We start from the raw sequence: 47,435 nt of genomic DNA on the forward strand, positions 1-47,435 counted from the left end.
AAAGTGTTTTGCCAATTTGTTTAACCTCAGCCGCACTACGTGAGCCCCTCAGTCTTTCCACTTCTGCTTTGCATTGGCTTAAAAGGGAATAACCATTTCTTTACCAATGCGCTTTGAATTGAAAAGACTGAGAGGCTCTGAACGGGTCAAATACTTAATACAATTGGTATAAGATCCTGCAGGAAGCGGACAGCATGATACTCACTCGAATTCTTACCAAGAAGCTCACTAGTTTTTGGCTAATGTCATTAGCCGGAGTTGCCTTTATCTGTTTTATCACTGCTATGTTTAGTTTCTTTCAGCTTACATATGCCTTTCAACAGCAAAAAGTCTCAGAGCTTGAAAGTATGTTGCAGCAGCAATTCGCAGTAAGTATTGCGCCAGAACAGCGGTGGGAACTAAATAATTGGTTGCCACCGTTATTACATGCTTATCAGGCAGAGTCATTCGTGCTTAGCAGGGGCACTGAAACACTGTTCGAATATAAGCAGGATAAAGCGCAGCAGCAGGGTGTGCGATACAGTAGCGAACTAGAATATGACCTAAAGATGGTGCTGGTTTTACCTCAACCGTTTAATAAGCATGAAGTCAGTGCTTACGAGTGGATGATTCTTGTCATAGGCTGTATTGCAGTGATGTTATTTGTGCGGTTTGGTTTTAGATGGTTTTCAGAGCAACTTAACGGCATTGAAGGTTTGGCTCAACGGGCTAATCTGATCTTAACCGGTCAACGTGATAAAGCACTAGCAGAGAAAGGGCACGGTAGGCCTAGGATGATAAACCGTGCTATGACACAGCTACTGCTTGAGCTTTATGAAGCGCATAAAGAGCGCGCTCGATTTGATCAGTTTATTCGCTCGAATACTTTCTTAGATGCCGAGACTGGTATTGGAAACCGTCTATTTCTGAAAAACCGCCTAGATGCACTAAGTAATAGCAACGGCATGATGACTCCGGGCGTTTTGTATCTGTTTGAGATGGAAGATTTGGATCTGTTAAGCCGAGAAATTGGTGAGCAAGAGCTCAATGAAATACTGTCTCAAATTATTACGACCATCAACCAAATCTTAGTGAGCAAAGCGAATATCATCTTTTCACGTCGCTCTTACAATCAGTTTGCTGTTGTCGTGCCACAAATTTCGCAAAAAGAAGCAGATCAACTGGCAGCAAAATTATTAAAAGCAAGCTTAAGCCGAATAGACAGTCTTATCGATACCACCGATGATTTCCTGCATTTAGGCGGAGCTTACTTTGAAGAGGGTAATGACAAAGATGCATTAGTTGAAGAGGCTGAGCTTGCACTGCGTTCGGCTCAATTTCAGGGCGGTAGTAGTTGGTTTATGTATGATAAAGGTGCTGTTAACGGCGACTTATCAAAAGGCTCTGTACGTTGGCGTAGCTTTTTAGAAAATGTGTTGGTCAGTAAAAGAGTGTTTTTGTTTTCTCGACCTGTCGTCGACAGCGATTTAAATGCGCATCATCAAGAGGTTTCTTGTCGGTTGCGTGATACCCAGGGTAACTTGGTGCGTGCAACACTATTTTTACCTATGGCAATTAAATGTGGTTTAACGCCTCAAATAGAGAGGCAAGTGATTGAGATGGTGTTGTTTGATCTATTACCGAAACAAGATGATACTAGCCTTAAATTCAGCATAAATCTAAGTTTAGACACTTTGACCAGTCGTGCTTTTGTTCGTTGGTTAAAAACCACGTTGCTGGAATATCGACACTTAGTTCCGCGGATTATCTTCGAGATCAATGAGGATATTTTAGTCCATAATCAAGAGGTGTTAACCGAACCTCTGGATATGATCAGTAAGATGGGAGCTGGTGTCTGTGTTGATCGAGTTGGGCAGCAGGTTGTTAGTACTGAATATTTACAGCGTTATCCTATTTCGCTAATTAAAATACATCGCTCTATTGTTAACCAAATACACTTGCGTGCGGAAAACCAATTGTTTGTTCGAAGCTTAATCGCCGGTTTATTTCGCACTGAGGTGCAGGTGTGTGCCGAAGGGGTTGAGTTATTTGAAGAGTGGCAGACACTGCAAATTTTAGGTGTGAGCGCAGGGCAAGGGAGCTACTTTAGCGAACCCGTAGAAGAGATCTAGTTGTACATAAATAATACAGGCGTTCAACGCAAAAGGTTTTATGGATGTTTTTTCTATAATATTCAGCTATTAGTGGTTACACTAATGACATAAGAAGACTATTGTTCTAATCTCAACAAGTGCTCCTAACAAGCTAATATAAAGTCGTTCTCAGAATTCGACACAATTTAATATTTTTCAGTAGAAATTGACAGTATTTAAGGCATGGATGAATGGAAGATAGCTTGCTAAGCAAACTTCACTTTTGGAAGAAATCTGCTCCGACCATAGAGTTAGGGCTGTATGTTTGTGTCGATAAAATATATGCATATCAAAGTAGTAGCGATACTTCTCCTGAAAAATTTTCGAGTTTTAGTTTTAAAGAGTTTGACTGGAAAGATGCCTTTGAGCAGCTAGTCAAAGCGCTGGGGCCTGCAAAAGTTCAAATAGTACTATCTGTCGACTTTTACCAGCTGATCCAAGTAGATCAGCCAAATGTTGAGCCAGAAGAGATGAGCGCTGCACTGCTTTGGTCGGTAAAAGATCTGGTGAGTCAGCCTGTAACTAATATCCACCTAGATTATTTTGAATCATCTAAGCAAACCACTAATAAAGTCAGTGTTGTCGTCGCAGAAAAAGCTCAACTAACTAACCTTTTAGTGGCAGCTAAAGCGGCTGGAATTGAAACGTGTGGCGTAACAATCGAAGAGATGGCAGTCACTAATTTATTCAATGACAATCAAGCAAGGTTGCTACTGAGCCATCGAGCGGGTGGAGAGTTGCTGCTCGCGGTCGTGAAAGATGGCGAGCTATACATGCAGCGCAGAGTGAGAGGTTTTTTGCAGCTAAATACCGTAGCAGCAGAAGACTTGGCTTTTGGTTTAGCTGATAACTTAAGCCTTGAGATCCAGCGCTCAATGGATTTCTTTGAAAGTCAGTTGCGAGAAGCGCCTGTTGCGTCTATTGATTTGCTCATGCTTGGGGCTCGTGATCAATTAGCCACTTTAGTCAGTGATAACTTCAACCAAAGCGTGACTCCCTATCAAACCGAGTCAGTGGAAGGTGTATTCTCTCAGATGGCGTTAGCTGAATTTTCAAGAGGTGAATCACAATGAAGTTAAGAGTTAACCTTTATTCTGAGTCACTATTTCCGGCCGAATTACGCTTATCTTTTTTAAGGCTAAAGCAAGTACTCGTAGGCCTAGTGCTAATTCTGCTGTTTGGCAGTGCGCTCGCTTATGGCTTTGTTTCTAGTCTTGAGTCTGAGAGGCGCGAACTGCAGCAATCCAAAGCCTTGCTTGATGAGCAAAAAGCTGAACTTGAAGATGAGATAGCTAAAAGACAGCCAAGCGCTCCTTTGGTAGCTGAAGTTGAATTGAAGGCCCAGCAGCTTGAACTTAAACAGATGCTTATGGGCAAGTTAAGCCAACAAGAAGAGCTAACCAGTTATGGCTATTCGCCATTGATGACGGATTTGGCCAGTGTCGCGGATCGCAGCATTTGGCTTAACCGTATTCAGGTTAATGAAAATCGCTATATTTTTGAGGGATACACGTCAAACCCTCAAAGTGTGCCTAACTGGATTGATAGATTAAAAACCACCACCACACTCAAAGGACATGCATTTGCATCGATGACGATGAGCCTAGGGGAAGATCAGCCATTAGCATTTAAATTAACTAGCGACGCTATGGAAGCCAACGCGACGGAGGTTAACAAATGAAGCAGTATTGGAATGATTTAGCTGCCAAGTTTGATCTGCTTAGCCAACGTGAAAGGGTTTTGGTGGCGGCTGCAGTGTTAATTGTGGTGGGGATGATTTTATATCTACCACTAGAGTCTTTATTGACCAAGCATAGTCAGCTGAAGCAACAGATAGCATCGCTTAAAAATGAGAACAATATCTCTGAGCAACAGATTGCACTCTATCAGCAAAGTTTAGCCACTGATCCGGATACAGAGTATCGTCAGCGTTTAGCTAATATCATTCAACAGACCAAGCAGATAGATGAACAGCTGTCTTTTGAGATGGTTGATATGGTGCCAGCTGACCATATGCCAGCTTTGCTTGCAGGGCTACTTTCAAATGTAAAAGGTATTAAATTAAAAGCGTTTACCTCTATTGCTCCTACGCCATTGTTAGAGGTGGGTGAAGAGAAAAAGATGAATTTGTATAGTCATGGTATAAAGCTCGAATTTACCGGTGATTACTTTTCAGTACTACGTTTTGTTGAAGCTGTAGAAAACATGCCGAATAAACTCTATTGGCGTAGCATGGACTACAAGGTTGATGTTTATCCGCAAGCCGCTATCACGCTAGAGCTTTATACCTTAAGTATAAATAAGGACTTTATTAGTGTCGCTAAAACCAATTAGTCACTCGTTACTTCTCCTTGTTATGAGCGGGATATGCTTTAGTCTCAATGCCGCCAGCTTGCGAGATCCTACGCAGCCAGGTGCTGGTTCGATTTCAACTAGCTCAACTGCAGTGAAAGTTAATAAAACATTAACGCTCAATAGTGTCGTCATTAAGCAGAGTGGCGCTTTTGCGGTGATAAATAATGAAATATATAAGAAGGGCCAGCGAGTACAAGGTGTTAAAATTGTGCAAATTGGCAAGGATACTGTGTCGTTAGCGGATGGCCGTAAATTGACAATGTTTAAAGCGATTACAGAGATTAAGGGGCAATAACCAGATGCGCTCAATATACTACATAACCCCTTTAATGACTTTGTTGCTGGTGGCCTGTCAGGCTGTAGACCGACCTAACCCTGTTGAGTCAAAACAGGCGATAGCTGAATCATTAGCGACTGCGGAAAGTGCCGCCTTGGCACCGCCTCCTGCAGTATTGCCTGACGAAGTACAACGAGAGCTAGCCTCAAACAGTTTGCTGGCTGGTTTTACTCAAGCTAAAAGAGTTGAACGTCGATTTGATGTATCGGCCCATGATGTTGATGCCAAGGTTTTCTTCCCTAGCTTAGTGCAAGGAACACCGTTAAGTGTTGCTGTTCACCCTGATGTCTCTGGGACTATATCTCTTTCTTTAAAAGGGGTAACACTTAACGAAGCGTTGCAGGTGGTTGAGGATATATATGGCTACGAAGTTAGCCGAGAAAGCCGTATTTTACGGATCTACCCAGCGGGAATGCGTACTGAAACCTTTTCTTTGAATTATCTGTATATGGAGCGCCAAGGTCTATCGTTAACGTCGGTTAACTCTGGACGGATTTCAGACAATAACAATAGCTCAAGTGGCAGTAATAATAGCGACAGTAGCAATAGTAACTCTAATAACAGCTCTAACAGTGACTCAAGTTCAAACGGCGAAAGTAGTGAGCAAACTAACGGCACTTTTATTCGTTCTAAGACTAAATCTGATTTTTGGGGTGAGCTAAAAGAAACGCTGGTCTCAATCGTTGGTGACAGCGGAGGCGGACGTCAAGTGGTGGTCACTCCGCAAGCCGGACTGGTGACTATTCGTGCTTATCCGAATGAAATTAGACAGGTGCGTAATTTTATTAAAACCGCTGAGAGCCACTTACAGCGCCAAGTTATTCTAGAAGCTAAAGTGTTGGAGGTAACGCTTTCAGATGGATACCAGCAAGGTATTCACTGGGAGAGTGTATTGGGTCATGCTGGCAGCACTGACATCACGTTTGGCACTAGTCCAAGTACTGGTCTGAGCGATAAGATAACCAGTGTGTTAGGCGGCGTAACCTCTCTTCAGCTTAAAGGTTCTGATTTCAGTACCATGATTAGCTTACTTGATACGCAAGGTGACGTCGATGTACTGTCTAGCCCACGAGTTACCGCATCTAATAACCAAAAGGCCGTGATTAAAGTTGGTACCGATGAGTATTTCGTTACCGATGTCTCTTCAACTACGGTTGCGGGCACAACACCGGTGACGACACCTGAGGTCGAGCTAACCCCGTTTTTCTCTGGTATTGCACTAGATGTGACTCCGCAAATTGATGCCGAAGGGAATGTGTTATTACACATTCACCCATCTGTTATTGATATCAAAGAGCAGACGAAAACCATTAAAATCTCCGATAGCACTTTAGAGCTACCATTAGCGCAGAGCGAAATTCGCGAATCCGATACCGTGATTAAAGCTGCAAGTGGTGACGTGGTGGTGATTGGTGGCTTGATGAAGAGTGAAAACATCGAGCTGGTGTCAAAAGTACCGCTGTTGGGCGATATTCCGTATTTAGGTGAGGCATTTACTAACCGAGCCAATTCTACTGTCAAAACAGAATTGGTCATCTTGCTTAAACCCGTGGTTGTAGGCGCAGACACTTGGGAGACTGAACTTAAGCGCTCTCAAGAGCTGCTTGACCGTTGGTATCCTGAGGAGGAGTAGGCTTGTATCTGCAGCATTTTCGGTTAACTGAAACGCCATTTTCATTGACGCCGAATACAGAGTTTTTCTTCGGCTTAGCACCGCATGTAGAAGCCTTACAAGTGCTGCAAACAGCGTTGCAAACCGGAGAGGGTTTTATCAAGGTGACGGGTGAAGTCGGCACAGGTAAAACCTTAATTTGTAGAAAGCTTATCAACGAGCTGCCTGAGCGATTTCATTGTGCTTATCTGCCTAATCCATATTTAACGCCCGACGAGCTTCGCTGGGCGGTAGCAATGGAGTTAGGGCTTAAACATTCTGCTCAAATAGGTCAACAGCAACTCACCGGACTGATTCAACAGCAATTGATGGCACTAAGTGCACATGGCCACTCCATTATCTTGGTGTTAGATGAAGCGCAAGCGCTGCCCGATGACAGTTTAGAAGCGTTGCGATTATTTACTAATTTAGAAACAGAAAGCCGTAAGCTGTTACAAGTGGTGTTGTTTGCCCAGCCAGAGCTAGATGAAAGGTTAGCGCAAAATAAATTTAGGCAATTAAGGCAGCGGATCACCTTTAGCTATAGTTTACGCTCGCTCACATTAGAGGAATCATCAGCCTACATTCAGCATCGCCTGCAAGTCGCTGGAAGTGAAGGTGAGACGTTATTTACCCCTTTGGATTCGAAACGTTTAGCGAAAGCTGCACGAGGGATCCCAAGACTCATTAATATTTTGTGCCACAAAGCTTTGCTGGTTTGCTTTGGAGAAGGCGCTATTAAGATTTCGAAACAGCACGTTGATGCCGCTATTGCAGACACTGAAGATGCCATAGTATCCAAGGTTTCTTTGTTAGCTTGGGTATTAGCGATAGGCGCAATCATTGGCATGATATCCGCTGCTATTTATTGGCTAAAAGGAGGCGTTGCATGAGTGTCATCAACAAAATGCTCAAAGACTTAGATAAACGACAGCAGCCTCATGGTATTGAAAGCATGGCTAAGCCACAAAGTGCAGTCATGCCAAAGCGACAGACAAAGCGCCCATTGATTTTTGCTTGCTCATTATCATTATTGCTTGGCGGTTTAGTTGTTTATTTGGTTATGGAAACGGCGTCAACTAATACTAATCAGCTAGTGGCGCAGCAGAAGCAGGCTGCTCAGTTGCCGGTAGCACAACACGAGGTCGATTCAAGTGATGCCGTGCATGGGGTTAAGTCTGAAGTTGTTTCACCGACTGTGATTGATGCTGATGTTATCACTCAAGCTGTTAAAGATAACCCCGTTGATGTGGTTAGAGTGGCTACAAATATCCCGGTGGCAGAAAGCACAACGGCAGACAAAGTGACGGCAGATAATGCATTAGCGCCACAAGCAGAGACTAAACCGGTGAAGAGCAATCAAGTCGATGTCATTGCTCAGACAACATCGAGTCAAGCTGAAGACAAACAGCTTGCTAAGAAAACAGTGAGCTCGATGAGTATTGCGCCTACCAAAAAGGGAAATCAACAAAGATACTCTGGCAGCAATATGGCTGTTAAAGAGGTGAAGTTAACCCCACAGCAGCTAGCGCAGAAACAGATGATTTTGGCTAACGACGCTCAGCAGCAAGGCTTACACAGTGATGCACTAACTTACTATAAAGCGGCTTTATCCTATAACCCCGCGCTCCATCAGGCGAGGAGACAAGCAGCAGCACTTTATTATGGTCAGAATAAGCTCTCTGAGGCTGCTCTATTATTGAAGCAGGGGCAATTGTTATTTCCACAAGAATATGAATATGCACTATTGCTTGCTCGAGTGCAGCAATCAGCAGGGCAAAATAAACAGGCATTGAGCAGTTTAGCGCAGATCCCCGATACCAGCCCACTCGCGGTTAAAAAATGGCATCAGCAGAGCGATTTAGCTCAAAAAGAGCAAAATTTTCCGGTCGCAGAACAGAGTTTTAGGCAGCTTGCTAAAAATGAACCTAGCCAAGGACGTTGGTGGATGGGACTCGGCTATGCGCTTGACGCACAAAAGAATTATACCGAGGCTAAAAATGCCTACAATCAAGCCTTGGCACAAGGAAACCTGTCATCGCAAGCGCAAGCTTATGTCGATAATCGATTGCTGCAGTTAGGAGCATACTAGTGAAACCTAAGTTAAAAATGCGGCTCGGTGATCTGCTCGTTCAAGAGCATATCATCACTGACGACCAGCTCGGCCAAGCGCTTAGTGAGCAGCGAAATTCAGGCAAGAAGCTTGGGCGTACGCTAATTGATCTCTCTTGTATCACTGAGGAGCAGTTGCTGAAGTTTCTGTCACAGCAACTTAATATCCCTTTCTTAGATATCAGCAAGCGTTCTATCTCTCCTGCTGTTGTTGGATTGCTGCCAGAGGTACAGGCACGTCGATATCGTGCATTAGTCGTTGAAGATCAAGGCGAGTCAGCCCTAGTCGCGATGAGTGATCCTGCCGATCTTCAAGCGATGGACACCTTGGAGGGGCTGTTAGTTCCCAAGCGGATTAAAATTGCAGTTGTCACAGAAAACCAGTTACTTGATGCTTTTGATAACCTTTATCGCCGTACTGAAGAGATCGCAGAGATAGCGGGTAAGCTTGAAGAAGAGTATGCCGCTGACGATCTATTTGACCTTGCTAACCTAACCGACGGCGACAGTGATAACGAAACCACAGTGGTTAAGTTATTGCAGTCGATATTCGAAGATGCAGTGCAAATGCGTGCCTCGGATATCCATATCGAACCCGGTGAAAACGCCTTAAGGATCCGCCAACGTATTGATGGCCAGCTGCACGAGAATGTATTGCCTGAGGTTAATATTGCTGCCGCGCTAGTGTTACGTTTGAAGCTGATGGCTGGGCTTGATATCTCTGAGAAACGTTTGCCGCAAGATGGCCGTTTCCATATGGAGATTAAGGGTCACAAGATTGATGTGCGTATGTCTACCATGCCGATTTATCATGGTGAATCAGTCGTTATGCGTCTTCTGGATCAATCAGCAGGCTTACTAACACTGAATGAGACCGGTATGCCGCCCGAGATGTTGGCCCGCATTAGAAGACAGATTAAGCGTCCTCACGGCATGTTGCTGGTTACAGGGCCAACGGGTAGTGGTAAAACCACCACTTTGTACGGTGTACTGAGCGAATTAAATACCGCTGACATAAAAATCATCACCGTTGAAGATCCGGTCGAGTATCAACTGCCGCGCATTAACCAGGTGCAAGTTAACCATAAGATAGGCCTGGATTTCTCTAACGTACTCAGAACCACCTTGCGTCAAGATCCTGATATTATCATGGTGGGTGAGATGCGAGACCAAGAGACAGTCGAGATTGGTCTGCGTGGTGCATTAACCGGTCACTTTGTCCTTTCAACGCTGCATACCAATGATGCGGTAACCAGTGCGTTAAGACTGTTAGATATGGGGGCTGCGGCTTATCTTGTCGCCAGCGCACTTAGAGTGATTATTGCTCAGCGTTTGGTACGCCGGGTATGTCAAAACTGTGCTAGTCCTTACACACTTACTGCACAAGACAAAGCGTGGTTGTCTACCGTTAGCAAACTAGACTTTTCTAATGCGACCTTTAGAGCAGGCTCAGGTTGTCAGAGCTGTAATGGTAGTGGTTACCGTGGTCGAATTGGTGTGTTTGAGATCCTAGAGCTCGACGAGCTGATGATTGAAGCGATGCGTTCCGGTAATCCGCAAGAGTTTACTAATGCTGCTTATAATAGCCCTAATTTTACTCCGTTAGCTGATTCAGCCCTAGACTATCTTGCTCAGGGGATGACAACCATTGAAGAGGTTGCCAAGTTAGTTGAAGATGTGAGTGATGATACGCTCGTGATCAGTGAGGGAGCATAATGCCAAGTTATCAGTATCGAGGACGCAGCGCACAAGGAGAGCAGGTGACTGGCCAGTTAGATGCTAGCTCAGAAAGCGTCGCGGCTGACCAACTGATGTCTCGTGGTGTGATCCCGTTAGAGCTGTCGCTTGCCAAAGAGATAAAGCAGTTTTCGCTCAAGTCACTGTTCAAGGGCAAAGTCGCACTTGATGAGTTACAGATCTTTACGCGGCAGATGTATTCACTGACTCGTTCGGGCATTCCGATTCTAAGAGCTATCGCGGGTCTTTCTGAAACTACCCATTCACAACGCATGAAAGATGCCTTAAATGATATTTCTGAGCAGCTAACATCGGGTAGGCCACTGTCCTCTGCGATGAACCAGCATCCTGACGTATTTGATGCGCTTTTTGTGTCGATGATCCACGTGGGCGAAAATACCGGTAAGTTAGAAGATGCCTTTATCCAACTATCAGGGTACATCGAGCGCGAACAAGAGACCCGCAGGCGGATAAAGGCCGCTATGCGTTACCCTATATTTGTTCTAATCGCTATCGCGATAGCCATGGTGATCCTCAATATTATGGTGATCCCTAAGTTTGCCGAGATGTTCTCACGTTTTGGTGCTGACCTCCCGTGGGCAACCAAGTTACTGATTAGTACTTCCAGCGTATTTGTTAATTACTGGCCAGTGATGATCGTGGTGCTAGTCGCCTCTTTTGTTGGCATTCGGTATTGGCACGGTACCGAAAAAGGCGAACGGCAATGGGATCGCTGGAAACTGAATATTCCTGCTGTCGGCAGTATTATTGAGCGCTCGACCTTATCTCGTTATTGCCGCAGTTTTTCGATGATGCTCAGCGCTGGTGTACCTATGACTCAAGCGCTTAGTTTAGTGGCTGATGCGGTTGATAACGCCTATATGCATGACAGCATAGTGGCAATGCGGCGCGGGATTGAGTCGGGTGATTCAATGTTGCGAGTACATAATAGCAGTCAACTATTTACACCACTGGTGCTACAGATGGTTGCCGTCGGTGAGGAGACAGGCCAAATAGATCAGTTACTTAATGACGCGGCTGATTTTTACGAAGGTGAAGTCGATTACGACCTTAAGAACTTAACGGCAAAGTTAGAGCCGATACTGATTGGTTTTGTTGCCTGCATTGTATTGGTGCTAGCACTAGGTATATACCTGCCTATGTGGGATATGCTCAATGTTGTTAAGGGGGGGGGCTAATGAGCATTGTGGGTAGTGCCAGTGCTTAGTCAACAAAAGGCTGATATTGAGCTTTTAACGCTTTTTGGCAAGATTTCTTCGCTAGTTATACTGTTATTAGTGTTATCTTATTTAGCTTTTAATTATTTTGGTAGTATTAAGCAGGCAGGCCAGCAACATATTCAGGTTGATCACAATCGACTACTAAATACCTTAGGTATTATTCGCTCGCAATGGTTGATTAGAGGTAAGCCTTCACCGCTAAAATTGGACTGGCGCAGTGAGCCCAAGGGTGATATCGCGGCAACCGGTTTCGTGGCTATGGCTGAAGGCGGATGGCCTATACTTAATGAAGCAAGTGCTGTAGGTTGTCGAGAGTTGATTGACGAATTGTTGGGAGCTGGTTATTCGCAACAAGTTGTCACTCGATTCAATTCTAGTTCAGGAGTGTGCCGATATATTGACGTGTCTGGTGGAAGTATTAGCTATCAAACGGGCTCTGGGCGAGTCATATTTTTGACAAGACGATAGTAAATAGTGAAATTATCTGTTTTCTATTTTCAACAAGCTGATAGAATAAGCATATAACCAAAGGGGATTAAAATGATTAGACAGTACCAGAAGGGTTTCTCTCTTATCGAATTAGTGATTGTGATTGTGATTTTGGGTCTGCTGGCAGCAACAGCAATACCACATTATTTGAATGTAACTGAAGAAGCTGAAGATGCCAGTGTTGATGGTGTTTCTGGTGGTTTGGCTACAGCAGTGAGCTTTGTGCGCTCACAGTGGGAAGTTGATGGACGTAATAACCCTAGTGTCGTGCTAGATGGGACAACAATTGCTCTAGACACTCGTTTTGGCTTTCCGACAGGTGTTTCTAACACCAGCGCAACAAGTATGACGAATCCTATTTGCAAAGAGGTTTTTGATAATGTTCTGCAAAACGCTCCTCGTAATGTTTTGTCTACCGGGCAAGATGCAAGAGGAATGCGTTATACAGTAAACGTAGAAAATGGTGCCGGTGGTGAAGTGATTGGTTTGGATGGAAGTCGTGAAAGTAACGTTGATTTATGTGTTTATTATTTAGTTGTATCGTTAACGCTCAATGATAATGGTAGACCTACTCCAGCCCCAACAAGAGATCCAAATACTGGTTATAAATTTATAACGTATAATCCAGGAAACGGTCAGGTGCAAAGCTTTATAAACTAAATTTTTTTGTAGTTGATGATTATTTGAAGTAAAAAAATCAATCATTAGCTGTAACTCGTATTTTGAGGAATGAAAATGAATATCAATATGCAAAAACAGAGCGGTTTTACCCTAATCGAATTAGTGGTAGTTATCATTATTCTAGGTATTTTGGCGGTAACCGCAGCACCTAAGTTTATTAACCTGCAGACAGATGCAAGACAATCCGCACTGCAAGGTGTTAAAGGTGCTATTCAAGGCGCTAATGGCTTAGTTTTTGCCAAAGCTGCTTTAGCTGGGAAAGAAAAGCTAGCTGCAACAGGTTGGGCTGCAGATGCTGATGACGGTGTAGATATCGGTGCGGAGGATGTGGCTATTACACAATTTGGTTATCTTCAAGCGACTGAAGGTGAGCTTAATAACGCTATTGATGCTGATTTCGGTACAGCTAATGCAGATTGGATTGTGTCTGGTGTTGCTAATAGTGGTGTAATAACTATTACTCAAAATGGCGCTCCTGATGAATCTGGCAGTGGTGCAACTTTAGAGGCTTGTAAACTTGTTTACACCCAAGCTGCTGATGCAAATACTATCCCTACATACGTGATTACTGATAATGGTTGCTAATCGGAGCTTTCAAATGCAAAAACAAAATGGTTTTACACTGATTGAATTAGTGGTAGTAATTATTATTTTGGGTATTCTTGCGGTAACCGCAGCACCTAAATTTATTAATCTTCAGGGTGATGCTCGTGTTTCAGCTTTGCAGGGTATGAAAGCAGCTGTTCAAGGTGGTAATTCACTTTATTACTCCAAGGCTGCAATTGCTGGTAAAGAGAAGCTTACTGGGCAATTGATTGAAGGTGCGACACTTAACTACGGTTATATACAAGCAACTGAAGATGAGCTCGCAAAGGCTTTAGACATAACAGCTGCTGATTGGACTTTTGCTGAAACTGATGCAACAGCTAGCACAGCTGCTTTTGTTGAAATATCTCAGAAAGATGCACCTGCAGCATGTAAGTTTACATATACAGAAGCAAAAGATGCAACTACATCACCTTCTTATGGTGCGGTTCCGTCTGCTGATGACTGCTAAATCGAAAAGTTATTAACTAAGGCCTGCTAAGCAGGCCTTTTTTGTAACTAATACAGTTACTAACTCGTTTAATTTGCCATACTTATTAAACTGTTACACACTGGGAATAAGTGTTTGCAGTATTAGCAGCTAGCACTGCTACTGCATGAGCCTAGAACTAGCACCATTTGCATTCAAATGTAGCGCCTTGATCGAATTTAGAAATACTCCGCAGCATCAATCAGGACAGAAAATGCTTACAGCGCACCGTCAAACAGGCTTCACCTTAGTTGAGCTTGTGACCACTATTATTCTTATAGCCATTCTTTCGGTGGTGGTGATTCCGCGTCTTTTTACTACTTCCAGTTATAGTGCCTTTACCCTGCGCGAAGAGTTCATTGCTGAACTGCGCAAAGTGCAGATTATGGCGATGAATAACCAAGACCGTTGTTATCGTTTGTCTGTTACAGCTACTCAATATCAAGTATCTCGCTATAACGGCAGTTGTACGGGCACGCCTACCCGCATAGATGCCGCACAAGCCTTTCAAGGTGGTGCTTCGCTAATGTTAACCAATACCACAACCACCAACTTCGGTGTCGAGTTTAATGCCCAAGGCGTACCGATTGTGAATGGTAGCTTTTGCAGTGGTCGTTGTATTACCGTTCTCGCTGATGAGACCCAATGGATTGCAATTGAGTCGGAGGGTTATATCCATGCGGGCTAGTTGTGTCACAAAGCCTTCTAAGGCATCTCATAGGGGATTTACCTTAGTTGAGCTTGTGGTCGGTATGGTGGTTATCAGTATCGCTTTTGTGATGCTCAGTACCATGCTATTCCCCCAAGCTGAAAGAGCTGCAGATACTTTGCATCGAGTTCGCTCGGCTGAACTAGCACACTCGATATTGAACGAGATTTGGGGCAAACGTTACGATCAAAACACCAATGCTAATGGCGGCGTGCCTGCTTGTGGTGCGGTCGAAAAACCGCTGTTGGGTCTGCCTGCAGGGGTAACTTGTACTGCTGAGGATGATTTAGGTCCAGACGTCACAGAAGGCCGTAATGACTTTAACGATGTTGATGATTATCACGGACTGAAAATTAGCGATAACATGCTCAATAGTAACGACACCTATGCCAGTCGCTACATCAATTACGGCTTAGAAGTAATCGTTACGTACAACAATCAACTCAGCTTGAACAGTAAATTGGTAACTATTAATGTCACAACGCCAAGCGGTGAAGTGATTACCTATAACGCGATAAGGAGGAATTATTAATGTCTCGATTATTAATTTTTGCCCGACGTCGTACTGAGAAGTTGGCTATTAAAAGCCACGGTTTTACCTTAGTCGAAATGGTCACTGTGGTGATTATTCTAGGTATTTTGGTGTTAGGCGTGAGTAGTTTTCTCATATTTGGTACTCGCATATTTATTGATTCAACCTCGGTTGAACAGGTGATGAGTCAGAGCCGCTTTGCGATAGAACGTATGACTAGAGATCTTCGCAATGCAGTGCCCAATAGTATTCGAATTAACACCAGTTCCAGCACTATAAATGGAGCGAAAAATTTTACGAATGAGTGGCAATGTATTGAAATGATGCCAATTAGCTCAAGTGCTTCCTATATATTGGCACCAGTCGCCCCGTTACCAGCTGCCGACAGTGCTTTAGTGATGCAAGCAAGTAATAGTGCCCCACTAACGAAAGATCAGCTGTTACTCATTTACCCTCTAAGCCCCGCAGATGTTTATACGACTGCAGATGTCACTCCAGGTAAGTTATTTACCATAAAAAATATTAGCGATAGTGTCTTAACCAATGCTACTACTGTTAAATTTGACAACACGGTGCAATTTACTGAAATGTCACCACGGCAACGTTATTTTGGGGTGACAGGCGCGGTAAGTTACTGCTTTGAAAAAGTTACCAATGAATTGAGCTTATTGAAGCGTTACTCGGTGTATGACTTTGATGACGCTGCAGTGCGTGGGCCTGACGATTTTAAAAAGGGAAATAACAAAGTTGAGGGAGTATTAATGGCTGAGAATATAGTCAATACCATCGCAGCTAATAACCCGATGACATACACGCCTGGCACATTGCAAAATAATGCCATGGTTCACCTCAACCCATTGTTTGATGTGCAGGGGCAAGCGCTGCAATATCATCATCAAGTGCAGGTGATCAATGTTCCTTAATCAGCCGCAGAATAAAATGAAGCATACTCTTCAACAGCCTTTGGCCAATCAGCGCGGTAGTGCATTGATTATCGGTGTTTTTATCATCACCGTGATGTTCTTATTGGCAGCGACACTTATCAATGTTTTAGATGATGCAGACCAGCAAATTAGCCTTGAAGTTTGGGGTACTCGTGCTTTCGCTGCGGCCAATAGTGGTGCCGATCGTGCATTGGCAGAGCTATTTCCTGTTGACCAAGTTGGTGTCGGCGCCTGTAATGCCGATACAACTTGGGATATTGCTACCGATACGGGTTTAGTTGGTTTTCATGGCTGCTCGGTTAATATCAGCTGTAATGCTGTGACCACTACAACACTACCGATAAATATGACGCAGTACTTGATTACCAGCACAGCCACTTGCAGTACAGGTCAGTGCGACTCAGGCAGTAATAGCGATGCCAGTTGTATCCGCGTTAACCGTACTGTGGAGGTAGAAGCCCGTGAGTAATTTCAAACGGCTTATGGTTTTAATTTTACTCACTACAGTTGTCCCTAATACTGTAAGTGCCTTTGATGATATTGATGAGGCATCTATTTTCCCTAAAGTCGCACAGGGACACCGAGGGAATAATAACAGTGGAAATTGCCGCCTAGACAGCAAGTTGACCATGAACGGGCAGAGCAGGATTAATGGTACGAATGGTGATAGTTTATCCTTTTGCAGCAGTAATGATGGCTCAGGATTATCGAATTCAAGTTGTGATACGGCAAGTGGTGGCGACAGAAAATGTACCATTACCAACATAAATATCAGAGGCTTAAAGCTTGATGATGATCAAGCGTTTCAATCTGGAAGTGGTTCTGACCAAGGTTTGGGAAGCTGTAATGCTTCGCAACAATTAAGTCTTGGTGCTAGTGGCGATAATGAGTTTGCTGCTATCAGTTTGTATAGCAGTTGTACCTTAACAATGTCAGATACACAAAATGAATATTTCTTTAAAAGTATTGAACTTGGCGGTGGTGCTACTATTGTTTTTCCTACGGGTGATTATTGGATCGAATCATTAACTCTTAACCAAAATAGTAAGATTGTACTAGCAGGTGATGCCCGCATATTTATAGAATCCGCAGCAACCTTTAATGGCACTGAAATTAATAAAGATGCACTGCATAAGTTAACGATAGTTGCTTATGATCAGCTAACTTTCAACAGTGGTTCACAAATTGACGCAAATGTTTTTTCTGACTCCACAGTTTCCATTAATGGAAGTGCAGTTTATGGGAAGGTTACTGCCCGAGATTTAACTATGGCAGGGTCGAGCTCTATCAATCCGGCAAGCATTCCTCCTACCCCTCCAAACCCACCCGTTCCTGCTCAATGTTTAACAGGCCAAGATAATGTTTATGGCTTAACTTATCGCACCTATGACGCTAGTGATTGGGATGATGATGGTGATAGCCCTGAAGATCATGATGATTTTGAAGACCTCATTAGCACCGTAAAGAAGACAACTTATCAAATTGGTGAGTCGGTAGAGACCAACCTTGATCAAAAAGGTAACGGCATAAACCCTCATTCAGCTAATTCGGCTGACCAAGATCTGTATTTAGGCATATTCGAGGGCTTTATTAATGCGCCTGAGACTGGGGAATATACTTTTGCAATTGATGGCGATGATGCAATCGAACTGCTAATTGATGGGGAAGTGATAACTGGTTTTTATGATGCTCATACAACTTGTGACTGTACGAGTTACCAAGGCAAAGTGTCATTGGAACAGGGGACTCACTCTATCGAATTGAGATTCCATGAAGCCTTTGGTTATGAAGCGTATAGGCTCTATTGGCAAAAGCCCTCAGATAACTCGCTTTCCATAGTACCAGCATCTAGCTTATTAACTTGTCCAGCTCCACAGTTTGAGTTTGGCAGAGTAACGTTAGATGATAACGGTCAAGCAGTGATTGATTTTGACAATGACTATGTGGATGCTCCTATTGTCATGGTCATGCCTACGATTGACGGGGCTGACGCAAACAGTGATAACCCTGCCACCGTCAGAGTTGTTTCAAGAGGGCCTGATGATGCCAGTATTCAACAAATTAATTCATCTGGTTCATCGACGCTTTTTAAGAAAATGACTGAAATAGACTACTTTGTTATGGAGTCGGGATATCGATTTCTTGAGCGAGGAAAAGCGCTGCAAGCGGGGACTATTTCTACCAGAAAATACCAAGGTAACAATGCCTCTGGGCCAAATCCAGGTTATAGCAACGTAACTTTCGAGCATCATTTTGGCGCTGAACCAGCAATGCTAGGGCAAACATTTACTCAGGCGAATAATAGTTTTATCAACACGGTCATTAATGGTATTGCTGGTGATGAGTTTAATATCGCGATTGAAGTATCTGAACTGTATAGCTCCATTGATAATGAAGAGCTAATAGGCTATGTCGCGGGTTTAGGTCGTGGAACTATGGTTGTTGATGGTGAAAACATTAAGTATGAATTTGCCAACGGAACAAATTATGGCGTTGGGGTTGTGGACTTACAAGCTCAATGTGACTTTGATAATGCATATGAACAAACGTATTTAGCTCAACCTATTACTATCGCGAATAAAAATTCACGTGCGGGGCCCGATGGTGGTTGGGTAAGACGTTGCACTAAAGATTCTTTCGCTAATCAAGTAAGCTTTGTTATTGATGAAGATGAGCAAGATTTAGAACGTTTACATACGGTTGAAGATATTGGTTATTTTGCTTTTGAATATACCGCTGAGCCACCGGCAACCAACCATTACCGTATTAGCTTTAGCTCAAATGGACTGACTTGTGCAGCGAAAGAGATAGAGATTAAAGCCTGTAGTGATGCCAGCTGCAATTCACTGTTAACCGGTCCCGCCACCGTTACCCTCACAAAAGACGATCAAAGCTACTCAACAGAAACGTTTACAGGCTCAACAACTACTGATTTATGGCATACAACAGCTGGCAGTATCAAAGTTGGTTTGGGTGCTACGATTCCCTCAGGCACCTACACCTGTTTTATTGATGGCGTTGCAGTTGATAACGATGCTTGTTTACTTACATTTTCCGATAGCGGATTATATTTTGATATCGATAATACTACCGCCTGTAAAAACAGTAATAGCTTTGCGCTGTTTGCAGTGAAAAAAGACACGCAAACACAGCAGTGTGCGCCGCTATTTGCGGATAAAGTTCGTAGCATTGATTTGGATTTTAACTATATCACTCCAGACAGTAGCGAAGTTAATGAACGCGCTCAATTAACTGTGAACAGTGAAAATGCACCTACTAGTTCGCTAACGCTAACCAGTGGCACACCTCAAGGCTTGCAGGTTAAATTTGATAGTAATGGTAAAGCCAGCCTTAACGTTAATTACCCAGAAGCAGGCAAAGTTGCCTTAATCGCGAGTGCGTCTATTGAGGCGCCTGATGGTAGTGGTGATATAGAGCTGCTGCAGCATAGTAATGAGTTTGTGTCTGCGCCCGACGGTTTCCACTTTTTTAACGATTCAGGAACTGATGGTTGTATTACTGCTGATTGCACACTGTTTGCTAAAGCGGGAGATAATTTTAAGTTAAATGTAAAGGCGGTTTGTGGCGTCGATGACAATACTCCTTATAAAAGTAGGCCAGCGCTAAAGAATTTTCAGCAGAGCGACATAAAAATAAAGCCGATACTCAAAGCGCCATTAGCGATTAACCCTAGCGACACGGTAGATGGTGGGTTAGGCAGTATTGGACAGAATGAGATAAGTTTTACTAAAACCAATAGTGCGCCGCTTAAGCTAGTCGATCAAACCTACTCAGAAGTGGGGGCTGTCAGTTTTGCCTTAGATGGCGACATTGATTATATGGGGGCGCCGATTACTGAATCACAAAGTAGTAGTGAGACCTTTGGCAGATTTAGTCCCTATTATCTTTCAATTGAAGAGAATACCCCTTCGCTAAGTGCTGCCTGCGGCAGCTTCACCTATATGGACCAGCCATTTGGTTTTGCAGTAGGCAGTGAGCCAACCATTAAAGTTGTCGGCAAAAATAAAGCTAATGCAACAACTAACAATTACCAAATTGACAAGTGGTGGCGCTATGACGGCAAAGTGTGGAATGATCGCAGTTATAGCGACACCTCAGGGGCGCAATCAGATGACGGTTCGGCGTTACAGATATTGGATGAATCTCCGAAGTCAGGTGAACTCAAATTCTATCCAACAGACAGTAACAATGCGATTCGACGGGCTTATTTAAGTGGTGCAATGGTACATTACGCTCGAACATCGTCACTGGCAAAACCATTCAATGCACAGTTCGATTTAGACTTATCTATCGCTGATGTGACCGATGACGATGCTATTTGCTATCGTGAGTCTGAAGATAAGAACTGTATCGGTTTCACCTTTAATGACATAGCTGAAAACGACAGCTTTGAAATGCGTTACGGCCGTTTGGTTATGCAAAATGCCTATGGTCCTTCATCAGAAGAGCTACGCCTTGAGCTTGGCACTGAATACGTAAATGCCAGCGCCGAGTGGGTGAGTAATGCTCAGGATAGCTGCTCTGTCTTCGATACCACTTCTGCAACGCTCGTCGACGATACCGGTTTAGTGCTCACGCCAGATACAGGGCTTGAAGCGGTTGAAGGGTTTACCAGCGTCGGTGGCAGTGGCAAAGTTGGCTCAATAGGGCTCGGCAATAGCTTTATCTATTTTCCCGCGCCAAATGCCGAAGGCGAGGTGGGTTTACAGTTGCATGTTGATAAGTGGCTACAGTGGTATTGGAACTTCAATAGCACTGGACTGGAAGACCCAAGAGCCAGTGCTTTTTTTGGTACTTATCGCGGTCATGATCGCATTATATATTGGCGAGAAGTTAATTAAACGTAAGCAGTATAAGCATAAGCGCTATTAACGCGTGACCGTGGCAAACTATTGACTCACAGTTTGCCTCGTTTTTGCAAAAAACTTTGCTTCATTAGCAAATGTTAACGTCTACGGCCTTGTGGAATATACAGAGCGTGATAAAGTTACCTGATTTCTTTTTTCTTCGACTCCACAGAGACAGGCTGGTTACATGTTCAAGAAGCTACGCGGCATTTTTTCTAATGATCTTTCGATCGATTTGGGTACAGCTAATACGCTAATTTACGTCCGCGAAGAGGGGATCGTTCTGAACGAACCTTCAGTGGTTGCCATCCGTGGAGAACGAACGGGTTCGGGTCAGAAGTCGGTTGCGGCCGTCGGTACTGAAGCTAAGCAGATGCTAGGTCGTACTCCTGGAAACATTCAAGCAATTCGTCCAATGAAAGACGGTGTGATTGCTGACTTTTACGTCACTGAAAAAATGCTACAGCATTTTATCAAGCAAGTGCATAACAACAGCGTGTTCCGCCCAAGCCCACGTGTTTTAGTTTGTGTCCCTGTTGGTGCTACCCAAGTTGAGCGACGCGCTATTCGCGAATCAGCAATGGGCGCGGGTGCACGTGAAGTGTATTTGATTGAAGAACCAATGGCTGCTGCAATTGGCGCCGGTCTTCCGGTTTCTGAAGCAACGGGTTCAATGGTTGTTGATATCGGTGGTGGTACTACAGAAGTGGCGATTATCTCGCTAAACGGCGTAGTCTATTCTTCATCTGTACGTATCGGTGGTGACAAGTTTGATGATGCTATCATCAACTACGTACGTCGTAATTACGGTAGCTTGATTGGTGAAGCAACGGCTGAACGTATTAAGCACACTATTGGTACAGCGTACCCAGGCGATGAAGTATTAGAAATTGAAGTACGTGGTCGTAACCTTGCTGAAGGTGTACCGCGTAGCTTTACTCTAAACAGTAACGAAATTTTAGAAGCACTGCAGGAGCCGTTATCAGGCATCGTTAGTGCTGTTATGGTTGCACTAGAACAGTCTCCACCAGAATTGGCATCTGATATTTCAGAGCGTGGTATGGTACTGACTGGTGGTGGCGCGCTTATTCGCGATCTGGATCGTCTACTTATGCAAGAAACAGGTATTCCTGTGATGATTGCTGACGACCCACTCACTTGTGTGGCTCGTGGTGGTGGTAAAGCCCTCGAGATGATCGATATGCACGGTGGCGACTTATTCTCCGAAGAAAATTAAGACGGTTAAAAAGGGCGGTGATTACCGCCCTAGCTTTTTATGAAACCTATTTTTGTTCGCGGTATATCCAACCAATTTAGATTGACCTTAGCTGTCATCATGTCAGTGATTTTACTTGTCGCTAATGACAGGCTTGAGCCTGTGCGTAATTCCTTGTCTTCACTTCTAAGTCCATTGCAGTATGTCGCCAATATCCCTGGGGTATTGCTTGACGAGTCCGCTGAAAGTTTAGCAACTCGCAATATGTTGGCTAAGCAAAACAAAGAGCTGTTACGCCAGCAATTGTTGATGAGTGAACGCTTACAACGTTTTGAGCACCTGCGACAGGAAAACGACCGTCTACGTGGCTTACTCGGATCTCCAGTACATATGGACTCCAAAAAAGTGGTTGCTGAAGTGATGGAGGTCGCCAGCGATCCTTTTCACCAATATGTAGTGCTTAACCGTGGTTCACGCAGTGGTGTTTTTGTTGGTCAACCCGTCGTTGATGCTCAAGGCGTCGTCGGTCAAGTTGTACAGGTGAGTGAGCTCACTAGCCGAGTGTTGCTGCTTTCTGATACTTCCCATGGTATTCCCGTTCGAATTACTCGTAATGATGTGCGCATGATGGCAATAGGTACAGGTTCTATCGATGAGCTTGAGCTGCGTCATGTTGCCAAGAGTACTGATGTTCGAGTGGGAGACTTACTCGTGTCTTCAGGACTTGGTAAACGTTTCCCTGAAGGGTATCCGGTTGCTCGAGTGATGTCGGTCGAAAAAGATGATGGTAAAAATTACGCGACGGTGATTGCACAGCCGTTGGCTGCATTAGATCGAATCCGCTACTTGCTGTTAATTTGGCCTGATATCGAAGCAGATGAAGAAGAGTTGATTACATCTGAAGATGTGAAAGCAGTATTAGAATCCAGCAAGGAGGCGACACCATGAGTTTACATGTCGCAAATGGTCGTTGGATCGTTTGGCTGAGCTTATTAGTGGCGATGCTGTTTCAGATTATGCCATTGCCAGAGTTGGTACAGGCATGGCGCCCAGATTGGTTATTACTCGTTATTATTTACTGGGCGATGGCATTGCCACATAGGTACAACATACTCACAGCTTGGGTGCTGGGGGTCATGTTGGATATTTTGCTGGGGGCGACGTTAGGTATTCGCGCCTTTGCTATGTCGATTGTGGTGTATGTGGTGGTGTTGCATTTTCAACGTTTACGTAATTTCCCTATGTGGCAACAAGCTTTGCTAGTCGCCATTCAAGTGGCACTGTATAACCTGATTGTTTTTTGGGTTCAGTTTGTCACTGGGACTGCAACTTTTGACATAACCTTGTTTTACCCAGCATTTTCAAGCTTGATCATGTGGCCTTGGATTTTCTGGATCTTACGTCGAGTCAGGCGTTTATATAAAGTCCGTTAGTGAGTTGAGCTGGTCACTATCCTTGTTTAGTTATTTTCTAGTTGCGCCGCATCTTCTTTGCTAAGTGCGAGCTAATAGGTATTGTAGAATGAAGTTAGTACTCGCTTCGGCATCACCAAGACGCAAAGAATTGTTGGCTCAGTTAAGTTTTTTGAATGCCACTGAAAACGCCTCATTTAATTTCGATATTCTGGCAACAGATATCGATGAGAGCCACCGCAGTGGTGAGTTAGCTGAAGACTTCGTGGTGCGCTTAGCCACTGAAAAAGCACTAGCGGGTCTTAATCTACACCCTGATAATGGTCAGATTGTGGTGTTGGGCTCCGATACTATCGTGGTGCTAGGTGACAAGATATTGGGTAAACCAACAGATGATGCAGATGCTAAGGCAATGCTCACTCAGTTATCAGGTCAAGCACATCAAGTGATGACTGCTATAGCCGTTACCGATGGTGTTAAAACACTTAGTAAGTTGGTCATAACGGGCGTAAAGTTTTGCACGATGACCGAAGCTGATATTTTGGCTTATATAGCGACAAGAGAGCCAATGGATAAGGCTGGTGCTTATGGGATCCAAGGACTCGGAGGCAGTTTTGTAGAGGCTATTGAGGGAAGTTATTCCGCAGTAGTTGGGTTACCTTTGGTAGAAACCCGTGCGTTGTTGTGTGAGATGAAAGTTTTATAACCCTATAAATTAATAATAACAAAAATTGTGGTTGTAAAAATACTCAGTAGCGTCGAATCCTTTTTAAGTTAGCTATTTCCCTAAGTGGGGTGAGTTTTGAATACAGGTCGAATCGTACCAGGCAGAGTACAACGAAAAATTGGTTCCGAACTGCTGATCAATGTGACACCAACTGAAGCTCGAGTGGCTTTGGTTGAGCATGGTGTGCTGCAAGAGGTTCATATTGAGCGACGCATGAAGCGTGGCTTGGTTGGTAATATCTATAAAGGTAAGGTTAGTCGCGTGCTACCAGGTATGCAGGCTGCATTTGTCGATATTGGCCTAGATAAGGCCGCGTTTTTACATGCCTCTGATATAGTGCCGCATACAGAGTGTGTTGCCGATGTAGAGAAAGGCAATTTTGTTGTCCGTGATATTGCTGAGCTTGTTAGGCAAGGCCAAGATATTATGGTGCAGGTGGTTAAAGACCCTCTTGGCACTAAAGGCGCACGCTTAACCACAGATATTACCTTGCCGTCTCGCTATCTAGTCTTTATGCCGGGTTCTAGTCATGTTGGCGTTTCTCAGCGCATTGAAAGTGAAAGTATTCGTGCTAGGCTCAAAAAAATAACTGAACCCTTTGTTGATGATGATGGTGGGTTTATTATCCGCACCGCAGCAGAGAGTGCTGGCGAAGATGAATTGGTGCAAGATGCCGCATTTTTAAGACGTGTTTGGGCAAAAGTCAGTGAGCGTCGTAAGCGTCGTGGCGTATCACTACTCTATCAAGATTTGGCTCTGCCAGTTCGAATCGTGCGTGACTTTGTTGGTACTGAGCTCGACCAAATTCAAGTTGATTCAAATCAGACCTATGAAGAGCTGCAGCAATTTGCCCATGAGTTTATGCCTGAAATAGCTAATAAGCTTGAGCACTATAATGGCCCAATCCCTATTTTTGACCTCTATGATGTTGAAAATGAAGTGCAGCGTGCATTAGGCCGTAAGGTAGAGCTTAAGTCTGGTGGCTACTTGATTATCGATCAAACTGAAGCAATGACGACGGTCGATATCAACACCGGTGCTTTTGTTGGACACCGAAATCTAGAAGAAACTATCTTCAATACCAACCTAGAAGCAACCCAAGCGATTGCCCGTCAATTAAGGCTACGTAACTTAGGTGGCATTATCATTATCGACTTTATTGATATGCTAGAAGCTGAGCATCAAAAGCGTGTGCTATCTAGTCTTGAAGCTGCATTATCAGTTGATAGAGTTAAGACTAACATTAGTGGTTTTTCAGGCCTTGGCTTAGTTGAGATGACTCGTAAGCGAACCCGTGAAAGTTTAGAGCATGTGTTATGTGGTGAATGCCCCTCTTGTCTTGGAACTGGAAGCTTGAAAACGGTAGAAACGGTTTCATACGAAATCTTTAGAGAGATCATTCGTTTGAACCGAGGCTATGATGCAGATGAGTTTTTGGTTTATTGTGCCCCCGCGGTATACCACAGCCTTAAAGGTGATGAGAGCCACCTGTTAGCTGAGCTTGAAGTGTATATCTCTAAGCATGTGCGTTTACAAAATGAGCCTATGTATGCTCAAAACAAGTTTGATGTGGTGATAATGTAGTGTCACCCAAGCCGGTTAAGTTTAATTTTCTAAGAGTTTGTCTGCAGTCTCTGGCTATTGTACTGGTGCTTTTTGCACTAGTCGTTAGCCTGTTTCGAGGTTTACTGCCGCAACTAGATCAAGTCAGGTTAGAGCTGGTCGATTACATCTATGAGCAGTATCAAGTTGAGGTCCAGGTAGGCCAGCTGCAGGCTGAATGGCAAGCATTTGGCCCTGCATTAACGGTAAAGAATTTTGTATTACCCTCACAAGAGAACCTCCCGGTTACACTGCTCTTTGAGCAAGTCCACTTTAAGTTTGATTTCTGGCAAAGTCTGCTAACAGCAACACCGCAGATAGAAGATGTCATTTTTGACGGTGCTAATGTGGCAGTGGATCTAGACAGATTGGCATCGAGTTCTACTACATCGAGCGCCAAGATGGAAATAGACTGGATCTATAAATTGATGCTCGAGCAGCTCGACCGCTTCTCCATCGTTAATGCTCGATTGCAATTGCTGAGTAGTAAGCACCAATACCGACCTATTTTTATTAAAGATATGAAGTGGCGTAATTCCGCTAAACGCCATCGTGGTCAAGGTAAACTGTTTTTAGACGAACAAGCATCTGAGGTTGAGCTGCTCTCTTTAAGTGTCGATATAAAGGGAGATGGTTATAAACCTGAATCTTTAGTGGGTCAGTTTTATCTAGCTGCTGAATCACTGGATATCGGTGAGTGGGCATCTCGTCAGCCAGACCCATTTGATGCTAATAAAAGATTGGAACTTGAAGGGGTGGTTAACCTTGAGGCATGGATTAGCTTTGCCAATAGAGAGATCAAAGATGCCACTGTAGCCTTTCAACCTAGCTGGTTGGAATGGTTCTTAAATGACGAAGCGCAAAAGTTTGAAATTAAGTCAGGCGCTATGCGTTGGCAGCCTAATGATAGTGGCTGGCAGGTTAGCAGTCATGATCTTACGTTTGCGACCAATGGTGAGCATTGGCCGTTGCCTATACTCAGTGCTAAGCAAGATGGCGATAGTATCGATGCTTACTTAAGCCAATTAGATCTCGCCACTGTATTACCTTTATTGCCACTCATTCCTGGGGTTGATTTAGCCGCCTTAGATACTTGGCAATCTTTGGCGCCTAAAGGGGAAGTCGACAACGCTCACTTTCAATGGGTTCAAGCAAACCAGCCACCTAATTTGTCGGCCGATATTCATGGTGTTAGTTGGCAAGCGCATGATGGGATCCCGGGTATAAGCCCTATTGATGCCAAGTTGGTGGTAACGGGCGAGTCACTCAGTTTTCTATTGCCTAAGCAGCAATATATTGTCGACTTTGATGATGGTTTTGAGGCTCCTTTAGCGTTAGAGGGGGAAGCATTCTCTGGTCTGTTTGATTTCCAAACCTCGGCACTAACATTACCCAAAGTACATTTTAGTAATGCCGATATTTCACTTGATGCCTCCACTCGACTAGAGTTTTCTGACGCCACTCACATGGCGTTGTTAGCTGAACTTAAGATCAATGATGTTGCCAATGCACATCGCTATTTTCCGCTAAAAGGGATGAGTGATGGCTTAGTGACTTATTTAACAGGGGCGTTGAAAGCGGGTAAAACAGATGATGCCGTGATCGTGTGGCATGGCGCTTTTAAAGATTATCCTTATGCGCAAAGCGCAGGTATGTTCCAAGCAGGCTTTACACTCGATAAGGCCAATTTTGAGTTCCAACAGACTTGGCCAGCGGTCTCTGATCTCAACCTATCAGCACTGTTTGAAAATGCTGCAATGGATTTATGGGTAAATAAAGGTCAGTTGATGGATGTGTCTGCCGCTGGTGCCTATATTGGTATTCCCTCTATGAGCCATGAAAGCTTGTTGGTGGTAAAAGCCGATTTAGCCACTAAAGCTGCTGCAGCTAATGCGGTTATTCAGCTGTCTCCTTTAAAAAACTCGGTGGGTTCAACGCTTGATCTGGTGCAGATTAATGGTGATATTACCGGTGAACTTGACCTTAGTATTCCCTTGTATGATGGCGCAGATGCGGTAATTAAGGGCACGGTAGATTTTGATAAAACCCCCGTTTTCATTAGTGAACCAGGTATTGCGCTCGAAAGTGTCACAGGACAAGTGCAATTCACCAATGATGTGGTGACGGGTAGCGACATTAGTGCGTTGATGTACGGGCAACCGTTACAGTTTAGTTTTGATACCGGTAACGTAAATAAAAACTATGCGGTGAATGTTGATCTCGCAGGTCAGTGGCAACTGGCTAATTTACCCGCCGAACTTAATAATCCTCTGAGCGATTACTATAAGGGCAAGGTCGACTGGTCTGGCGGGTTAATGTTGATATTTGACCCTATAGGCTATCGAATTCAAGCCAGAGTAGATAGTGATCTCGTTGGTACTGAGTTTAACTTACCGGCACCATTTGCTAAGTCACCAGAACAAGCTGTCGCGTTTACAGCTGAGCTTATTGGTGATAATAAACAGTCATCTTTAGGGATTAAGCTCAATAAGAAGCTCGAGTTTTGGGGGGGCTTTGATGTTGAATCTGGTAACGGCTTGGCTCATTTTGACCTACTCCTTGGTCGCCTATTTAAGCCCGGCGATCAACTGCGTAAGAAACAAGGTCACCTGCAGATAGAACTCGACAAAACGGAATTCTCACCTTGGTTACCGATTATTCAGAGCTTCACTGCTACATCAGAATCAGAATCAGAATCAGAATCAGAGACAGACACTGCCGTTGCTTCAAAAAGCTTCTTTCCGCCATTGGTGTCAATTGGAGCTAATTTCAATGAACTTGATTTGATGGGACAAGCACTCAACGATCTCCATTTTAACGCAGCACCAACAGAACATTCATGGCGTTTTGATGCTACATCTGAGCAGTTTGATGGCAGGATAGATTTTTACCCTGATTGGGTTAAGCAGGGGCTTAAAATTGTGTCCAGCAAACTTCATTTATCGCCTAATGCTAAAACAGACGAAACCGCGCATTACAAATCCGATACAGTGTTAGCAAACTTGCCGCCGCTGGCTGTTGATGTCGATGACTTTAGGATGTTTGACCGTCCTATGGGGCACCTTGTATTACAAGCTACACCCAAAGATAATACTTACAATATTCAAACCTTGTCTATGACAACTGATGAGGTGAGCCTTAGAGGTAATGGCACTTGGTCTATCTTGGATGGTGAAAGTTTAACTGCATTTAGTTTAACGCTGGATGCGACAAAATTTGATCACCTTTCAAAACAACTTGGCTTTGATCCTGGTTTGAAAGATGCACCGACTGCAGTGACTGGAGAGATCTCTTGGAGTGGCGCGCCTTATGCATTTTCACTGGAGACATTAAACGGTCAAGTTGGCTTTGAACTAGGTAAAGGACATCTATCTGAAGTCAGTGACAAAGGTGCGCGAATATTCTCGCTATTTAGCCTTGATTCATTACTGCGTAAATTATCTCTCGATTTCTCCGATGTATTTGGCAAAGGGTTATACTTTGACTCATTTACTGGCACCTTGAAATTAGATAACGGGGTGGTAAAAACTACCGATACCGAAATGAAAGCTGTTGCTGGTAATATGCGTGTGCGCGGTTATACCAATTTAATGAGTGAAAGCCTGAATTACGATATTCGCTTTGTGCCTAAACTTGCCTCTAGCGTGCCAACGGTTGTGCTACTTAGTACCGGTGGTTGGACATTAGGTCTTGGCGCTTTTGCACTAACGAAAGTACTGGAGCCGGTTATTGAGGTTATCTCTGAGATCCGCTTTAGGTTAACCGGCACCATGTCTGAGCCTAAACTTGAAGAGCTATCGCGTAAGAGTAAAGAGATTGAAATTCCTGAGTCGGTATTGCCTAAAAAGGCTATAGAGCCAACGAGCAAGACAGAGGTGCAGGGCGGTGCTATTGAGGCTAATGCAAGCCCTTCAGGGCTAAGTTCCGAAGCCGAGAGCAGTCAAAGTTCTGTTTCAGAATCCAACGAACAAATTGCCGTGGAAGTTGTCGCTAGCCCACAAGCTGAAGGCGTTCCAACACCAACAAATCCAGCTGATAAAGCGGCTGAGCAATCCAACTTTGAGCCAGTTAGTGGGCAACCCACTTTGAAGTTGATACAGGGAGAGTCTGATGCAAGTGAACCTACTGCAATGTCAAAGCAGTCGCAGCGTAACCGAGAATCTAGAATTCATCGAGTCGCAGCTTAAACAGCTAACGCGTCAAATTGATAGCCAGCAGCTGGTGGTTCTACCTGAGTGCTGCTTGCTGTTTGGTGGGCGAGAGAGTCAACAGCTTGAATATGCCAGCGATGAAGCTCACAGCCAGCTTAAGCAAGACTTAGCAGCGTTAGCGTCGAAGTACAGTGTAGTGCTAGTCGCTGGCAGTATTCCTATTCTGGCTGAAGACGGCCGTATCTATAACCGCTGCTATGTATTCGACACCGATGCCAGCACATTGGGTTTTTACGATAAGCTACATCTATTCGATGTAGAAGTGTCTGATGGCACCAAGCAGTATCGTGAAAGTGATGCGTTCTGCCCTGGTAAACATATCACAGTCGTAGACACTCCCTTTGGTAAACTCGGTTTGTCGATTTGCTATGATATCCGTTTTCCCGATCTATTCAGAGCGCTGCGCGAAGCAGGGGCTGAAATTATCGCATTACCAGCCGCCTTTACTAAGGTGACAGGCGAAGCACATTGGCAAGTGCTACTGCAGGCTCGCGCCATCGAAACCCAATGTTTTGTTTTAGCTGCTGCGCAGTGGGGTGTCCATAACGAAGGTGGACGTGAAACTTGGGGGCAAAGTATGGTTATTAGCCCCTGGGGAAATATCATTGCTGAAAAGCCGATTGGAACAGGCTGGCTTAGTGCAGAACTGGATATGAGTGAATTGGTAGATGTGCGCGCTAAAATGCCAATAATCAACCATAATCGTTTTCAGTCACCGACATTGAGCGAGTAAGCTAAAACTAATTGGTTTTAGTATGTAATATCAAATCATATAGAGTTGCTTATTGTTAAGCGCCTTTTAAATAGAACTAAATTTGGTCGAAGAGAGAGAATTGATGTCATTTTTAACCCAAGTTGGACAAAGTCTTCTGCAAGATGGATTAGCAATAGATGATCTACAAAGTTATTTGAAGCGTATCCATGAGCACCAGATTGATTTCTCTGATCTTTATTTTCAAGGTAGTCGTCACGAGTCTTGGGTGCTAGAGGATGGCATTGTTAAAGATGGTAGTTTTCATATTGAGCGTGGCGTAGGTGTTAGAGCGATAACCGGTGAAAAAACCGGTTTTGCCTACGCTGATGAAATCAATCCAACAGCTTTAGAAGCAGCAGCAACCGCAGCACGTGGCATTGCACTCTCTGGTGGCAGTGGCAAGGTGAATGCTTGGAAGCAGCAACATGATAAAGCACTTTATCTGAGCTCTGATCCTATCGCAGCGATGGAAGAGGTTAAAAAAATCGCCCTTCTAAAAGAGGCTGATGCCTATATTCGTAGTCTGGATGAGCGGATTATTCAGGTGGTAGTGAGTTTGTCTGGGGTGCACGAAGAGATATTAGTTGCAGCCAGTGATGGCACATTGGCGGCCGATATCAGACCATTGGTTCGTTTTAATTGCAGTGTCATTTTACAAGAGGGTGACAAGCGCGAGCGCGGTGGCTCTGGTGGTGGCGGGCGTCATAGTTACGATGTTTTGCTGGCTGATGGCGACGATGGTCTACCTTACTGCTTTGCTTTTGCACGAGAAGCTGTACGCCAAGCACAAGTTAATCTGCTAGCGATAGATGCACCAGCAGGGGAAATGCCTGTAGTACTGGGTGCCGGTTGGCCTGGAGTGTTATTACATGAAGCTGTAGGCCATGGCTTAGAAGGCGACTTCAACCGTAAAGGCAGCAGCGCCTTTAGCGGCAAGGTTGGCCAGCAAGTGGCCTCTAAATTGGTTACTGTGGTTGACGATGGCACTATTGCCGATCGCCGTGGCTCATTAAGTATTGATGACGAAGGCACACCAACACAAAAGACGGTACTAATTGAAGATGGGATCTTAAAAGGTTACATGCAAGACAAGCTCAATGCGGGTCTGATGGGTGAACGTTCGACTGGTAATGGTCGCCGTGAATCTTATGCTCATTTGCCTATGCCACGTATGACTAACACCTACATGGAGGCTGGGGATTCCGATCCGGCAGAGATCATCAAGTCTGTTAAGAAGGGGGTTTACGCACCTAACTTTGGTGGTGGTCAAGTCGATATCACTTCAGGAAAGTTTGTCTTTTCAGCTTCTGAAGCCTACCTTATTGAAAATGGTGAAGTTACCCAGCCAATTAAAGGCGCAACCTTAATTGGTAACGGCCCAGAGTCAATGAGTCAGATCTCGATGGTCGGCAATGACCTAGCACTGGATAAAGGTGTTGGAGTTTGTGGTAAAGATGGCCAAAGTGTCCCCGTGGGTGTTGGTCAACCTACACTTAAACTAGATAAATTGACCGTTGGTGGGACAGCTTAATAAGCATCAGTACAAACAAAATATTCAAAGTAAACTAGGATTTAACTATAAGCTTTATAGCTAGATCCTAGCGAGCAACGATTAGCAATGATACAATTCACTCAATAATTAGAGTAAAAACTCTAGAGGTGTAAATGAAACGTTCGCTCTGTGCTATTTTGTTAGTTTTTCCACTGGCGATACAAGCTAAACCTATAGCTTTTGATCAAGCTTGGCAGCAGTTGCTACAAGTGAGTGATAAGTTACAAGCTGGTACGCAAGAGGTCAACCGCGCCGAGGCTGAGCGTGTTGCTGGTGAAGATATGAATCTGCCCTCAGTCAGTATTAAGGGCAGCTATACACGTTTAGAAAAGCCGATTGAATTGGATCTACGCGACCTTAATCCTCTTGCTTCGCTCGATCCCGCTACTTTACCGCCAGCTTTAGGTGGTGCCCTTGCTGGGATCCCTGGCTCCTTGTTTATCACTCCTTTTACCGAACAAGATATCTTTCGCTCAAGCTTACAGGCGATGTGGCCAATCTATACCGGCGGAAAAATAACCGCTGCACAAGCGATTCATGAAGCCCACGTTGCCGAGAAAGAGGAACAGCTAAAGCTTACCACTCGCGATCTATTCGTCAGCCTCGTCGATCGCTATTACGCTGTAGCGGTAACTGAAACACTAGCTAAGACACAAAAGCAGCTGGTTGATTCGCTCACATTGCATGCATCCCACGCTCAAAAACTTGAGCAGCAAGGGCAGATTGCCAAGGTAGAGCGGCTCAATGCGCAGGTTGCACTAGAAAACGCCAGAGTGAGTTACGGCAGCGCTAAGCGCCAAGCTGAAATGGCAATGATCGCGCTGTCTCGGATGTTGCATGAACGTCAAGTGGATGCAACTTCGCCGATGTTTATGATAAAGAGTGCGCCGTCTCTGCCCCAGTTGTCACAACTGACCATGAATCAACACCCTGCTTTGAAGCTGTTAGCTGCAAAAGAGGATCAAGCTCAAGGACTCATCAGTGTTGAGAAGGGCAGCTATTATCCTACTGTTTTCCTTTACGGGAATTACACGCTTTATGAAGACGATAGTTTGTTCTCCAAAGTGGAGCCAGATTGGATGGTTGGTGTAGGGGTGAATATCCCTCTTATTAGCCGAGATGGCCGCAGCGGTAAAGTGGAAGCGGCTAAGAGTGCACTATTGCAGGCTAGGTATACTAAAGCGCAAACCCAACAAGATCTAAATCTATTACTGGAACAAAGCTACCGCCAATTACTGCAAGCGCAAGAAGAAGTTGTTTCGCTTAATACCTCGCTGAGTTTGGCGGAAGAAAATAAACGTTTGCGTGATATTGCCTTCAGGCAAGGGTTATCCACTTCTATTGAAAAAGTGGATGCAGAGCTTAAGCTCACCGCGGTAGAAACCCAACAACTTGGCGCGCAATATCGCTATGTACAAGCTTATGCAAGACTGATGGCGATTAGCGGTCAGCTAGATGAATTTATTGGAAGAAGCCTTCAGCAAGGGGAATATAATGCGCACTAATCGCATCTTAGCTGCAATCGCAATGGTTGTGCTCATTGGAATACTCGCTTACGGCTTAGTATTAGCTTATACGCCGAAATCGCAAGTGTTACAGGGGCAGATAGAAGCTCGCGAATATAATATCTCATCTAAAGTCCCTGGCCGAGTGGAGCAAGTGTTAGTTCGCCGAGGTGATATTGTCAATCAAGGCGACTTGTTATACGCGATCTACAGCCCAGAGCTGCAGGCCAAACTGATGCAAGCTGAAGGTGGCCGTGATGCTGCCAAAGCAATGCAGCTAGAAGCTGACAATGGCGCTCGCAAACAGGAGGTGATGGCGTCAAAAGAGCAGTGGTTGAAGGCTCAAGCTGCGTCAAAGTTGGCCAGTACCACCTTTGATCGTGTTGAAGCGCTGTTTAACGAAGGTGTAATGGCAAGACAGAAGCGAGATGAAGCCTTTACTCAATGGCAAGCCGCCAAGTATACCGAACAAGCCGCATTGGCCATGTACCAGATGACAGATGAAGGTGCCCGCGACGAGACTAAAGCTGCTGCAGCGGGTAATGCGCTTATGGCTGAAGGTGCGGTAAATGAAGTTAACGCCATACTTGCTGATAGCCAGATGCGTTCTCCTAAAAATGCTGAAGTGAGTGAAGTTTTATTGCAAGCTGGTGAGCTAGCACCAAGCGGATTTCCTGTTGTTAGCATAATTGACATGAGCGATGCTTGGGCGGTGTTTCAAATTAGAGAAGACCAGCTGAAGTTGGTTAAACAGGGACAAACATTGTCATTAACTATCCCTGCTTTAGGACGTGATGTAGAGTTTACCGTTAGCCATATTGCAGTGATGGGTGACTTTGCCACTTGGCGCGCAACTGAAAGTGGCCATGACTTTGATATGCGCACTTTCCAAGTTGAGCTACGCCCTAATGAAGTGATTGCTGACCTAAGGGTTGGTATGTCAGTTTTATTTACTCTATAACCCTTTGTAGCCCGAGGCTGTTGCTTTGATAACAATGCTAAAAAGAGAGCTTGCTGCCTTAATGGATGATCCTTGGCAGTTGGCACTTATCAGCTATATCCCGCTACTCAGTATTATCGGTTTGTGGCTACTTTTTAGTGCCGGGCTTCCGAGACAGCTGCCGGTGGCAGTGGTCGATTTAGACCAAAGCCAAGTTTCCCGTGCCTTAGCAAGACAATTACAAGCGAACCCTGTCACGCAACCTATCAGCTATAGTGACCTTGCAAGTGCTGTTGAAGCGATGCAGCAAGCAGATGTTTATGCCTTGCTAGTACTGCCTCATGGTCTTAAGCGTGATCTACTGACTGGCAAAAGTCCTACTATAGATATTCGATATAACAGTCAGTTTTTGCTGGTGGGTAAGTTGCTCTCAAGTCAACTGCAAGCCAGTATGGCTGATGGATTAAAGCCGTTAGCGGCGATCAAGCAGTTGGCTGCTGGTGTACCTAAAGCCAAAGTTGCGGTGAATTTAAGTCCAGTAAGTAGCCAAACAACGGCGTTGTTCAATCGCAACAATAACTATGTCGGTTTTTTGGTGCCGCCGGTGCTCATAGCGCTATTACAACTGGTCGCAATGATGGTGTTTGCCAATAGTTTGAATCGAGAACTACGCTGGAATACCACTTCAGAATGGATGACATTGGGGCTTTGGAAAGGACTAGCGGCTAAGATGCTGTTTTATACTCCACTCGTTTTATTGCACGGTGGCTTTATTCTGGCGCTCATCTATCTGTATTTAGGTTTACCAATTGCGGGCAGCATTGCACTGTTGTTAGTGGCGCAGTTAATCATGTTGCTTGCCGTTTGGCTGATGGTACTGTTGATCTTCTTTGCACTAAAAGACAGCGCTCGAGTCATAAGCTTTTGTACCGCGATGTTTGCGCCTGCATTTGCGTTTATGGGGGTAACGTTCCCAACCCATGAGATGCCGGAATTAGCCCAGTGGTGGCGAGTGATTATGCCTACCAGTCACTACATTGAGACTCATGTAGCCATTGTCAGCTATGGCCAAGGTTGGTTAGCCACATTGCCACAGTTTACCAGTTATTGGGGCTACTTATTGCTGCTTATACCTATTAGCTTATTAGCAAAGAAAGGGTTTGAGCCAACTGATGATATTGCGCCAGCAATGACCCAAGAGGAGCGCTAGTATGAGTTTTTTACAGCTTATTCTTGCCGAGTTGAAAGCAATATTGGCTGACAAAACCATTGTGCTAACTGTATTTGGTGGCGTGCTTTTTTACGCTATTCTCTATCCGTTACCTTATCTCAATCAAGTGCCTACCGACCAACAACTGGTAGTGGTTGATCACGATAACTCGTCATTAAGTCGACAGCTTATCCGCCATGCTGATGCCAGTCCTAAGATTAAAGTCGTCGCTAAAGTAGGCTCCATTGATGAGGCAAAAAGCTGGATAGAAACTGGCAGGGCACACGGTCTGTTGGTTATTCCTGCAGATTTTAGACGTGACCTGTTACTCGGGCGCGGCGTAACATTGAGTTACGGCGGCGATGCGAGTTACTTTTTAATTTACTCTGCTGTAGCTGAAGGACTCATTGCAGCGGGTCTTGATGCTGGTAAAAATGTTCAACGTTTAGGTTTACTGGCCCAAGGTAGCGGCGCACAAGCGGCAGATAAAAGCCTTGATGTAGTTAAGCTCAACAGTATTCCAGCTTTTAATCCTAGTTTAGGTTATACCCCTTATATTGTTCCTGGGCTGTTCTTGTTGATTTTGCATCAGACTCTGTTGATTGGAACCAGTATTCTAGGCGCTAGCCAGTGGCGAGAGACGGGCTATTGGCAACAGATTAGCCCGTTTAAGTTAATCTGTGGCCGGATGGCAGCTTTTATGTTTATCTATACGCTGCTTACCAGCTTTTATGTTGGCTATTGTTACTATTGGTACGATGTAAGTTTGCAGGCAAGCTTTGGCCAAGTCGCTTTACTATTACTACCATTTTTATTGGCAACCACAGCGGCAGGAATTGCATTTAGCAGCTTATTCATCCGACGTGATCTGCCAACTCAAGTATTACTACTGATCTCTATGCCAATTCTGTTTGTGTCGGGCTTTGTATGGCCAACGGCACTAATTCCTGAATCTGTGGTGGCGATGTCTCAAATATTCCCCGCTGTTCCGGGCATTATGGCGATGCTAGAGCTCAATCAAATGGGCGCCTCTTGGCAAAGTATCATGCCGCAATGGCTGCATCTATGGGCGATGGTAGCGATATATTTTAGCTTCGCCTATTGGGGCACAAAGAGGCGTTTAACCGCAGTAATCGATGATTAAAACAGCCAAGCGATAGTCAGAGCTGTTTAACGTTATAAAAGTAGAGCTCGTATGCTATTAAAAAGCCCGCTGCAATAAGATTGCAGCGGGCTTTTTTAAGCTTTACTCAAAACAGTTTAGGCTTAAGTTCCTGTTAGCTCAACGCCAAAGCCAATTGTCGACTTGACGGCTTTAGGGGTAAGCACCTCAATTGAAACTGCACTATTTTTAGCGGGTTCGCCACTGCTTGTGGGATCTATATCGTTGGTCAAGGTGAAGCCTGTTGTTGTGCCACCAATACTATTACGGTTAGGTACCACGTAGGCATCAGCGGTCAACTCACCTTGACTTGCTGTGGTATTGAGCGTGGTGTTAGCAGGCATTATCTGGTTGGCACTGTCGAAAAAGCGGATGCTAAATGACGATGAACCACCTGCTGGAATCGCAGTCGCTGCGATAGTTGAGTCACCATCACTATAAATCACATTGCCATCTTGGCTAATTTCAAAATGGGCATCTGAGCCAGACATCGTTAAAATTAACGCTTTGCGGATATATGTCTTGTTAGCTAACCCTTCACCACATAAGCTGGCGCTGTCACACTGAGGGCCGTTGAATTTGCCATCGGCTGCCGTGTAACTATCGTTGGCTGCAGTATTAAAGTACGGTTCACCAGAGGTATAAGAATAAGATTCGTCATCATCTCTGAACGCATCGCCAAGGTCACTAAACTCACCAGCATGGTAGGTTTCAATGTCCATACCATTGCCTGAACAAGCCACTGCATTGCCATATCTATCCAAACAGGCTAAAGCTACTGAGCCACCGTCAGCATCATCAAATATGTTATTACCATTGGTATCAAAAAAGGTTTCGTGACCAAGAGCGTAGGCTAAAATGGTAATACGGTGATCTGGTACTCTAGGGCTGGCAGAGGTCCATTCAACACTACAGGCGCCATTTACAGTTAAGCAGCTAGAAACAATTTGCCCGCCTTCAGCGGTAAAGTTAATCGTGGTGTCATCAGGAGCTGGGTTACCAAAGCTGTCTGAGGCGTAGGTGGTAATAGATACTTTCTCGCCATTGAAATCCCCAGCTTCTGGATTGGATATTGATGCCGATGCGCTAAATCCAAGTTGTTGCGGTAAACCAGTATTAATACTCAATTGCTCTGACTGTGTCGTGACGCTTTGATCATCAGCGCCTATGGCTGTTGCAAGCACGCGTACAGGGGTTGGAATAGTGCCGGAGAGTACGCTGGCGCTGACCAATCCACTAGAGTTACTGGTATTGCTAATCGTTGTATTGCCATTGGAGAAGCTAATTCCACCGACACTTGTATCGAGAGAGAAGTCGACCTGTTGCTGAGCAATAGCCTGACCATTAGCGTCTGACACCTTGAAGGTGATCAGTGACGATTCGCTTGAACCTGTGCCGCCGGTTCCTTTAATGCGGATTGAAGTCGGCTCTGCTGACACAAAGCTTAAGTTTGCTAAGGTTTGGCTGGCCAGTGAGAAATCAAGGTTGGCACTAATGCTCTGGTTGCCTGCAACCACTGTTGCAGTAATTTGGTCATCGCGTTCGCTATTACCGCTACAACTGCTGTTTTGGAAAGTAGAGCTTGCAGTGCCTGAAAGAGATGTCACCGGTGAGTCGATACTGGCACTATTACTTAATACACAGCTTGAGCTGAAACTAACACTGGTTGGAGTCTGTAGGCGAGTGTAGCTGCCATCATCGTTTTTTGTTGCTAAATCTGCTGTAACACCGAAGGTGCCGCCGGCGCTAACCATGTACTTGCCATCAACGAGTGGTAATGTGGTGGCTAATTGGTTTTCTGTAAATGTCGCACCATCAGCAGAGAAACTACCGATAACAATGATGCCATCTTCACTGACTGCGTCTTTTGCTAATACTTCATAAAGACCTGAGCTTTGGTATGTTTTACCGTCACTCTCTAGCGTTACCGTCATGTTGGCCGCACCGAGTTCACTTTCTGTTGGGGTATAACTTACTTGAGCGATACCGTTTTCTTTAGTGAGTGCAGAACTTGGAGTTAGGTTAACGCTACCCGCTACAAAAGTTGCCATTTTACCGGCTACGCCCTGACCTTGTTCATCTAAAAACTGGGCTTGCAGTTGTACCGTCTCTTCAGCTTTGAACTGAGTCACAATGGTGGTGCCATTAATGATTGCGCTGTTGAGGGTAAATGTTGGCTCTGATGGTGATGTCGCTGAGGTAAACTCAAAATTACGAGTGCCGCTGGCTGCATTATCATTTTCAGAAAAGTTTGCTGTTAGGGTGCCAGCACCTTCAGTTGCGGTTGAATTACTGACAATGACTTCGGCTAGACCGCTGCTGTTGGTCAGTTTCGTTGCCGCTGAAAGTTCGCCAAAACTGGTTGAGAAAGCGATAAGTTTGCCATTGCGGTTGCTGCCACCTTGTTTAAGGTGAGCGACTGCGCAGAATGAGCTATCTGCACTGAAACTAAGTGCATCAGTAGCCTCTGCACACTGTCCATCAACCACAGTTTTATAGCTTATTGACAGGCTATAAACACCGCCATTATCGGTATCTTCATTATCGCCTGAGGCGCCATTACAACCACTTAAGGCTGATAAACATAAAAGAGTAACTGGGAGGGCAGCCAGCTTTTTAGTGAGGCGCATTCGCAAATTCCTTGTGCAACTATATACAGTAATGTTTGAAGGGGGTTAGTTGAGCATAAAGATAAAACTTACATTATCTTAGACCAAAAAATAGCCCTCTAAACAAGCTACTTATTCAGAGGACTAATGTCTAGAGCTGACGACTATTCTGTGATTTCGTTACGTAAATATTTACTTAACTCTTTTGCTGTTTTCGACAGCGTAATATCGGCATTTTTAGTCAGCTCTTTCTTAGTCTGACGCACAAACTGACGCAACTTCTGTCTATCAAGCTGTGGATGCTTTTCAATTAATGCTTGAATAGCTGGATCGCCTTCATTTAGCAGTAGATCACGTGTCTTGTCTGCAACATTAGTTTTAGCACTTTCATTGCTGTTTTGATTCAATACATTTTTCATTGCGAGCTGTAGCTCTTCAATGTCAACGTAGCGCATCAATTTACCAATATATTGCAGGTGACGACGATAGGCTTCAGTATTGATCTTAATCGTCTTCGCTTTTAATACGTTGTCATAAACTATTTCATCTAGATTGAGTCTCTCAATCTGACTTTTACTAAGTAAAATCAACTTTTTACCTAGTTCTTGATAGATGACGATTTCACGCTTAGCATCTGCTCTGCTTTCGTAATCATCATTTTTGTCATAGGGCTGGTGGAAGTGTTCTGAGTCACCGACAATCTTCATATCTTAAATCTCTTACAAATACTAAGATAATAATAACATTTATAAAGCCAGTTGACCTGTCAATTTTTGGCCTAACCTAATTAGAGCGATCTAAAAGCTAAAGTTATTTAATGTGATTGGTTTTTGGGTTTGTTATGCTTATGTCATTACCGATTATTGAAGAGTAGATTTGTGTCCTCACCTAGCATTGATATCGAATTAGTTCCCCTTAAAGACGCTGTTTCAATAGCGCTGGAATATGCCAAGACCTTAGGCACTTCAGGTGCAGAAGTTGCAATTAGCAAGCAACAAGGCCTTTCCGTTTCAACTCGTATGAAAGAGGTTGAAACGGTAGAGTTTAATAAAGATGGTGCTTTGGGGATCACGTTATTTAGAGATGGTTGTAAGGGCAGCTCTTCAACCTCAGATCTCAGTCCCGCTGCAATTAAGCAAGCGGTAAAAGCGGCTGATGATATTGCTCGGTTTACCTCTGCAGACCCATTTAATGGCCTTGCTGAAAAGTCACTGATGGCGAAAGAGTTTCCTGATCTTGACCTTTATCATCCAGAGACGATTTCGCCTGAAGAGCTAACGCGTATTGCGATATTGGCTGAAGAAGCTGCGCTTGATGCTGATGATCGCGTGCAGATATCAGATGGAGCCAGCGCTAACGCTCATTCAAGTGTTAAAGTCTACGGTAACAGTCATGGTTTTTTACATGGCTATTGTAGCTCTCGATATAGCCTAAGTTGTGTTGCAATCGGCGAAAACGGTAACGGCATGCAGCGTGATTATGATTATACAGTTGCTAGAAAATACAGTGATATGTTGGCGCCTGACTTGGTCGGTAACAAAGCGGCTAGCAAGACAGCCAGCAGATTAGGTGGTCGCAAACTTGCTACTACTGAGTTACCAGTACTGTTTTCGCCTGAGATAGCAACAGGCTTGATGGGGCACTTAGTTGGCGCCATTAGTGGTGGCAGTATTTATCGTAAATCTAGCTTTCTGTTAGATGCGGTTGATACCCAAGTCTTTCCTGATTGGTTTAGCATCGAAGAGCAACCACTGTTAAAAGGTGCATTAGCCAGTGCTGCCTACGACAGTGAAGGCGTTGGCACTCAAGAGCGTAAAATCATCGACAATGGTCGTTTAGCTACGTATCTGCTAACAAGTTACTCTGCTAGAAAGCTAGGGCTAACCAACACGGGTCACGCGGGTGGGATTTATAACTGGACACTTTCATCTACAGGGCAAACATTTGACCAACTTGTTCAAGAGATGGGCACAGGGCTGATTGTCACTGAAGTGATGGGACAGGGGGTTAATACGGTTACTGGTGATTACTCACGAGGCGCTGCAGGCTTTTATGTCGAGAATGGCGTTATCTTATACCCAGTAGAAGAGATCACCATTGCTGGCAATCTAAAAGATATGTATAGCAATATTGTTGCAGTGGCAAAAGATAGAGATCTTCGCTCATCAATTCGCACAGGCGGAATTTTGATGGATAAAATGAAGATTGCCGGCAGCTAGGTAATTAGTTGGTAGTTATCCCCGTTATACTTGAAAAAAGGCTTCCTTTGGAAGCCTTTTTTGTCGTTACCTTTCGGCGTGGGTAATCTCGTTCTCAAGCCAAAAGCTTTCGAGTATTTCGATTAACTGATCATTACTCAGAATGCTGACATGATCTTCATTTAATCCATAAATTTTGACAGACCGCTTTTGGGCTTTATCGCTCAGTTGGCTTTCTAGACTAATAACACCGTCGCTGCTCTCTTGGTTTAGAATTCCACTCATCTTATAGCCAAAAATAAGTAGATGTGGCGGTGTTGTAGAGTGAAGCTTGCTAGTGGAGAATAGCTTGGCAATAAAATCACTACTCGGCGCTAAGTCACGCCATGCAGGCATAACAACTGGGGCATAATCAATGCCGCTTTGAGCTGAGCTGACTCCGCCAAAAGGACTCGATATTGAAGTGAAGCTGGCAATATCATTACAGCCTAATTGGTTTCGGCAAAGATCGAGGTAAGCTTGAGCCACTAAGCCACTCATACTATGAGCCACTATGTGCAGTGTTTTTACGTTATAGCGATAGTCGATGATTTTAATCAGGCTGTTAAGACCATTGGCTATCAACTCAAGCGGTAAGCCGCTAGGGTAGTTCATTACCCAAACTTGATACTGCTGCCTATCTATTTTGGCAAGTAGTGGTGCAAAGTCTCTGGCAGTACCATTCATACCATGAATAAAAAGAATAGGGGTTTTGTTGCTATCAAACTCATCAAGAAAGAACACCCCGCTGTTACCCTCAAGCAGATGAGTAACAGGTTTCCACATCCCTAGCTTAGCGGTGTCTCGGTCAAATTTCTCTTCATTTAGAACTGCTTTTTCACCTATTTTTGCTGGGCTAATTTTGACGTTGACTAAGTTATTCAGTGGCCTATCAATCAGTGCTGTTGGCGGAATGTCTCCAGTCTCACTGAGTGTTATTGTCAGTTCTGTGTTATCACTATTTGCCGCCAATTTGGTAATTGAAAAATCTTCGCCCACTTGAAAGCGCAAGTCATGATTTACATCGTTGAAAGTAAATAGATATTTGCTCAATGTATCAGCTGTAACAGTGATTTTTCTGTTACCAATCACCACCTCGTAACCATCGATAGTTTCTGCATCGACTTGTTGTAGTAGCACTAGTACAAAAGATTCAACTTGATGCTCCGAGTTGATATTAACCTGATACTCGACGTAAACCTGCTCAAGTAAGTCGACCTCTTCAGCTAGATCTCTAAAGTTGGCGCAGCCGCTGACTACACTAATGAGTGCTACAGCTAAAAGCATTCTTGCTATTTTCATTGCGATGACATGAATACAATTTTTATAAATCATATAGATAACTTAGCAGCAAACTGATCTAAAGCTAAATTTTCACAACGAATTCATCATTTTTTCAAATCTAAACTTGAATATACGGAAAAGCATATATATTATTTTCCGTATATCCTGTCTTGGGTACTTATACTTTTCGAGTAATGATAATGACACCTTTAACGTTTTTTAAGGCGATGGCCGACGACACTCGACTACGCAGTTTGTTGCTTATACAAGCAGAAACAGAGCTTTGTGTTTGTGAATTGATGACGGCGCTTGATGAGATCCAACCTAAAATATCTCGCCATTTAGCACAACTGCGCAAGCTTGGGTTATTGGTTGATAGACGCCAGGGCCAATGGGTTTTTTATCGAGTTAATCCAGAGCTACCAACATGGGCAAGTGAGATTTTAACGACGTTAGCAAAACAGCAAAATGAGACTATCAAAGAAAACTTAAGTCAGCTTAAACAAATGGGCGATCGTCCTGAGCGCACTAAAAAGTGCTGCTAGCAGGCAGCTTTTTTTATGCAGTTTCACTATTTTAAATTAGGTCAGATGTAATGGGTATTTTTGAGCGGTATTTAAGTGTTTGGGTTGGACTCGCAATTGTGGCTGGTGTGGTTTTAGGAAACTTATCTCCAGACTCTTTTGCCATTGTTGCAGGGCTTGAGTACGCCCATGTTAATTTGGTTATTGCGGTGCTGATCTGGGTCATGATCTACCCGATGATGGTGCAGATCGATTTCTCTGCAGTGAAGGATGTCGGTAAGAGCCCGAAAGGATTAATACTGACCTTGGTGATTAACTGGTTAATTAAACCCTTCACCATGGCGGCGTTAGGTTGGCTCTTTTTCAAAGTGTTTTTTGTCGAGTTTGTCGATCCGCAAACAGCCAGTGAATATATTGCCGGAATGATATTACTTGGGGTGGCGCCGTGTACTGCAATGGTCTTTGTTTGGAGTCAGCTGACAAAGGGCGATCCGAATTACACATTAGTACAAGTGTCAGTCAACGATCTCATTATGGTTGTGGCCTTTGCCCCAATAACTGCATTGCTATTGGGCGTAAGTGATATTCAAGTGCCATGGGCAACACTGCTGTCATCTGTTGCTTTATATGTGGTTTTGCCATTAGTGGCAGGGGCTGTTACTCGACACTTCTTGCAGAAAAAGGGTAGCGATGCTCAGCTCAATGCATTTGTTGCCAAATTAAAGCCGTGGTCTATGGTTGGGTTATTGGCAACAGTAGTGCTGTTATTTGGCTTTCAAGCAGAGACAATTATTGCGCAGCCGCAAGACATATTCCTTATTGCAATCCCATTAATAATCCAAACCTATGGCATCTTCTTTATCGCTTTTTATGCCGCTAAGAAGCTTAAGTTAAGCCATAAAATTGCTGCTCCTGCTTGCATGATTGCCACCTCTAACTTTTTCGAGCTAGCAGTCGCAGTCGCGATATCTTTATTTGGATTGCACTCCGGCGCAGCGTTAGCAACTGTAGTCGGTGTACTTGTCGAAGTCCCAGTGATGCTGTCGCTGGTGGCAATCGCTAATCGCAGTCGACATGTGTTTGCAGATGAAATTTAGGCGGTTATCACTGAATATATGGCGCATGCTTTATCGCAAATAGATTTCAACGCTAGGCTTGAGTATAGACTCGAGCGCTAGAACTACTTAGATAGTTAAATAACAGGTTAAGAGATCACTATGACAATCAAAATTGGTATCAATGGCTTCGGTAGAATGGGACGTTTAGCACTACGTTCAGCTTGGCATCATAGCGATGTTGAGTTTGTACAAATTAACGATCCCGCAGGCGATGCGGCGACATTGGCCCATCTACTGACTTTCGACTCTATCCATGGTCGCTGGTCTGAAGAAGCCACCGCTGACGGTGACAATATTATTGTTGGTGACCGCACTATTGCGACCAGCCGTAATAACACTATTGGGGCTACTGATTGGTCGGGTTGTGACGTGGTAATTGAGGCTTCTGGGGTTATGAAGACCAAAGCCTTATTGCAGGCTTATTTAGATCAAGGTGTTAAAAGAGTTGTGGTGACAGCCCCTGTTAAAGAGGAGGGGGTGTTGAATATCGTTATGGGTGTGAATCAGCAGTTGTATAACAAAGATATTCACCCGATCGTGACCGCAGCATCTTGTACTACCAACTGCTTAGCGCCGGTGGTAAAGGTTATTCATGAGAATATCGGTATTAAGCATGGCTCGATGACGACCATTCATGACATCACCAATACTCAGACGATTCTAGATGCGCCCCATAAAGATCTTAGACGTGCTCGCGCATGTGGTTTGAGCCTTATCCCGACAACTACCGGCAGTGCGACGGCGATTACTCATATTTTCCCTGAGCTAAAAGGAAAATTGAATGGGCACGCAGTACGTATTCCGCTTGCCAATGCCTCGTTGACCGATTGCGTATTTGAAGTTGAGCGTGATACTACAGAAGCAGAGGTTAATGCTTTGCTGCAACAAGCGGCGCAGGGTGAGTTAAAGGACATTCTTGGCTTTGAAGAGCGACCTTTGGTTTCAGTCGATTACAAAACCGATCCCCGTTCAAGCATTATTGATGCGCCATCAACCATGGTCGTTAATGGTACTCAAGTTAAACTCTATGTGTGGTACGACAACGAGTGGGGCTATGCTAATCGCACCGCAGAGTTAGCCATTATGGTTGGTCAACAAGATCTAGCAAGTTAGGGCTGACAGCCAAAGAGTTGGGGCAGCCTGTACTTTGCTGAGCTGCTTGATTTCTATTGGTCAGTGACTACTGTAGCTTTTGAAAAAATTAGGTTGATAAAAGTGTTAGCAAAATATCGTGCTTTACCTGAAAGTGTTCGGCAGTACTTGTTAGTTACTGCTAACTACTGGGCCTTTACACTCACCGATGGTGCGCTGCGCATGCTGGTGGTGCTGCACTTTTACGACCTAGGTTATACACCTCTTGCGATTGCAATGTTGTTTTTGTTCTATGAGATTTTCGGTGTTATTACCAATCTAGTCGGTGGTTGGCTCGGGGCAAGGCTTGGGCTTAATCGCACAATGAATATTGGTTTGGGGCTACAAATAGCGGCACTTGCTATGTTACTGCTACCAGCAGCAATGCTGACGGTACCTTGGGTGATGGCTGCACAGGCTCTGTCTGGGATAGCTAAAGATCTCAATAAAATGAGTGCCAAAAGTGCGATAAAAACTTTGGTACCCAAAGACGCCGAAGATAAACTCTATCGTTGGGTAGCCATGTTAACGGGCTCGAAAAATGCGCTAAAAGGTGCAGGGTTCTTCCTCGGTGGGGTATTGCTCAGTGTTGCTGGTTTTACTGGTGCCATCGCCATTATGGCCGCAGCCTTGTTACTTGTTTGGCTTGGTAGCCTAGTGAGTTTAAAAGCTGATTTAGGTAAAGCGAAGTCTAAACCCAAGTTTACTGAGATTTTTTCTAAGAGTGATAAAGTTAATATTCTCTCTGCTGCGCGGTTATTTCTATTTGCTGCTAGAGATGTGTGGTTTGTCATTGCACTGCCGGTGTTTCTTGCGAGCCAGTTAGGATGGGATCACAGCAGTGTTGGCGCTTTTTTAGCGCTGTGGGTGATAGCTTATGGGATGGTGCAATCTATCGCACCATCGTTAACGGCTAGAAAATCTATCCCTGACGGTAGAGTAGCAACACTCTGGGCTGGGCTACTGGCGCTGGTGACCGCACTATTAACTTTGGCTATTTATACCTCTTGGGTTGCTCCCCAAGTTGCGTTAATTATTGGGTTGTTGGTTTTCGGTGTTGTGTTTGCAATCAACTCTTCTTTGCATAGCTATTTGATTGTCAGTTACGCGGGGGATGATGGCGTTTCTCTCGATATTGGCTTTTATTATATGGCGAATGCGATGGGAAGGCTTATTGGTACCATATTGTCTGGCTGGGTCTATCAAGTTGCTGGGCTTGCGGCGTGTTTAGCTATTTCTACAACCTTCTTACTGCTCACTTGGCTTATCTCTTTTAAGTTACCAAGAAAGTAATCAATCACTAGGGGCTGTTGAGCTTTCACGGTTGTTTTTGCCGCAGTTTATTGGCTATTTTGAGAAGGCGGAGGCTATGCCGTTT

At 44.4% G+C, this 47,435-nt stretch carries 39 protein-coding genes; 36 read left to right on the forward strand and 3 right to left on the reverse strand.

All coding sequences use genetic code 11. From position 1 onward, the window contains the following. The first annotated feature begins 194 nt into the window (after positions 1 to 194). The 31 genes from csrD (at position 195) to AB4238_RS01940 (ending at position 37,136) form a co-directional block, all read left to right on the forward strand. Complete coding sequence (csrD, locus tag AB4238_RS01790; protein ID WP_372030814.1) at positions 195 to 2,111, forward strand: RNase E specificity factor CsrD; 1,917 nt, start codon at positions 195 to 197, stop codon at positions 2,109 to 2,111. Between the two features lie 212 nt (positions 2,112 to 2,323). Further along, a complete protein-coding gene (locus tag AB4238_RS01795; protein WP_372030816.1) occupies positions 2,324 to 3,205 on the forward strand; it encodes an MSHA biogenesis protein MshI in 882 nt (293 codons plus the stop codon). Beyond that, positions 3,202 to 3,813: a PilN domain-containing protein gene (locus AB4238_RS01800; protein WP_372030817.1), complete on the forward strand. Its 612-nt coding sequence runs from the start codon at positions 3,202 to 3,204 to the stop codon at positions 3,811 to 3,813. Before AB4238_RS01795 ends, AB4238_RS01800 begins: the two co-directional genes overlap by 4 nt. Next, complete coding sequence (locus AB4238_RS01805) at positions 3,810 to 4,466, forward strand: MSHA biogenesis protein MshJ (protein WP_372030818.1); 657 nt, start codon at positions 3,810 to 3,812, stop codon at positions 4,464 to 4,466. Before AB4238_RS01800 ends, AB4238_RS01805 begins: the two co-directional genes overlap by 4 nt. Continuing rightward, the gene (locus AB4238_RS01810; RefSeq protein WP_372030819.1) at positions 4,447 to 4,782 is read left to right on the forward strand and encodes an MSHA biogenesis protein MshK; all 336 of its coding nucleotides are present in this window, start codon (positions 4,447 to 4,449) and stop codon (positions 4,780 to 4,782) included. Before AB4238_RS01805 ends, AB4238_RS01810 begins: the two co-directional genes overlap by 20 nt. A gap of 4 nt (positions 4,783 to 4,786) precedes the next feature. Further along, a complete protein-coding gene (gene mshL / locus AB4238_RS01815) occupies positions 4,787 to 6,457 on the forward strand; it encodes a pilus (MSHA type) biogenesis protein MshL (RefSeq protein ID WP_372030820.1) in 1,671 nt (556 codons plus the stop codon). A 2-nt stretch (positions 6,458 to 6,459) separates the two neighbouring features. After that, positions 6,460 to 7,368 carry an ExeA family protein gene (locus AB4238_RS01820; protein WP_372030822.1) on the forward strand — a complete coding sequence of 303 codons (909 nt, stop codon included), beginning with the start codon at positions 6,460 to 6,462 and terminating at the stop codon, positions 7,366 to 7,368. Continuing rightward, complete coding sequence (locus AB4238_RS01825) at positions 7,365 to 8,567, forward strand: tetratricopeptide repeat protein (protein ID WP_372030824.1); 1,203 nt, start codon at positions 7,365 to 7,367, stop codon at positions 8,565 to 8,567. Before AB4238_RS01820 ends, AB4238_RS01825 begins: the two co-directional genes overlap by 4 nt. Further along, complete coding sequence (locus tag AB4238_RS01830; RefSeq protein WP_372030825.1) at positions 8,567 to 10,303, forward strand: GspE/PulE family protein; 1,737 nt, start codon at positions 8,567 to 8,569, stop codon at positions 10,301 to 10,303. The genes AB4238_RS01825 and AB4238_RS01830 overlap by 1 nt, the downstream gene beginning before the upstream one ends. Then, a complete protein-coding gene (locus AB4238_RS01835; RefSeq protein ID WP_372030827.1) occupies positions 10,303 to 11,523 on the forward strand; it encodes a type II secretion system F family protein in 1,221 nt (406 codons plus the stop codon). Before AB4238_RS01830 ends, AB4238_RS01835 begins: the two co-directional genes overlap by 1 nt. A gap of 21 nt (positions 11,524 to 11,544) precedes the next feature. Beyond that, entirely contained in the window at positions 11,545 to 12,033 is a 489-nt protein-coding gene (locus AB4238_RS01840; RefSeq protein ID WP_372030829.1) for a hypothetical protein, read from the forward strand. Positions 12,034 to 12,108: 75 nt separating this feature from the next. Continuing rightward, positions 12,109 to 12,714: a prepilin-type N-terminal cleavage/methylation domain-containing protein gene (locus tag AB4238_RS01845; protein WP_372030867.1), complete on the forward strand. Its 606-nt coding sequence runs from the start codon at positions 12,109 to 12,111 to the stop codon at positions 12,712 to 12,714. Between the two features lie 87 nt (positions 12,715 to 12,801). Then, on the forward strand, positions 12,802 to 13,320 hold the full coding sequence (locus AB4238_RS01850) for a type II secretion system protein (protein ID WP_372030868.1): 519 nt from the start codon (positions 12,802 to 12,804) through the stop codon (positions 13,318 to 13,320). Positions 13,321 to 13,333: 13 nt separating this feature from the next. Further along, positions 13,334 to 13,792: a type II secretion system protein gene (locus tag AB4238_RS01855; protein ID WP_372030831.1), complete on the forward strand. Its 459-nt coding sequence runs from the start codon at positions 13,334 to 13,336 to the stop codon at positions 13,790 to 13,792. A 232-nt stretch (positions 13,793 to 14,024) separates the two neighbouring features. Beyond that, positions 14,025 to 14,498, forward strand: coding sequence for a Tfp pilus assembly protein FimT/FimU (locus AB4238_RS01860; RefSeq protein ID WP_372030870.1), 474 nt, complete (start codon positions 14,025 to 14,027; stop codon positions 14,496 to 14,498). Beyond that, complete coding sequence (locus AB4238_RS01865; protein ID WP_372030833.1) at positions 14,488 to 15,051, forward strand: prepilin-type N-terminal cleavage/methylation domain-containing protein; 564 nt, start codon at positions 14,488 to 14,490, stop codon at positions 15,049 to 15,051. The genes AB4238_RS01860 and AB4238_RS01865 overlap by 11 nt, the downstream gene beginning before the upstream one ends. Next, entirely contained in the window at positions 15,051 to 15,974 is a 924-nt protein-coding gene (locus tag AB4238_RS01870; RefSeq protein ID WP_372030834.1) for a PilW family protein, read from the forward strand. The genes AB4238_RS01865 and AB4238_RS01870 overlap by 1 nt, the downstream gene beginning before the upstream one ends. Before the next feature lie 16 nt (positions 15,975 to 15,990). After that, on the forward strand, positions 15,991 to 16,464 hold the full coding sequence (locus AB4238_RS01875) for an MSHA biogenesis protein MshP (protein WP_372030835.1): 474 nt from the start codon (positions 15,991 to 15,993) through the stop codon (positions 16,462 to 16,464). Beyond that, a complete protein-coding gene (locus AB4238_RS01880; protein ID WP_372030836.1) occupies positions 16,457 to 20,857 on the forward strand; it encodes a DUF6701 domain-containing protein in 4,401 nt (1,466 codons plus the stop codon). Before AB4238_RS01875 ends, AB4238_RS01880 begins: the two co-directional genes overlap by 8 nt. A gap of 193 nt (positions 20,858 to 21,050) precedes the next feature. After that, positions 21,051 to 22,100, forward strand: a complete 1,050-nt coding sequence (locus AB4238_RS01885; RefSeq protein ID WP_371990792.1) for a rod shape-determining protein — start codon at positions 21,051 to 21,053, stop codon at positions 22,098 to 22,100. 39 nt (positions 22,101 to 22,139) lie between these two features. After that, positions 22,140 to 23,027: a rod shape-determining protein MreC gene (gene mreC, locus AB4238_RS01890; protein WP_372030837.1), complete on the forward strand. Its 888-nt coding sequence runs from the start codon at positions 22,140 to 22,142 to the stop codon at positions 23,025 to 23,027. Continuing rightward, positions 23,024 to 23,512, forward strand: a complete 489-nt coding sequence (gene mreD, locus AB4238_RS01895; RefSeq protein ID WP_372030839.1) for a rod shape-determining protein MreD — start codon at positions 23,024 to 23,026, stop codon at positions 23,510 to 23,512. Before mreC ends, mreD begins: the two co-directional genes overlap by 4 nt. 88 nt (positions 23,513 to 23,600) lie before the next feature. Beyond that, positions 23,601 to 24,197: a nucleoside triphosphate pyrophosphatase gene (locus AB4238_RS01900; protein ID WP_372030840.1), complete on the forward strand. Its 597-nt coding sequence runs from the start codon at positions 23,601 to 23,603 to the stop codon at positions 24,195 to 24,197. A gap of 138 nt (positions 24,198 to 24,335) precedes the next feature. Then, on the forward strand, positions 24,336 to 25,802 hold the full coding sequence (gene rng / locus AB4238_RS01905; RefSeq protein WP_371991064.1) for a ribonuclease G: 1,467 nt from the start codon (positions 24,336 to 24,338) through the stop codon (positions 25,800 to 25,802). Continuing rightward, positions 25,802 to 30,007, forward strand: coding sequence for a YhdP family protein (locus AB4238_RS01910; protein ID WP_372030842.1), 4,206 nt, complete (start codon positions 25,802 to 25,804; stop codon positions 30,005 to 30,007). The genes rng and AB4238_RS01910 overlap by 1 nt, the downstream gene beginning before the upstream one ends. Then, positions 29,931 to 30,764 carry a carbon-nitrogen hydrolase family protein gene (locus AB4238_RS01915; RefSeq protein ID WP_372030844.1) on the forward strand — a complete coding sequence of 278 codons (834 nt, stop codon included), beginning with the start codon at positions 29,931 to 29,933 and terminating at the stop codon, positions 30,762 to 30,764. The genes AB4238_RS01910 and AB4238_RS01915 overlap by 77 nt, the downstream gene beginning before the upstream one ends. Positions 30,765 to 30,867: 103 nt before the next feature. Beyond that, positions 30,868 to 32,316, forward strand: coding sequence for a metalloprotease TldD (tldD, locus tag AB4238_RS01920; protein WP_372030846.1), 1,449 nt, complete (start codon positions 30,868 to 30,870; stop codon positions 32,314 to 32,316). A gap of 134 nt (positions 32,317 to 32,450) precedes the next feature. Beyond that, the gene (locus tag AB4238_RS01925; protein ID WP_372030847.1) at positions 32,451 to 33,842 is read left to right on the forward strand and encodes a TolC family protein; all 1,392 of its coding nucleotides are present in this window, start codon (positions 32,451 to 32,453) and stop codon (positions 33,840 to 33,842) included. After that, positions 33,832 to 34,803: an HlyD family secretion protein gene (locus AB4238_RS01930; protein ID WP_372030849.1), complete on the forward strand. Its 972-nt coding sequence runs from the start codon at positions 33,832 to 33,834 to the stop codon at positions 34,801 to 34,803. The genes AB4238_RS01925 and AB4238_RS01930 overlap by 11 nt, the downstream gene beginning before the upstream one ends. Before the next feature lie 34 nt (positions 34,804 to 34,837). Then, the gene (locus AB4238_RS01935) at positions 34,838 to 35,992 is read left to right on the forward strand and encodes an ABC transporter permease (RefSeq protein WP_372030872.1); all 1,155 of its coding nucleotides are present in this window, start codon (positions 34,838 to 34,840) and stop codon (positions 35,990 to 35,992) included. A gap of 1 nt (position 35,993) precedes the next feature. Then, positions 35,994 to 37,136 carry an ABC transporter permease gene (locus AB4238_RS01940; RefSeq protein ID WP_372030851.1) on the forward strand — a complete coding sequence of 381 codons (1,143 nt, stop codon included), beginning with the start codon at positions 35,994 to 35,996 and terminating at the stop codon, positions 37,134 to 37,136. Positions 37,137 to 37,258: 122 nt separating this feature from the next. Here AB4238_RS01940 and AB4238_RS01945 read toward each other — a convergent pair whose 3' ends face one another. Continuing rightward, positions 37,259 to 39,784, reverse strand: coding sequence for a hypothetical protein (locus AB4238_RS01945; protein ID WP_372030853.1), 2,526 nt, complete (start codon positions 39,782 to 39,784; stop codon positions 37,259 to 37,261). Between the two features lie 143 nt (positions 39,785 to 39,927). Beyond that, positions 39,928 to 40,470 carry a ribosome biogenesis factor YjgA gene (gene yjgA, locus AB4238_RS01950; protein WP_372030854.1) on the reverse strand — a complete coding sequence of 181 codons (543 nt, stop codon included), beginning with the start codon at positions 40,468 to 40,470 and terminating at the stop codon, positions 39,928 to 39,930. 171 nt (positions 40,471 to 40,641) lie between these two features. Here yjgA and pmbA point away from each other — a divergent pair, with 171 nt between their 5' ends. After that, positions 40,642 to 41,982 carry a metalloprotease PmbA gene (gene pmbA / locus AB4238_RS01955; RefSeq protein ID WP_372030856.1) on the forward strand — a complete coding sequence of 447 codons (1,341 nt, stop codon included), beginning with the start codon at positions 40,642 to 40,644 and terminating at the stop codon, positions 41,980 to 41,982. A 66-nt stretch (positions 41,983 to 42,048) separates the two neighbouring features. Here the strand turns inward: pmbA and AB4238_RS01960 are convergent, their stop codons facing one another. Beyond that, positions 42,049 to 43,335, reverse strand: a complete 1,287-nt coding sequence (locus AB4238_RS01960; RefSeq protein ID WP_372030857.1) for an esterase/lipase family protein — start codon at positions 43,333 to 43,335, stop codon at positions 42,049 to 42,051. 149 nt (positions 43,336 to 43,484) lie between these two features. Between AB4238_RS01960 and AB4238_RS01965 the strand changes: the two genes are divergently transcribed. The 4 genes from AB4238_RS01965 to arsJ all read left to right on the forward strand — a co-directional run bounded on the left by AB4238_RS01965 (position 43,485) and on the right by arsJ (position 47,350). After that, complete coding sequence (locus AB4238_RS01965) at positions 43,485 to 43,829, forward strand: metalloregulator ArsR/SmtB family transcription factor (protein WP_372030859.1); 345 nt, start codon at positions 43,485 to 43,487, stop codon at positions 43,827 to 43,829. 50 nt (positions 43,830 to 43,879) lie between these two features. Further along, on the forward strand, positions 43,880 to 44,905 hold the full coding sequence (gene arsB / locus AB4238_RS01970; protein WP_372030861.1) for an ACR3 family arsenite efflux transporter: 1,026 nt from the start codon (positions 43,880 to 43,882) through the stop codon (positions 44,903 to 44,905). Positions 44,906 to 45,025: 120 nt separating this feature from the next. Beyond that, positions 45,026 to 46,039, forward strand: coding sequence for an ArsJ-associated glyceraldehyde-3-phosphate dehydrogenase (locus tag AB4238_RS01975; RefSeq protein WP_372030863.1), 1,014 nt, complete (start codon positions 45,026 to 45,028; stop codon positions 46,037 to 46,039). 102 nt (positions 46,040 to 46,141) lie between these two features. Then, entirely contained in the window at positions 46,142 to 47,350 is a 1,209-nt protein-coding gene (gene arsJ / locus AB4238_RS01980; RefSeq protein WP_372030865.1) for an organoarsenical effux MFS transporter ArsJ, read from the forward strand. The last annotated feature ends 85 nt before the right edge of the window (positions 47,351 to 47,435 follow it).

This window comes from Shewanella sp. 10N.286.45.A1 (genome assembly GCF_041470405.1).
Classification (GTDB): Bacteria; Pseudomonadota; Gammaproteobacteria; order Enterobacterales; family Shewanellaceae; genus Shewanella.

Coding starts and splice junctions, on each gene's coding strand:
- AB4238_RS01795 (WP_372030816.1), top strand. CDS start 2,324: ATGGAAGATAGCTTGCTAAGCAAACTTCACTTTTGGAAGAAATCTGCT.
- AB4238_RS01825 (WP_372030824.1), top strand. CDS start 7,365: ATGAGTGTCATCAACAAAATGCTCAAAGACTTAGATAAACGACAGCAG.
- AB4238_RS01960 (WP_372030857.1), bottom strand. CDS start 43,335: ATGATTTATAAAAATTGTATTCATGTCATCGCAATGAAAATAGCAAGA.
- AB4238_RS01935 (WP_372030872.1), top strand. CDS start 34,838: ATGCTAAAAAGAGAGCTTGCTGCCTTAATGGATGATCCTTGGCAGTTG.
- AB4238_RS01885 (WP_371990792.1), top strand. CDS start 21,051: ATGTTCAAGAAGCTACGCGGCATTTTTTCTAATGATCTTTCGATCGAT.
- arsB (WP_372030861.1), top strand. CDS start 43,880: ATGGGTATTTTTGAGCGGTATTTAAGTGTTTGGGTTGGACTCGCAATT.
- yjgA (WP_372030854.1), bottom strand. CDS start 40,470: ATGAAGATTGTCGGTGACTCAGAACACTTCCACCAGCCCTATGACAAA.
- AB4238_RS01915 (WP_372030844.1), top strand. CDS start 29,931: ATGCAAGTGAACCTACTGCAATGTCAAAGCAGTCGCAGCGTAACCGAG.
- mreD (WP_372030839.1), top strand. CDS start 23,024: ATGAGTTTACATGTCGCAAATGGTCGTTGGATCGTTTGGCTGAGCTTA.
- AB4238_RS01930 (WP_372030849.1), top strand. CDS start 33,832: ATGCGCACTAATCGCATCTTAGCTGCAATCGCAATGGTTGTGCTCATT.
- AB4238_RS01925 (WP_372030847.1), top strand. CDS start 32,451: ATGAAACGTTCGCTCTGTGCTATTTTGTTAGTTTTTCCACTGGCGATA.
- AB4238_RS01865 (WP_372030833.1), top strand. CDS start 14,488: ATGCGGGCTAGTTGTGTCACAAAGCCTTCTAAGGCATCTCATAGGGGA.
- AB4238_RS01900 (WP_372030840.1), top strand. CDS start 23,601: ATGAAGTTAGTACTCGCTTCGGCATCACCAAGACGCAAAGAATTGTTG.
- AB4238_RS01875 (WP_372030835.1), top strand. CDS start 15,991: ATGAAGCATACTCTTCAACAGCCTTTGGCCAATCAGCGCGGTAGTGCA.
- csrD (WP_372030814.1), top strand. CDS start 195: ATGATACTCACTCGAATTCTTACCAAGAAGCTCACTAGTTTTTGGCTA.
- mshL (WP_372030820.1), top strand. CDS start 4,787: ATGCGCTCAATATACTACATAACCCCTTTAATGACTTTGTTGCTGGTG.
- AB4238_RS01835 (WP_372030827.1), top strand. CDS start 10,303: ATGCCAAGTTATCAGTATCGAGGACGCAGCGCACAAGGAGAGCAGGTG.
- AB4238_RS01850 (WP_372030868.1), top strand. CDS start 12,802: ATGCAAAAACAGAGCGGTTTTACCCTAATCGAATTAGTGGTAGTTATC.
- AB4238_RS01800 (WP_372030817.1), top strand. CDS start 3,202: ATGAAGTTAAGAGTTAACCTTTATTCTGAGTCACTATTTCCGGCCGAA.
- mreC (WP_372030837.1), top strand. CDS start 22,140: ATGAAACCTATTTTTGTTCGCGGTATATCCAACCAATTTAGATTGACC.
- tldD (WP_372030846.1), top strand. CDS start 30,868: ATGTCATTTTTAACCCAAGTTGGACAAAGTCTTCTGCAAGATGGATTA.
- AB4238_RS01945 (WP_372030853.1), bottom strand. CDS start 39,784: ATGCGCCTCACTAAAAAGCTGGCTGCCCTCCCAGTTACTCTTTTATGT.
- AB4238_RS01975 (WP_372030863.1), top strand. CDS start 45,026: ATGACAATCAAAATTGGTATCAATGGCTTCGGTAGAATGGGACGTTTA.
- AB4238_RS01860 (WP_372030870.1), top strand. CDS start 14,025: ATGCTTACAGCGCACCGTCAAACAGGCTTCACCTTAGTTGAGCTTGTG.
- AB4238_RS01965 (WP_372030859.1), top strand. CDS start 43,485: ATGACACCTTTAACGTTTTTTAAGGCGATGGCCGACGACACTCGACTA.
- AB4238_RS01870 (WP_372030834.1), top strand. CDS start 15,051: ATGTCTCGATTATTAATTTTTGCCCGACGTCGTACTGAGAAGTTGGCT.
- AB4238_RS01855 (WP_372030831.1), top strand. CDS start 13,334: ATGCAAAAACAAAATGGTTTTACACTGATTGAATTAGTGGTAGTAATT.
- AB4238_RS01940 (WP_372030851.1), top strand. CDS start 35,994: ATGAGTTTTTTACAGCTTATTCTTGCCGAGTTGAAAGCAATATTGGCT.
- AB4238_RS01805 (WP_372030818.1), top strand. CDS start 3,810: ATGAAGCAGTATTGGAATGATTTAGCTGCCAAGTTTGATCTGCTTAGC.